Origin of the sequence: Pseudomonas sp. TMW22090 (assembly GCF_022496665.1) — a bacterium.
In the GTDB taxonomy this organism is placed as follows: domain Bacteria; phylum Pseudomonadota; class Gammaproteobacteria; order Pseudomonadales; family Pseudomonadaceae; genus Aquipseudomonas; species Aquipseudomonas gregormendelii.
In genome coordinates this window covers 113032-154235 of the sequence record NZ_SCFH01000012.1, presented here as the reverse complement: position 1 = coordinate 154235, position 41204 = coordinate 113032, and the positions used below count along the sequence as shown (strand labels likewise).

Here is a 41204-nt window from a genome sequence, read left to right as displayed (position 1 = left end):
CAGCAAGAAGTGGACGATGCCGATCCGGGACTGGAAAGCGGCCTTGAATCGCTTCAGTATCCAGTTCGAAGATCGGCTGTTAACGGTTTAATAAAAATCCCGTTTACACAAAATCTAGGACACCCTCATCAAATACAGCGAGTCTCCGACATCAAGCTCGAGCTCCTGCAGCGCCTCATTAGGAATTCGAATCGCACCGTCACCATCCCATTCTTCGATGATGATTTTCATCGGTGGCTTTTTCACATTTGAACTCCGTTGCTATAAGCCGGCAAGCCGTTCCCGCCTGTAGATTCTCAGTGGCACGTTTACAGATCCGGATAATCATCAAGCTTGAGGCTAGGAGCGCCTCCGTCCTCCGGTTCGCTCTTAGGCGTATGCATCACTCCAGCTTCGGCGTCTGCACGCATCTGCTCGAGCTCTTTGTGAAAAGCCTTGTCCTGAACCGTGGGCTTGCTCGTGTACGGCTTTCGTTCTGGTTCAGGTTTGGCTGCATAGGTCGTTACCGCGTCTGGGTCGTGCTGCAGCTTTTCTTGAACTTGCGATGCCAGCATTGTACGGAGCGCGTCTTTGTCGGGACGGTTCAACAAGTTGTTACTCCTATTCGGAAGCCAGGCACTAGCTATTCGATTTGTACATTGAGCAGTTGGTGAGGGCAGGGCTGTTTATATTAGTGGTTGCATCGCAGATTGGCAGGTTACCTGGAGTGCAGGTTAAAAATCCTGGTAAGCCTACCAAGCCTTGGCGGCAACCGTTTGTGATGAAAATGATGTCATAGCTACAGTCTTGAATGCAGCTTTCGAGATGACTGAAGTGGCCAAACATTCGCCTGCCGTTTTGCATGCATGCTCAGAGCCCAGCGAGCAGCCGCTCAAGCTGTTCTCGCTCCCAGGTGCTCAATAGCTCGACAGGATCAGCTCCGTCGCGTTGCCAGAGGTCAAGTGTACCGACTCGGCCATCAGGCGATCTGCAGTACTCGCAGTAGTCCAGGGTGTCACAGTCATTGAAAAGCGTGAGCTGCCAGCCACCAGTCTCCACGGGCATGAGGCCGTGGTAGATCTCATTCCATGATTGGATGGAGCTTCGCGTTATGAAGCGTTTGCCGAGCGCGACGTCCGTCAGTACTTGGCAGACCTCGAGGGCGGTGAGAGGGGCGGTTGTGTACAAATCAGTTGCATCCCAATGATTGCTTGCCTATCGCCTTAGCTTTGCCGAAAAAAAGGTAATTCTGACAAGGCAGCACCGTAGGATGTCGACGTTTGGCTTTCCACAGTAAGATGTTCTCTTCGAACGATGCCAGAGAAGGGACGCGATGGAACTCCAAGACCTGCTTGCGAAAGGCTACTTTCCCGTCCAGCTTCCTACCGGGTTCAGCACTAAACAGCTTGCGGCCAATTTGAGTCATATCCAAGCGCCCTGGGACGCCGAGTTGGCCAAAAAAAATTCTGTGCTGTCACTAGGCGAGCGCTTCTCGGTTGCTAGATCGTCGTACAGCAGACGTATCACATCCATCATCAATCCGGTCAATTTTTATGGACTGGCTAGGGATATTTGTGAGTACTGGCCCCGCATACAAGAACATTACGAAACGAGCGAAATATCCCGCAGCATCCCAGGGTCAGGGGGTAGCTTGCGGGCGATTGATCTGACCAAGTTCACAGACCTCTACGAGGAGCGCGTTCGGCAATCCGCAGGTGCTCGCTACGCTCTTGTCACGGACATCTCAAGCTATTTTCCTACGGTGTACACCCACACCATTCCTTGGGCTCTTCACACCAAAGCCGTCGCGAAGACGAATAAGAAGAAGACCGCACAACACTTCGGCAACATCCTCGACGGTCGATGCATGGGGACTCAGGACGGGCAAACTGTCGGGCTTCCTATCGGCCCCGATACCTCTCACATCATTGCCGAAATCATCGGCGTTTCCATCGATAAGGCGATCCACGAGGAACTCGGAGCTTGGCCGAAGGGCTTTCGGTACGTCGACGATTTCACGTTTTTCTTCAACCGGCGGGAAGAAGCGGAGAGGGCGCTTGCGGTAATCATAAAATGCGTCAGTTCGTTTGAGCTGCAGATCAATGCGTCCAAGACACGAATTGTGGAGGTGCGCGAGCTGGTGCAGGAGTCATGGAAATACAGTCTGAAAAAGCTCCAGATTTCCGCGATGATCAGGCAGCAAAAGGATGACATCCATTATTACTTTGAGATGCTGTTCTCCTTGGAGTCGAGATTTAAAGATGAAAGCTTGGTGAAGTACGGCCTCAAACAGCTGTCATCCACCATCATCAAGATCCCGAACTGGCCCATTGCCGAAGCCTATTTACTGAAGTGCGGCTACGGCTTTCCGAATACCTTGCAGGTGATTACCCAGATCCTCGCGACCTACCATCATCACGGATATCCGCTGAACCTCATCGCAATCACCGATTTCTGCAGCAACCTTTTGGAATCCGCCTCAGCGGCGAATCACCACAGTGAAACCGCGTGGCTTCTGTGGTTGAGTAAGGAAATCGGAATCACGCTCAAAGCATCGCTAATTGAGCAAGTCTTGCGGGTTGAGAGTTCAGTATGTTCTCTCATCGCTCTTGACCTGTATCACAGTGGCTATGTAGATAACCTAATTGATGTATCAAGCCTGCAAGCCCTCGTGTCCCCCGAAGCCCTTTATGGAACCCATTGGCTGATGGCGTACGAGGGCGGACGAAGGCGATGGCTTGGCAATACCGATTTGTCGTTTATCCAGGGGCACCCATGCTTCGGTGTGCTGCTGGCCGCAGGTGTCGGATTTTACAGTCAAGAAGCCAAGATTCCGCCCATCTTCGTTCTCAAAGCAACCGCGCACGGTGAAGCCCGGTTTAACACGGACGAGGAAATCGATGACAACTTCGAATTCGATAACATGGACGAGGAATATTTCGATTCAACAAGTCGGGACGAGGAGGATGGGGTCGAACATGAGATAGAAGAGGCTGGCGAGGACGACGATCCACTAGAAGATCCCGATGATCTCTATTGAAATCATCGAGCGAGTCGTTGCGTCTGATTTCGAAGATTGACGCTACGCTTAAGTTAAGCCGTCGATGGGGGGGCGCCCCTTCGGGCCAACGAGGCCCGGCTAGTCTAACAAGCTCGAAACCTACTCACTCCGGCGACATCAGCACCGCAAACGTCATGTTTATTAACTCTTCATTCTTGCTCATTGTGGCCAAAGCACCGCGTACATTGCCGGCGACATCTGCTGATCCGCGCTGCTCGACCCAGAGCGTGAGTTCCATGATCGCGGCTTCGAGGGCGAGTTGGTTTTGATTGATCTTGAAGAGCAGGAAGGGAGCAGGTCTGTGCTGGACATTGTGAATCCTCCGTGGAAGAGGGCAGCGTAGCAAAAGGTTTGAAACAGTCGCGCGGTTTCGACACCGGCTGAGTGATTTCGGTTTGAGTACAAAGGGTCAATACGCCTGAGCAAAGGGTCTGTCAGCACGCAATCTAGCTCCGACTGACAATCGGACAGTGTGTACCGTCAAAAGAAGACGATTTCAAGAATGAAACGTACTTCAGCTGAGACAATTTATGACAGCGTTCAAAGCCGTTTTGCCAGATTTTTATCGTGAGGTAGGACGCGTCAAAGGGAGAAGCACTACCCAAGATCCGACGGATACGGAAAGATCTCGTCATGGTTTTTCTCGGTAGTCGCTTGACGGCATGTAGGAACTCAGATCCTAGCCCAGTGACACGTTATGGCCTCGCCTGACTTTCTTGGATGGCACTCTGGTATCATTTTTCCCGGTTGGCAAATTTGCATCACTTGCTGTATTAGGAGGCTTTGTGCAGGTTATGGATAACACAGAATCAAATACGGTTCATGACGCGTCGCCAGCCGCCTTGGGATTTTACTATCAGAGCCAGTTTGCATTGCTGACGCTGTTGTCTCAGACCGCTGATGACGCCGCCGTGGCCGTGGAGAGACTGGACGATGTAGAGCTCAAGGCCAACGGGCAGAAGCTGCTCTTTCAGCTCAAGCATTCCGTCCAGGAAAACCCTCCTCCTGTCAGTCTGGCATCCGTAGCGTTGTGGAAGACAATCAGAGTGTGGATCGATGCCTTGCCGTTGGTGTCACTCGCCGATACGACCTTCCATCTTGTTTCGGTGGGGAAGGTGCCGGACAACTCACCACTGCAGGCCCTGTGCGACACGCACGCTGATCGCGATGTGCTACTCAAGGCACTAGTTGAAGAGGCTGCCAGAGTGGTCGAGGAGCGTGCTAGCGCAAAGTCTGCTGGTGACAAAGTTCCTCATGGGCCACGTGCCGCTGGCTGTGAAGCGTTTCTTGCTCTCGATGCTTCGGTCAGACTGAGTCTGCTCCGACGAATTCACATTCAGCAGGACAGCGTCACCATCGGGCAAATCCCTGGCGTGGTTTCTAAAAGATTGCACATCCTTCCCAAGGAGCAACGACTTAAGGCAGCCGAACGTTTGCTGGCATGGTGGGATCAGCAAGTCATCTATACCCTTTGCGGTAAGCGTGAGCGGGTCATCCAGCGCAATGAGATGGAACATTGTATTTCCTCAATCATTGCGCAGTTGGAGGAGGAGAAACTTGTAGCCGAGTTCGATCTGGTCAGCCACCCCGAGGACTATGAAGCTGACGGAATGCTGTACCGCCAGATTGCCTTGGTCGATGGAAAGGGATCCGACGTGTCCAGGGCTGTTCGCGAGCAATGGCGAGCGAAGGAGCAGCGATCAAAATGGATCGTCGATAATCCGCAGATGCGCTCGAAGATCGCAGGCTACGACGCCAAGCTCGCCGAGCACTGGTCAGATCGGCATGTTCAGATGGCCGAGGACTGCGAGGATCTCAGCGCCTCCCAAGTGCGAGCCAAGGGTTTGGAGCTTCTGCGCTGGACTCACGAATTTGCCCCAAATCAAGTTGAGCCCATCGCCCCCAGTTGGCAGGGACACTACTACGTTCGAGGCACCTTTCAGGTACTGGCCATCGACCTTCAGGTTGGATGGCACGCGGACTATCGCAAGCTTCTCAAGGACTAGAGCATGGTCATCGCCCATGACATTTTTGCCGAAACCAATCCGGCTTATTGCGCCGCGCTACTGGCCACGTTTGTGGGCGCCTATCGTTCCCAATGCGACACCGATCCGGACATCGTTTTGTGTTACGCAGCCCTGCCTCTGGCGTTGTCTGGTGATCTCGCAGCCACGTTCGACCGTACCAACAGCCGTACTGGCCTGCTGGAGTGGCTTCATCGTAGCCCGGTCATTCAGATCCGGCTCGCTGGTCGGGTGAATGGCTCACTGGATATTGTGACGGAAGCAATCCGATTTGCCTGCTTCAGCAACCTCCTCGTGGTCAACGCCGAAGGCCGATTAGTCCCTGGTGCCTCTAGCGTGCCGAAAGGCCTTACGAAACAGCTTGGCGAAAACACCCAGCAAACTTTCAAACACATTGAACGCCTGGGCTGCTGGCTGGCCTTGGCAGGCTCGACAAGGACGGTATTCGACATGATGGGGCTGGAGTTATGAGCCGTTGGAACATTTCAGACATCTTTTTTATTGGCGAAGGCGGGCGTGTTCGCATCCTCGACCTGAAGCCTGGAGAGGTCAATATTTTCACCGGGGCATCCGGCACAGGTAAGTCGACGTTGATCAAGGCGATCGACTATTGCCTTGGTTCCAGCAAATGTGAGCTCGCAGCTCATGTGAAGCGTCACAGCCTTGCGGTGGGTGTGAAGTGGGTACTGGGTGAGGCTCAGATGATCACCGGTCGGCTCATTCCGCCCGTGGGAAAAGGAACCAGTACGCGGATGTTCGTCAGTAACGGGCGTAATCTCCCCATTCCGAACGCTGTAGACCGGTTAGAAGGCGCCACAACGCTCGACGCAGGTAAGTCTTATATCGAGCGCGCGTTCGGCATTGGCGGTGTACCTGATGTCTCCGATGACAAGACCTCCCGAAAATGGCGTCCAACGGTGCGCCATGCGACGGCCTACATGTTCGTCCCGAAAGATGTGATCTATAACGAAACGGCACTCCTTCACGGGCTTGATCAGGCCGATGAGGCACCGGCCATCATCGAAACGATGCCTTATTTCTTGGGCGTTGTGACGGAAGACAATGTGCTCCAGGAGCGGCGACTGCGTGACCTGCGCAGGAAGCTTGAGCGCGAGGAGCGGCAATTGCGTACTCGCCTGGCTGCGGGCAGCGATTACAAGAAGCACGCGGTGCGATTGCTTCTGGACGCGCACCGCAGTGGTCTTTGCGACCTCCCTCCAGATGAGGCCTCCGAAAGTGAGTTGCAGGGCGCTCTGGTTCGAGTCAAGCGGCTCAAGCCGAGCGCTGCTACGAATCCTAATGAGAGTGAGCTTGCCAATCTCTATGCGCAGCGGCGTAGCCTGCTCAGCGACATCGAAAAAGCTCGACGTAAGTCCCGCGCAACTCGAACTGCCCTGCAGGAAATGATTGGTTTTGAAGGTGCAGTCCGGCGCCAGTACGACAAGCTTAAAATCGCTGAGCACCTTCAGGTAGTGGGCCAGGCATGCCCTATATGCGAGACCCCAAGTGAGCGCGGCGTCGCGATATCTGAGGCTATCCGACACTCCATGGATATCGTTAGATCGGAGAGCGTAGCGGTCGAAAATGTCCGACCTCGCCTGGTGGAGCATGAGGATTCTTTGCAGCTGGAGCTCGCTAGGCTCAATCTCACACTTAAAGACGTCGATGAGCGCCTCAAAACTTGGATTCGGCAGAGTGACGAAGTAAAGCGGCTGGATAGCCTCGCCCAATACCAAGCCCATTTGCTTGGCAAGGTGTCTCAATTTTTGGAAATGAATCCGACAACGCCACCGCCTGGCCCTGACCTAAATGTATTGCGAGAACAAATCCAAGGATTGGAGGGTCTTGTTGATAGCGGTGCCAAACAGGTACTGCTCTCCCGTGCTGAGCGCAAAGTATCCCGGTTCCTGTCAGAGGCATTCGCCCAGTTACCAACGGGCGGTGTTTGCGTTGGCGCAGAGTTAGAGTTCTCGTCCAAGCCCCCGGATGTCGCGATTATCGAAGCACACTCCCAAGCTGTATTGCGGTTGCCAGATGCGGGGTCAGATGAGAACTACTTGGCCATCCATATCGCACTGTCCTTTGCGCTCCAGAAGTACCTCGGAGAGATCGATGCGCCGGTTCCTGCGTTCCTGGCATTTGACCAAATCAGTCGTCCCTACTATCCCCAGCGCGGCGAAGATGAGTCGACCATTGGTGAGAACGAGGAAGTCCTAGCCATGCGCCGGCACCTGGACTTCCTGTTCAATGAGACCGCTGCACAGAAGAGCTTACAGGTGCTGCTGATCGAGCACGCATTCTTCGGGGATGATCAGCGGTATGTCGCCGCCACGCGTAAGCGTTGGCACAAGCTTTCAGAGGATGCACTCATCCCGTTTGATTGGCCAAGGAGAAGTGACTCGCAGTAGATCGGGGAGTGTTGGGGCTTCTTTCAGGGTCGTGGAAGCGGCAAGCCCTTTTTGTCGAAGGGGCATGGCCTTGCAATGACAGTGATTTGTTGAGTTATCTTCCGCTGCAGCTACCCTTGATTGCATTAGGCCATTTCTTTCGGGTGATTGATGCGCGTTGAACAGTTGAAGGTCAAGAATTTCAGGGGCATTAAACATCTCGAATGGAACCTCATGGCGCAGTCGATCTGTTGCCTGATCGGCGTTGGAGATAGCGCTAAGACCACCGTTTTGGATGCCGTAGAGGCAGCATTGTCCCCACGTTGGATGACCTTCAACGAAGCCGACTTCCACCATGCCAACACAGCGGAGGACATCGAGGTTGAGGTCACGATCGGAGAGTTGTCGCGTGCACTGCTTTCCGACGGGCGCTTCGGCCTTTACCTTCGTGGCCTTTCTTCCGAAGGACAGCTCAACGATGAGCCTGAGGACACAGACGACCCTGTTCTCACGGTAAGGTTGTCGGTCGATGCGACCATGGAACCAGTGTGGTCATTGGTCTGCGATCGCTATCCCGTTCCTAGGATTCTATCGAACAGAGACAAAGCAATGTTCTGTCTCGTTCGCCTTGCTGGTGACGAAGCACGGCATTTGACCTGGGCGCAAGGATCAGTGCTGTCGAAGATGACAGAAGCGAACGATGAGACTGCTCAAATGCTGGCTAATGCCTATCGCTCAGCTCGTCAAAGCGCAGATCTTGGCTCTATCCCAGAGCTGGCTCGGGCAGCGATATCCGCCGAGACTGCGGCTCGATCACTCGGGGCCTATATCAATGAGAGTTACAACCCTGATCTTGAACTGGGTCGCGGCGGGTTCAGCTCGGGCTCGATTGCACTACACGACGGCTCCGTGCCGCTGCGGTTAGCGGGGCTCGGCACCAGGCGCTTAGCCACTCTGGCAGTGCAGCGTTCAGCAATCAGCGAAGGGGCAATTGTGCTGGTTGATGAGATAGAGCAAGGGCTTGAGCCTCATCGTGTTCTTGGGGCGATGGCCCAGTTGAAAAAATGGCAGAAGGAAGCAGAAAGCGCACATCTCGCTAAAGGTCAGATCCTAATGACGACTCACTCGGATGTCGTCTTGGCAGAGTTACCCGCCCCCTCACTTTTTATCGTTTCCCGCTCTTCAGGCTCGGTTTCCGAAATCAAGCATGCTTTATCCAGTGGCGATATCTCCCGAGTTTTGAAAGGCGCGCCACGGGCATTGTTTGCTAGGCGAATCTTACTCTGTGAGGGTGCAACGGAGTTGGGGTTAATGCTCGGAGTTAGAGAGCACTACCCAGATCGGCATGGTGGCGTCCCTATAGAGCAGATGGGCTCTGCCATCATCGATGGCGGTGGATCAGCGGGCCCACCATTGGCACTCGCTCTGCGGGCTCTCGGATACCACGTCGGTCTGTTCAGAGATTCGGATCGAAAGCTAGATGCTCATTTTGCTACCAAACTCCAAGCGCAAGGCGTGCGGGTCATCGAATACGGTGGGGAGCTCAATACCGAGCGAGCGGTCTTCCAATCAGCCAATAACACTCAAATCGAGAGCCTCCTTGAACTGGTGACTGGCTTCATAAGCGAGCCTACGCTGATGGATCATCTTGAAAAAGGATTTCCAGCCATAGATGTGACAGAGAGCTTCGACGAGTGGGATCTGGTAGGCGACGACGCTAACCTTCGGTTTCGCATGAGCGATTTAGCTGCCGAGAAAAGCTGGTTCAAGACTGCTGAGCGCGGTCGGGCCATATCTCCTATTGTGTTGGAGATCATGAATGGCTCGCCTGCATCGGCGATAGGCGCATGTTTCAACACCGTCGAGAACTGGCTATATGGTAACGCCTGAGTCCATCCTCTCCCTTAGCCGCAGGGCCATAGTGGCCCCGGCTGGCCATGGGAAAACAGAGCTGATCGCCAAGGTCGCAGCGCTAGGCCGAAGAACTCTAGTACTTACTCACACCCACGCAGGTGTTCATGCCATCAGGGCGCGACTAAAGCGAATGCACGTGCCCGCAGATACCGTGGTGGTCGATACGATCGCATCCTGGGCCCGACGATATGCTCAAGCATTCCCAAGTCGCTCGGGAAGGCCGGCGCTGAGCCTTAACAAACCCAACTGGGACGATGTGTACCTTGGCGCGGTATCCATCCTGATGAGCCCGGTCGTCCAAGAGGTTATCAAGGCCTCCTATGACCGAGTGCTGATAGACGAGTATCAGGATTGTGAACAGCATCAGCACTCCATTGCGGCTTGGCTATCAAGCATTGTCCCGACTGTGATTTTTGGCGATCCGATGCAAGGCATTTTTGAGTTCGTCGAAACTAAGATCGGCTGGAGCTCATCTGTCGCAAGCTATTTCACTCAGGCCTACGAGCTTGAAACCCCCCACCGTTGGGCAACGGCGAATGTGGAGTTGGGCAAATGGATTGCAGCTACCCGGCAGAAGCTTATGACCGGGCAACCGATAGATCTCAGGGATGGGCCGGTCACCTATATCCAAAGCAATGATGCGTTTGACATGTCGTTGTTCTTTGATGGATTTGATTCAAGGACGGGCTCAACTGCGGCGATCAACTGCTGGAGGAACACCTGCAATCAGCTCGCGAAAAGTACCAAAGGCGCTTTCCAGTCAATCGAGGAGATCGGAGCAAAGCGTCTGATGGACTTTGCCGAAGTGTGGGACATGCCGGAATCTACTCCCCAGGCTCGATCCGACGCCTTGAGGTCTCTAATGGATGATGCTGTGACTCGCGTTTCGGCTGATTCAGGGGTCGCCACTGATGTCGTCCTTGACCTGGAAATCTACGCCGCATGGGCAAAACTCTCGATTGGCGGATCCCCCGATAACGCTTTGGATGTGCTGAAGCTGGAAAGGAGCCATCCTCATACAAGGACGTACCGAGGTGAGCTCATTGGCGACACCAGGCGCGCTTTGACGGAGCTTGCGGATGGCCGATATCAGAGTCTGGTCGCTGCGTCGGAAGCTGTTAGGCAGCGACTAAGTATGACCGGTCGGGCCACTGTAGCGAGGACGATTTCGACTCCGTTGCTCCTCAAAGGCTTGGAGTTCGATCATGTCTTGATCCCGGACGCAATGCATTACGTGAAGCAGAAGACTGCTGCTGCGAAATCTTTCTACGTGGCTATTTCCAGGGCTAGACACACTCTGACAATCTCATGCAAAACGCCGATTTTGGAGTTTCCCCTGCCCAACCTCTAGACAGCTTTCGATGTCACTAAATGTCCCGAGCGGGTGTCGCTGAAGACTAAGAGTCAAGCCACGGTATTTTCAAACCTGCATCGCCGTTATAGCCCGACAGCAGGAGATCAATCGGCAGAAAACCAAGAGACAAAGATCGTGATATTCAAGATATCGATCGCATCCACAGCCAAAAAACCATCGGATCTTCGGGCTTTTAGCCCGGCTTGACTTCGCTTTCCGCTAAAGAGAAATCCGGGAAAATATCCTGCGCAAACCAGGTCGGTAGGCCTACCTGCAGCGTATGGCGATTAGATGCCGAGCTCACCACAAGGCCAACATTAATCACCTTGCTGAGCTGATCGCATGCCTCGTTAGGCTGAAGTCCGGTAAAGGTTTCGAACTCGGTACGCGGTAGTGCGCCTTGGATCAGCAACGCAAGGAATGCTGGCCCTGTTTGCGGTCTGATCTCTGCCCCTGTTAAGCGCAAATGCGTTCTGAAGACATGCATAACTGCCTCCCGAAGCCGGCCGCGATTCAGCGCAGCAGTCATGTAATCCACTTCTCGATGGCAAACCTCAAGCATGAATTCGATGAAGCTGAGAATGGATTTACCTGACGGTTGGGCACCATCAATAGGGTCGCCCATTCGCGTGCGATGAGTCGGAGCCAAATCGTGATATTCCTCGTGCCTACGGGCCAAGCCGCGAGCAAGCGACCACAGGTGGGGATGCAATCCGAGCTGAGCCAGATGCTGGTGAATGAGCTTCCTTGCGACAGCCCCTTTAGCATCGGAAAACACTTGGCTTTGGAGTACGTGATAGTGATGAGCTAGCGCTGCTACAATCCGTCGACGAAGCTCAGGTACCTTCTCAAGCGTAGACTGCTGGTTCGCTGAGTTAAGTGCATTCTTCAGAACTTCTGGCTCTGCGTGGTACCCGTCGATGATCCTTGAGTAATGGGCGTCAGAGTCCATCAACAGTCTGCTCAAGCACGCTGCAGTTTCAGGCGTGACCATGCCGGCCAGGTAAGCTGTCTTCGTTACAAGCAAGTCTGCGCTCACCAGAATTGACTGAGGAATCGAGTCGGGGAGGGCCGGGTTTGAGGCATTCATGGCGTTGACACTATCCGTGCTTGAAGCGCTTGTCATGCAACACGTGTAGATTTCGAAACGAGCGAAGCGGTGCATAGCATTTCGTGGAAGTCACGAAAGCTCACAGGCTAGGATGAACTACCCACCTCTCGATACCATGTCTTCCTGGGTCTGACAGATCCTACGTGGCGGGCAATGGGGATATCGCTAATTCGGGCCACCTGGCACGGCTTGGTGGTAGGTTTTCAGATGGAGGTGAAAGTGCTGTCATCGATCAAGGAATACCAACCAGGGCCCCAGATTCCACAAGGCATTTGGATAACCCTCGGGCTGCCGTCACGCGGTACCAGGCTTCATGACCTAGTTCGCGAAGGGCTGCCATTCGAACTCCTTGACCGGATAGCGAGCCTACTGCAGGCGCAGAGAGGGGTGATATCCAAGGCTATTTGCATAGCTCCCTCGACGTTAGCGCGTAGAGCGATAGCAGGGCGGTTCAACACCTTAGAAAGCGACCGCCTCGTTGCATTGGTAGCCGTCTTTGAGGACGCACTTTCCCTCTTCGAAAACGATAAGGCCGCAGCAACGAAATGGATGAGTTCTCCGGTTCGAGGGCTTGGATCGAAGCGTCCAATCGACATGCTGGGGACGAGAGTGGAAACGAAAGCTGTCCTGGATCTTATCGGTCGATTGGAGAGAGGAATTCTTGTGTGAGACTCGTTAGGCCAGGGCTTAGCGCATCTCTCTATGTGCTACGAGGTGCTGCATCTCGGCTGTCCATAGTCGTAAAAACCGACGCCAATCTCTCGCATAGCAACCCTGCCGTAAACGGGTAGACCCAGTACTCGCTTCTTCGAAACGAGTCTTCCACGGCTCTGGTATGTGCTCGTCAAGCACCACTACAAAGTGGGATCCGCTGACTCCCACGATTTCGGTTTCTGGAACACAATCTCGTAGCTCTTCAACCGACATGGCGACTGCATCGCCAATGGGGTCATCTCGATCTTGGCGCTCAATTTCATCAAGAATCGCCAGGTACTGAATCGCTCGATCAGATCCAGGCTGTAGCTTTTCTAAATCCCACAATGCGCAGCGCCGTTTGCGTTCGCGCTGCCAGAGACGATTCGCGTCAATCATCGTTGTTTCCCCCGATTCCTAGTCCCAGTGAGCTCGTCTATTCAATCCACGATGTAGCGTGCAACTGTTCGAGCTGTTCACGCCCCCAAGTACATAATAGGTCGACAGGATCTGCTACGTCGCGCTGCGTGGACTCATGAGGCTGCCTACAGGGTGGGAGACCTGGAGCTACCTAAAGACGTCGTGATTTCGGGCCCTTGGGCCCGGCTTGCGGACATTTGCTACCACATCATATTGTCCGTGTTCATTTCCTTAGGTGTTAGGCACTCGTCGATAGCAAAGTCGGTAATTGTTTACTTATCAGCCTGCATAATGAGTAACCATTGGCTACGGGCGCGAGTCTCTTCAGAGCGCCAAATTAAGTCTCGGCTTCATGCCATAAGCATTTCACCCAACCCCACTTTTCTCGAAAATGCTTTTGGCGGCTGATTAATCGCAGCCCTGATAGCCGCATCATCGCCTACTAAGATCACTTGCACCTGCGCTCTTGTGACTGCCGTATATACAAGCGTTCGATCCAGGATGCGTGAGCGGCGAACCGGAACGATAACGCGCTGAAATTGTGAGCCTTGGGCTTTGTGGACGGTTATAGCGTACGCATAGTTGATGAGGTCAACATCTGTATCAAGTATGTATTGAGAAGCGCCCTCAAAGACCGCCACACCAATAGCCTGACGCATAATGGGTGCACCGTCGGTACCCACATTAACTTTGCGTGGCTCATCAAATACCTCGATAAGCTGCCCTAGAGATCCGTTTTGCAGATTCCGCTGCCAATCATTTGCGCTGTAGAGAAGCAGATCTCCCTCGCAAAAGCCCGTAGCCTCAAACTCGCCGGTTTTGGCATTTGTGATCAGGAGAGGCTTGGCATGTGATGCATATTTCGCGTGGCAAGCTCTGTTGATCGTGTTAACACCAGCAAATGGACATGATCGAGTTGCACCTAGAATTTGTGTTTGTCCGCCATCATCGTAAAGACGCATCACTGTAGGAATAATTTCTTCATCGGCACAGGGTAAAAAAACCAGTTCAGCTTTCACATCCGGGGTGAATGTCGGCCATTGGCCCGTACGTATAGCCTTGGCTGCAGCGGGAATAACAGATTCCTTCGCCTGGCGTTTTGCCTCCGTAAGTTGCGTCGATGGCATGCCTGGCAGGTCACACAGCACATGCAGGATTAGTCCTGCACCTATGGGAGGGAGCTGATACGGGTCACCCACTAGAACTAGATGCGTACCCTTTGGTAGTTTGCAAACAAGACGATGGAAGGTAAGTAAATCGAGCATGGAGGCTTCGTCGATGACGATGACCGGCGTTGGCCCCATTTCTACTGCGCTGACGGAATGCAGAAAGCCGGCAATAGTAGTGGCAGGCTGCTCCGTCGCCTCAATCATTCGAGCCGTAGCGCGGCCAGACAAAGCCATCTGAAAACGAGGTCGACCAAGCGTATCCAGCACTCTGTAAAGTGCTTTCAGAACGGTGGTTTTACCCACGCCGGCCCCTCCCGTAATGATCGAAAATCGATTGCTGCAGGAAGTTTTAACGGCCATCCGTTGTGCTTCGTTCAACGCAAATGCCGGACTGTTTTGATGCCGGCGCTCCTCAAATTCGAAGTCGTTAATCAAGGCATCGATATTGGTCGAGAGTTGCTTTTTAATAACGGGACTTCGCAATAGTATTTTAATGAACTCCGCGCACTGGCGCTCCATCAGGTAGGTTCCGGGGGCGTGCATCATCAGCTCAAAATTATTCGCTTCCCGGCTGACAAACTGGCCCGTTTCCTTGCCAAGGAGCAGCGCCTTTTCCAGAGTCGCTTTAACTACCACCGAGGGTTTAATGAGCCTTCCGACGGTGGCCTGTATGTCATTCAGCGTCGCGCAGGTACTACCTTTCTCGGCCACTCCGTACAGCGCCTCTTCTAAGGCAGCAGCCAACCTGCGCGGATCGTCTAACGCAATGCCAAAATTATCCTGAGATATTTGATCAACCCGCGTCCAAGATCCCTCAAAAGATAACAGTCGGTAGGGATCATCAATCAGCGCTTGTATCGTATTCTCCTTGTGAAATTTGATGGCTTTTCTTGCAAGATCGAGCGGAATGTTCTTTTCCTGAACGAAACGTAGAGTTCTTGCATCTCCATTTTCGAACCATTTGTTAAAGAGAGCGGTGCGCATGTCTTGGTTAGGAATTATCGCCTTGAGCGCATCATCATCACTGTTGTCGAGCACCTCATACAGGCGATCCCCTAAGCTGTCCCAAAGTCTCGTGGCCTTGACGTTACTGATACCGCGCGCATTGTCAGACAGCCACTGAATAATCTGGCTCCCAGACGGCCGTACAAGTCGGATGCTCTGCGCTTCCACCTGCGTCTCGAAGACAACGAATTGATCGTGAGAGCGCTCAAATGTGGACGCGGTGCCGTAGACTTCGTAGATGCATCCCACTGCGATGATTGATGGTTCTGCAATTGACGCAGACAAGCTAACGACAAGTGAATGGCATCGATCATTGTCGCCCGTCTCTGGATCGAGGCGGTGTCCGAAGGCAATACACCCTTTGCGGTTCATCGAACGAATGCTGGTTATTCGAATTGTGGCATTGACTAGGGGAGGTACTCGAGGGCTCATCGAGGCATCCTCCCTGTTTCAGCCATGAATTCGGACATCAGCTTGAAGCGCTCAAGCATCCGCTTCGCTTCGCTCAGCTCCGCCCGCAGCGCAGCATTTTCTTGCTCTAACCTGCTCAGACGCTTGCTGTCATGTTGACGGTTACTGGGCTCCCTATCGTGGATGGTAGGAGTTTGAGTACGAGCTTTGAGAACGGGTTCTGATGTGGGCAATACCCCAACCGTTCGTAAGCGTTGCTCAAGCGTTTCCAGGGCATTTTTAATTGCAGGATTCTGTATGAGGACGCTTCGCGCAAAACGGCATTCAGATGCTATTTCGGATCTCTTCAACTTGCACTTATGAACATATTTGCGAAAGTCGTCGTCTGTTTTCGATACCGACCACGCGATGAAGGCAGCGAAATTCTGTTTTGCAATATGTTGTCCGTTCGCCATCAGTGAGCTCCTGCTTGATCTCGCTATTTCACCTGCAGAGAAAGAATTTTCTCAACGGCGTCACGAAATCCAGGCTTGTAAATTTTCCTACCCTTAGCATCGATAACTTCACCACGACTTCCGAAGGAAAAACCTAGTTGCGAAAGAACTTGTGGATCAATCGCTGCCTTAAGAGCGGCCAGTTCAGCATCGTTTAGTTTTAACTGTAGGGGGATGCTCTGGCCTTCGCCTTCAAGTGCGCCCAGATAGATCGGCGCTCCGCTGGCTTTTTCCTGCCTGGCGATCTTGGCTTTGATGGTGCGTAACTCTTTGGCCAGCAACGTTACGCTCAGACGCAGCACCGGATCATCAATCATCTCGATCCAGTCACTGGCGGTTGACACTTTACTTTCCTTGCTGGGAACCGAGATCAGTTTCCACGACTGAATTAACTCTCGGTAATGGGCACCCGTAGCATTGACGATGGATTTCTCACCGGGTACTGGCAGGCCGCGATCTTGGCCGAGGGTAATTATGCTCTTATACGTGAAGTCCGAAGAGCTGCGCTCATGCAGCAGCTGGCAAACCTTATTCAATGCCTCCAGGCTGCGCTTGCGGCGCGCATCGCTAGCCTCATTTATCAATCGCTCATAGGTTTCGTGAGGAGAGGCCAGTTGATCACTCATACAGTGGAACCTCATGACGTAGCGGTCGAGCGCTATTGGGATTAGATAGGAGTTTCCGTATTTCGGAAGAAATGTGAGTTAGCTCTGGCTCATAAGTGTCAATTTCGAGCAGCATTAAATCGCCAGAAAACAGATCGTCGATCTTCTCCCAAGACCCCAATCGTTGGAGCAAAAGCCTGTTCAACTCATTAGCTACGATTATCTTCTGTTCGTCGCTTAACCTAAACATGGCTGGTGGCAAACCGTTGTTTTCTGCCATCCGGTCGATAGCTTGGGCAATGAGAGGGATGGCACGCGAGGGGTTGGCTGATTGGTAAATTGTCGCGTTCTGGCAGATTTCGGCGAGCAGGTGGTAGTTCGAATCTGATTCTTGAAAAGCGATGCCTATGTCATGCATGTCTCCTGGAACGATCAGCCTGACGTCACCCGTCGAATCTGACTCCTTCTCGTTGATCAGTTTCAGACAGCTTTGGATATGGCCATTGAGTGCTGCGTAATCACCTAATAATACGTCGAGCTTACCTGCGCTTTGCTGTTGGTTGGACACCGCTCGTTTACGCTCCATCTCGTGAAGGAAGGGCTTGCCTTCACGACAGACGTCGTAGTGTTCCTGTTCTAGAGCATCCAACTCTGCTGTGTACCCTTGGTACCGGGCGCTTTCTGTATTAATTTCCAACGCTATTTCGTTCGCAAGGGCGACTAGCCCGCCAAGAAACGGGATGCCAGTGATAAAAAAGCGGCACCGGGGGCAATTTTTCTGGCCTAAATAACCAGCCTCAACGGGGCTGTAATATTTCTCAGCTTTTCGTTCGACAACAACGTCTCCTCCAATGTGGCAGCCAGCTCCTGACATTGGGCAAATGCCACAATCGAACACCACGCAAGCTGTGCTAGGTACGTCAGATTCGATCAGCGAACGATTCCGATCAGTAGCAATCAGCTTACCGCTCAGCGCATCAAGCCCGCCGAGTCTAATGGCCTCGGCGCAGCGTTCAACTGATTTTTGTGCTGCACGTTTCTCAATCTCTCCCATGGGCACGCGCATCTGCTCATTGTTCAGCACGGTGTAGTAGATGGTCATCACCAGGGAACTGTGGCCGACCAGCTTAGAGATCACATGGATCGGTGCGTCCCCATCAGCAATAAACGCAGTAATCAAACTGACGCGCAAGCTGTGAGGGGTGTAAGGACTTACAAAACGAAAAGTTTTATTATCGCTTTTTGTGGCTAAATCCTCCCCGTCCCGTTGAATTTTGTAAAGTAACGCCGGTAATAGGTGGATAAATACGGATTTAGTAAGTAGCGGCTGGCCCGAAGCGTCTGCACGAAAAAGAAAACATTGTGTTCCACGTGCTTTTAGGATTGTTTCATTTGTCTCCGCAGGAAGAGTAATCTCTGTCCATGGCGTTGGGTCGGTAAGAGGATTGTATTTGGCCTGCCAATCGCGCAGAAGCAAGAACCAATACATTAGATCGTCCGGAATCCAATCGACATGATAGCCGCCTGCTTTGCGGCCTGTTTTGTTGGTAGTTACATAAAGTCTAGGGGCATCTTTGATACCGCGCTGGACGGCTGCTTGAGGGGGGCGTCGTGTCTTTCTTACCCTACGCATTATAGGGCCTGTGTTCTTCTCCCAGCGAATCGAACCATCGGCGTTAAGAGCTGCAATTTCGCTATCCGCCTCCCCGCTGTCGAGCCAAAGAATCTGCTGTCCTCTTAGCGGAAAGCGCAACAAAGTGTAGAGGGCGACAAAACGTGCAGGCGACCAAATTTGGTACTGCTCAATCGGTTGACGCTTACCGTCGGGAGTTAGTTCGCTTGTTTGCACTGTACGCCAGATGCAATTCGTATCGCTGCGATCAATTTTCGACTCATCAACATTCTTCCAATCAATGCTGGAATCGAAGAAGTCCCGGAGGTGGGGCAAATCACTCAATGTTGGCCTTGTCAGCAAGGCGGCTTCACTGTTGGGCACTAAAAAATTTCGTGCGCGGAGGATGTATTCGTAACCAAGCGGAGGCTTGGTTGACTGAGAGGGCCGATCTCTTTGTAGGCTGTCTGAGTACCCAGCCAGGATAGTCGATAAGGGATTGCGATATTCCTGGAGTACTATGCGCTCGTCATTGTCCTCATCAGTGCAATCTGCATCCAGCAACCATTGAAAGAATCCCTCGAGTGAGCTGTGAGTGGTCTGTTTACTGGAAGGGGCCTGGCTTTCGATCAGTTGGGTGTAGACTGTGGTGCTAAATGGATTGGTTCGCAGTAAAAAAAATTTAGAGTTGTCGGGTAACTTCAGAGGGTTAACATAGCCATTCAAGAAGATTTTGATGGCCGTTCTTTTGTTTGGGATTGCCGTTTGTGACTTCAGCCACCGCTCAACATCGGCTAAGATATTCGGGTAGTCTGATGAGCAGTCTACAGGCTTATCAATGCCCAAGAATGTATACCAGTCCGTCCAGCCAAGATCGGCATATAACTTTTCAGGGTTTGAATGTAGTCTTGGGTCTTCGCGATAGCCAGCGCTATATTCCTTGGCAGTCTTGAACCCCAGATCCTGGCATACGAGCTGCGCCTCATCATAAGTGTGCCAAGGTGACTTTTCCTTACCAAGGAACTCGTACCACCCTGTCCAGCCTGATTTAGCGTAGGAATGGTGAGGGCCTCCAGGTAATTTCGGATCTTCTCGATAGCGAGCGGTGTAATCAACACTGCTCTTTATACCCAGCGCCTGACACACCTCCTGCGCCTCGGTGTACGTGTAGGTGTGATTTTCTTTATCAAGGAACTGGCACCAGCCAGTCCAACCTGAATGGGCATAGATTTTTTTGGGGTCGGAGGGCAGCTTCGGATCTTCTCGATAACGAGCAAAATAGTCGTTGCCGGATTTAATGCCAAGCCGTTGGGCTGCCGCCTGAGCCTCGTCGAAGGTATAAAAAGATTTGTTTCCTAGGAAGTCATACCAACCCTTCCAGCCTTTATTTGCATAGAACTGATAGGGTACAGCAGGCAACTTCGGGTCTTGCCGACGGCGAGTTTTGTAGTCTCTACCGTCTTTGATGCAAAGTGCCAGGACAGCTGCCTTTGCTTCGTCGTAGGTCGGGTAGGTACTCCCCCCTAAAAACTCGAACCAGCTCGTCCAGCCGATACCGGCGTAGCATAGTAAAGGGGCGGAAGGCAGTCTCGGGTCTTGTCGATGGCGATTTATGTAGTCAATTTGATGTTTGATACCCAACTGCTTAGCCGCCGCCTGCGCTTCAACATAGGTTGAATATGGATCGGGCTTTGTCTTCCCTAGAAACTCGAACCAGTCCGTCCAACCGACGCCTGCGTAGTATTTGAAGGGAGCGCCAGGCAATCTCGGGTCTTGTCGGCGGCGAATTTTGTAGTCAGGGGAGTCACTGATGCCAAGTGCCAGGACAGCTGCCTGAGCTTCTGCGTAGGTCGGGTAGAGGTTGGGTGTATTACTCCCCAAGAAATCTAACCAGCTCGTCCAGCCGACATCGGCGTAGCATTGAAAGGGAGCGAAAGGCAGTCTCGGGTCTTCCCGATAGCGAGAGGTGTACTCAGTTTGATGTTTAATGCCCAATTCCTGCGCCGCCGTTCGCGCATCACCATCGGTTGCATATGGATCAGGCTTGTTCTTTCCCAGAAAATCGAACCAGTTCGTCCAGCCGACATCGGCGTAGCATTGAAAGGGAGCGAAAGGCAGTCTCGGGTCTTCCCGATAGCGAGAGGTGTACTCAGACTGGGTTTTAATGCCCAATTCCTGAGCCGCCGCCCGCGCGTCGATATATGTTGCATATGGATCAGGCTTTTTCTTTCCCAGAAAATCGAACCAGTTCGTCCATCCGACCTCGGCGTAGCGCTCTAAGGGCGCGGAAGGTAATCTCGGGTCTTCCCGATAGCGAGAGTAATACTCAGACTGGGTTTTAATGCCCAATTCCTGAGCCGCCGCCCGCGCATCGACATAGGTTGAATATAGATCGGGCTTTTTCTTCCCCAGAAAATCGAACCAGTCAGTCCAACCGGCACCAGCATAGAACGTAGAGGGCATTGCAGGCAGCCTAGGGTCTTCCCCATGGCGAATTTTGTAATCAGGGGAGTCCTTGATTCCAAGTGCGAGGACAGCTGTCTGAGCTTCGACGTATGTTGAATATAGATCAGGCTTTTTCTTTCCGAGAAATTCGAACCAGTTCGCCCAGCCGATGCCTGCGTAGTACTTAAAGGGAGCGTAAGGTAGTCTCGGGTCTTGCCGACGACGAACTCTGTAGTCTCTACTGTCTTCGATGCCAAGTGCCAGGACAGCTACCTTGGCCTCAGGGTAGGTGTAAAGCGTTGTGTTCTTCCTAACCATTACTCTCACTCACTGCCGAGATTCAAGAATCTGGACGACCCTGTGCTTTTCATCAAGCCGCGTTTCTAGTTCGGTCATGCGATTGCGGATGTCAGTGGATGTCGGTTGCGTGTATACGTCGCTCGACGAAAGGGACTTGTGGTGCATGCCATTTTTGATTTGGATTTTTGAAGCTCCGGCCGCTTCCATGCGCTGCCCATATGCATGTCGGTGACCGTGCGGAGTAGTACCAAGAATTTTTCCATACGCCAGACCAATCCGGTTGACCGCAAGCTCATGTGCTTTGCGAAACATTCGATGCGAGTAGGGCTGGCCATATTGGTTAGTGAACGCGTATGGATGCTCGGTGCCTGGTTTCGGTTTAACTCGCTGTTTCAAGTGATAGTCGCGCCAGAGTTGAGCAAACATCAACCCAGCTTCACTCGGAAAGAAATAGACCTCGAAGCAGTTACGAACTTTGTCGGTGATGAGCGGGTTTTTCCATCCGAGAAAAAGTGGGTCAGTTGCTTTGACCAGACGGTTGCGAGGTAGCAATCCAAAGCGATTTTGCAGGTAAACCGCTCGATTGGACTTTTCGTCAGGGGCTAGACCGTTTTCCGGGTGATAGACACGGACGATGACTTCACCGTTCTCAAGTGTAACGTCGTCACTCCACAGCGAAAGTGCTTCAGAGAGACGCAAACTTCCGTAATCCATTAGCCATGTTATGAGGACATTGCGAAGATTTATCGGCCCGCGCCCATCCCTGGACTTTCTGCGAAAACCGTCATTGAGTAACAAGCTCAATTTTTCTTCAGGAAAGGTTTTAGGCGGAGTCTGATCTTCCGTTGGTAAGCCTAGAACCCGAACCTCTCTGGACTGATCGGTTTGAGGATCTTCACGGAACAGGTGAGAGAGAAAGGCGTTGTCTCTGCGATGCGAATAAGCAGCCCAATTTAGCCGCTGCTCATGCCGCGTCGCCTCTCGCCAAGGGTTGAGCTGAAGATCAGATTTTTCATTAGCCTTTGCGAGCCAGTCCGTAAATTTGGTGATGTGGCGGATTATTTTCTGGGCATCGACTGGTTGTCTTGCCTGCCAGTAAAGTCCTGATGGATCACGACGACCTTCGACCGTCCCAGTAAAAAGAGCATTCGAAAACTCTGTGAACAGCTCTTGCGGCTTTTCGAAGAAGCCTTGGTTCGCCACCATAAAATCGAGCAGCAATTGAATCGAAAGCACGGCAGCATCTTGCCATGAACGGCTCTTGCGCCGGTTGAGATAAATGTAGCGGACGAACTGATCGAGTAAACCATGATCTGTGATCACCACAGGCAACACAGCTAACAGCCCTGTCGCATTACCGACGATCGTTCTGTATTCGCGATGAGATGACTCAAAGAAGATTCTCATGAGACCCCGACACGCACTCTTAGAGTTTTTGTACTTGGCAGGGGTAACTCTAGACGGCAGTTGGGATTTTGCTGAATTTTTTTGAGCGAATTTTGGGAGGGATCTTTCTTCTTAAAAAGAAGGGAGGGCTTTTACATGGATTTTTAGGAGTTGAGATGGGGATAACTAATCGTGGCGCAGGCCATCGAAAAGCTTGGCGAAGTACAGGTCGAAATCGCCCAGGAAGGCATCGGTGGTAATGCAGTCAGTCAGTGCGATGCCGAGCAGGCCCCGATACTCGCGGACCCAGCAATCCAACGCGGCAATCTGGCTGTCGATCAGGCGCGGTCCGAGTTGCTGGTGCGCCATGATCCATTCGTGGGCCATGGTGCCCAAGGGCTTCATGTCCAGCTCCCGGGACAGGTGGACGTTACTGGTGCCGACAAAACGCCCGGGAAAGTCGTGCTTGAGCACGTTCACCACTTCTTCCTGCACCCGGTAGGAAAACCTGCGCCGGGTGCCGAAATCGGCGACCTGCAGCTCGGATAACTCATCGGCGCCAGCATTGGCCGTCAGCCAGTCGAATTTGCGATAAAGCTGCTCGCGCGCCTGTTCCAGGACGACTTCCCGGTACCGATAGCGGTTGCGCACTTCGCTGACGATGGACAGCAGCGGTACTTCGAACAAAATCACATGCAGCCACGGCCCGCGCAGACGGATGAACAGCTCGCCGTTCTCGATCCCGGTGTGCACGTAGCGCAGGTTGAAACGAAACAATCCGAGGAAGCGCAGGAAATCCGGTTTCATGAAGCTGATGCGCTCCATGAAACCCAGTTGATCGGCGGTCAGGCTCAGCTCGGCGAGGCGCTCGATCTGGAAGCGAATCTCGGCCAGATACGGGCGCAGATCCTCGCTGTTACGGCAACGAAACTCCCATTCCACTTCCACATTCGGGTAATTGTGCAGCACCGCCTGCATCATCGTCAGTTTGTAGAAGTCGGTGTCGAGCAGGTTCTGCACGATGCGATCGGCAAATACGCTGTCGCTCATAACGGGGTTCTCCAGGCTGGCCGCGGCCTGTGGCGGCGACATTGCAGCTGATTCAATGAATGGGGCTAGTGGCGCATATCAACGGCAGTTATTGCCAGCGATTTTTTAGACGCTGGAGATCTCGTGGGAGCGAGCCTGCTCGCGATAGCGGTGTGTCAGTCACCTGAATGTCGGATGTGTCGACGCTATCGCGAGCAGGCTCGCTCCCACAGGAGGCGCTGTGATGCCTCAGTTTTGCGGCATATCCGGGCTATCAATCTGCTCCAGCATCCACTTCACGAAATCGCGCACCTTCGGCACGTCCGCCGAATGTTCCGGGTATGCCAGGTAGTAAGAATCAGTGCTGGGCATCGCATGCTGCCAGGGTATGACCAGTTTGCCGTCGGCCAATTCCTCTTCCACCAGAAACCTGGGCAACAACGCCACGCCACAGCCTACCTGGGCGGCGCGGATGCACATGTAGAAGGTTTCGAAGCGCGGCCCGTGGTAGCTGTGTTCGGTGTGATAGCCCTGACTGTCGAACCAGTCGTGCCAGGCTTGTGGCCGGGAGGCGTTTTGCAGCAGGACCAGGTCGGCGAGCTGGGTTGGGTCGGTGAAAGGCGTGGCCGGCAGGCTGCCCGGGGCACACACCGGAACCAGCTCCTCGCTGAACAGCTTCAGGCATTCGGTGCCTGGGCGTGACCCTTGGCCAAAGTAGAACGCCAGGTCGCTGCGGCCTTGCAGCAAATCATCGGCTTCCTGTTCGCTGCACAGGTCCAGATGGATCGAGGGATGGCGCAGGCGCCAGCCTTTCAGGCGCGGCACCAGCCAGCGCGCGCCAAAGGTCGGCGGCGTCGAGACCCGCAGGACTTCGGTCTCTCCACCGTAGGAACGCAGGTAATGGGTCGACATCTCGACCTGGGTGAGGATTTTTCGTACCTCCACCAGGTACAAATCGCCTGCCGGAGTCATCTGCAGGCGGCGACGCACCCGGCGAAACAGCAGGTGTTGCAGTAACTCTTCGAGTTGCGCCACCTGTTTGCTGACGGCGCTTTGGGTCAGGTTCAGCTCTTCGGCGGCCCGGGTGAAGCTCAAATGCCGGGTGACAGCCTCGAAACACTGCAGCGCGGTGATCGATGGCAGGTAGCGTTTGTTCAGCATGGGCGATCCTTTCTTCTTGTCTCTTTATTGCCAGCAATGCACAGCATGAATAAACGGAATGATATCTCTCTTAAAGGTCGTTTGTTGAGTAACCTCCGGAAAGCTAAAACTACAGGCCTGATCAGCCGTGATCGTGCGGCTGCACACGTTCTGTCTTTTGTTTGAGGAGTGACCCATGGTTGCCGCATTGCTTGATCGTCTTGGTGTAAACCCGGCCCTGTACCAGAACGGCAAAGTGCCGGTGCATTCACCGATCGATGGCAGCCAGATTGCTGCCGTCAACTGGGAAGGGGCTGCTGAAGTCGAGCAGCACATCAGTCGTGCAGATCATGCGTTCGAATTGTGGCGCAAGGTGCCGGCACCGCGCCGGGGCGAACTGGTGCGCCAACTGGGCGACATCCTTCGCGAATACAAGGCCGACCTCGGCGAGCTGGTGTCGTGGGAAGCGGGCAAGATCACCCAGGAAGGCCTGGGTGAAGTTCAGGAAATGATCGATATTTGCGACTTCGCCGTCGGTTTGTCCCGCCAGCTGTACGGTTTGACCATCGCCTCCGAGCGCCCGGGCCACCACATGCGTGAGACCTGGCATCCGCTGGGCGTGGTCGGGGTGATCAGCGCGTTCAACTTCCCGGTTGCCGTCTGGGCCTGGAACACCACCCTGGCACTGGTGTGCGGTAACCCGGTGATCTGGAAGCCGTCCGAGAAAACTCCGCTGACTGCCCTGGCATGCCAGGCGCTGTTTGATCGGGTGCTGAAAAACTTCAGCGACGCACCGCCGCATTTGAGCCAGGTCATCATTGGCGGTCGCGATGCCGGTGAAGCCTTGGTGGATGACCCGCGCGTGGCGTTGGTCAGCGCCACCGGCAGCACCCGCATGGGCCGCGAAGTGGCCCCGAAAATCGCTGCGCGTTTTGCCCGCAGCATCCTTGAGCTGGGCGGCAACAATGCGATGATCCTCGGCCCAAGTGCCGACCTGGACATGGCCGTACGCGCGATCCTGTTCAGTGCTGTCGGCACCGCCGGCCAGCGCTGCACCACCTTGCGCCGCCTTATTGCCCATGAATCGGTCAAAGAAGAGATCGTGACCCGCCTCAAAGCCGCTTACTCAAAAGTGCGCATCGGCAACCCGCTGGAAGGCAATCTGATTGGCCCGCTGATCGACAAGCACAGCTTCGAGAATATGCAGGACGCGCTGGAGCAGGCTTTGAGCGAAGGTGGCCGGGTATTCGGTGGCAAGCGCCAGCTGGAAGACCAATACCCGAACGCCTACTACGTTCAGCCTGCGATCGTCGAGATGCCGGAGCAGAGCGATGTGGTGTGCAGTGAAACCTTCGCACCGATTCTCTACGTGGTCGGTTACAAGGATTTCGAGGAAGCCTTGCGCCTGAACAATGCAGTGCCTCAAGGCCTGTCTTCATGCATCTTCACCACCGATGTGCGCGAAGCCGAGCAATTCATGTCGGCGGTCGGCAGCGACTGTGGCATTGCCAACGTCAACATCGGCCCGAGCGGCGCGGAAATCGGTGGCGCATTTGGTGGCGAGAAAGAGACCGGCGGCGGACGCGAGTCGGGCTCGGATGCATGGCGCGGTTATATGCGTCGACAGACCAATACCGTGAACTATTCGCTGGAGTTGCCGTTGGCTCAGGGGATCACGTTTGACTAAGTGATGGTGGTGAGCTTGAAAAGATCGCAGCCTTCGGCAGCTCCTACAGGATCGTGCCTGGCTGCGGTTTTGTAGGAGCTGCCGAAGGCTGCGATCTTTTGATGTGTTGGTTAGGTTTCTGTTGGAGTCTGGCAATGCCGCTACGCGAAGAATGTCTGTGGGAAAAACTGACGCCGCAAAGGCCCGACAATGCTTCGCTCAAAGGCGAGGTCAAGGCCGATGTCTGCGTCATTGGCGCGGGCTTCACCGGGCTGTCGGCGGCGGTGCATCTGCTGGAGCAGGGCAAGACGGTCTGTGTGCTGGAAGCGCATCGGGCCGGGCATGGCGGTTCCGGGCGTAACGTCGGCCTGGTCAACGCCGGGATGTGGATCCCTCCTGACGAAATCGAAGCCGGGTTCGGCCAGGCGGTGGGCAGTCAGCTCAATCGCATGCTCGGTGCCGCGCCGTCCCTGGTGTTCAGCCTGGTCGACAAGTACAACATCGATTGCCAATTGCGCCGCGAAGGCACGCTGCACATGGCGCATAACGCCCGTGGCGAAGCGGATCTGCGCAGTCGTGAAGAACAATGGAAGCGTCGCGGCGCGCCGGTGGAATTGTTGACAGGCCAGGCCTGCGAGCAAGCCACCGGTACCCGCAAAATTGCCGCTGCACTGCTGGATCGGCGTGCCGGTACAATTAACCCGATGGCCTACACCAGTGGCCTGGCCAAGGCAGCCATTGGCCTGGGCGGGCAGCTGTTCGACCACTCAGCGGTGACTCGGCTGGAACGTCAGGGCCAGAAATGGTCGGTGCAGACTGCGCAGGGTTCGGTGTTGGCCGAACAGGTGGTCATCGCTTCCAACGCCTACACCGAGGGCGACTGGACCGAACTGCGACGTAATTTCTTCCCCGGTTATTACTACCAGGTGGCGTCAGTGCCGCTGACTGAAGATGCTGCGCAACAGATCCTGCCCGGTGGCCAGGGGTCCTGGGATACCCGGCAGGTGCTCAGCAGTATTCGTCGCGACAAGGACGGGCGTCTGCTGCTCGGTAGCCTTGGCAACGGCAATCAAAAGCCGGTGTGGTTTCTCAAGGCGTGGGCGGATCGGGTACAGCAGCATTACTTCCCCTATCTCAAGCCGGTGGAGTGGGAGTGCACCTGGACCGGCTGCATCGCTTTCACCCCGGACCACCTGATGCGCCTGTTCGAGCCAGCGCCCGGAATAGTGGCAGTCACCGGTTACAACGGGCGCGGGGTCACCACAGGGACAGTGGTCGGCAAGGCGTTTGCCGATTATCTCTGTAATGGAAATCCTCAGGCTTTGCCGATTCCGTTTGCACCCATGCAACCCCTGACAGGTGTGGGCATACGCAGTTGCCTCTACGAAGCGGGCTTCTCCCTGTATCACGCAGGCCAGTGCCTGCGCATCGTTATTTGATTGTTGAAAGATGTTACTGAAAAGCGGCGCTTTTTCGAGCAGCGACTAGCCTGTAATGGTGCGGGTTGTAGCAGTCCCGCACCAGCGGTGTGCACTTCGGTGACGCACGATGTTACAGGCTGGTTGCACGTCGTTTGGAGTCGCGGTTGCAATGATGGCGCAGGCGGGTTGCGCCTTCGGGAATTAATGGTTTTACCTTCTGCGGTTTAGACGGTTGCACGCCCAATGAAGACGGGTTCAAAACAGTCGGAATAACAATAACTCAGCGACTTTTTCAAGAATAAAAAACCGATGGCACGGCCCTTGCTCTGAGCATTCAGTGAAGTCGCAGTGCCAACTAAAAAAAACCTTGGAGCACCACCTCATGTCCCAGACGTTTTACAAGAAAGGCTTTCTGGCCCTCGCAGTGGCAGCTGCGTTGGGTGTTTCTGCGTTTGCACAAGCTGATGTGAAAATCGGTGTGGCGGGTCCCATGACTGGCGCCAACGCGGCATTTGGCGAGCAGTACATGAAGGGTGCACAGGCTGCGGCCGATGCGGTCAACGCAGCAGGCGGCGTCAACGGGGAAAAAATCGTACTGGTGAAGGGCGATGACGCCTGCGAACCGAAACAGGCTGTGACGGTCGCCAAGGACCTGACCAACCAGAAAGTGGCAGGCGTGGTCGGCCATTTCTGCTCCTCGTCGACAATCCCGGCCTCCGAGATCTACGACGAAGCGGGCATCATTGCCATCACCCCGGGTTCCACCAACCCACAGGTGACCGAGCGCGGCTTGAGCGCCATGTTCCGTATGTGCGGGCGTGACGACCAGCAGGGCATCGTCGCTGGCGATTATATTGTCGACGTGCTCAAGGGCAAAAAAGTGGTCGTGCTGCACGACAAGGACACCTACGGCCAGGGCCTGGCTGATGCTACCAAGGCTCAACTGGTCAAGCGCGGCGTTACGCCAGTGCTGTATGAAGGCCTGACCCGCGGCGAAAAAGACTTCAGCACCATTGTTACCAAAATCCGCGGCGCTGGCGCCGATGTCGTCTACTTCGGTGGCCTGCACCCTGAAGCCGGTCCTCTGGTTCGCCAGCTGCGTGAGCAAGGCCTGAAAGACGTCAAGTTCATGTCCGATGACGGCATTGTGACCGACGAACTGGTGACCACCGCTGGCGGCCCGCAATTCGTTGATGGCGTGCTGATGACTTTCGGCGCTGACCCGCGCCTGCTGCCAGACAGCAAGGCTGTCGTGGATGCGTTCCGCAAAGCCGGCACCGAGCCTGAAGGCTACACCCTGTACGCCTACGCTTCGGTTCAGACCCTGGCGGCAGCGTTCAACGGCGCCAAGTCCAACAGTGGCGAAAAAGCGGCTGAGTGGCTGAAGAAGAACCCGGTCAAGACGGTCATGGGTGAAAAGACCTGGGACAGCAAGGGCGACCTGAAAGTCTCCGACTACGTGGTTTACCAGTGGGACAAGGATGGCAAATACCACCAGCTGGAAAAACAGAAGTAAGGGCTGACTCGATCGGCTGAATCCACATCTCCCTTGTGGGAGCGGGCTTGCCCGCGATGACGGACTGACAGGAGACAATTTGTCGAATGTCCTACCGCTATCGCTGGCAAGCCAGCTCCCACAGGGGACGGTGTGGAACGGGTTGATCCTGACTGACATTGCTCCGACGTATATCTGTATTTTCCTTAGAAGAACCGCGCACCGACGGTGTGCAGGTTCTCACTGCGTGAGATTGCGTTATGGATGGTATTTTCCTGCAGCAACTGGTCAACGGCCTGACCCTCGGGTCGGTCTATGGCCTGATCGCCATCGGCTACACAATGGTCTATGGCATCATTGGCATGATCAACTTCGCCCATGGCGAGGTTTACATGATTTCCGCTTACCTCGCGGCGATCAGTCTGGCTCTGCTGGCATACTTCGGTATTGAATCCTTCCCGCTGCTGATGCTCGGCACGCTGATCTTCACCATCATCGTCACGGCGGTGTATGGCTGGGTCATCGAGCGCGTCGCCTATAAACCCCTGCGTAACTCCACCCGCCTGGCACCGCTGATCAGCGCGATCGGCATCTCCCTGATCCTGCAAAACTATGCACAGATCGCCCAGGGCGCCAAGCAACAAGGCGTACCCACCCTGCTGACTGGAGCCTGGCGTGTCGAGGTCGGCACCGGTTTTGTGCAACTGACCTACACCAAGGTGTTCATTCTGGTCGCAGCATTTGCCGGCATGGCGTTGCTGACCTACATCATCAAGTACACCAAGCTCGGCCGCATGTGCCGCGCGACCCAGCAAGACCGCAAGATGGCCTCGATCCTGGGGATCAACACCGACCGGGTGATTTCCTACGTGTTCATCATCGGTGCAGCCATGGCGGCCCTGGCCGGCGTGCTGATCACCATGAACTACGGCACTTTCGACTTCTATGCCGGCTTCATCATCGGGATCAAGGCGTTTACCGCTGCGGTACTTGGCGGGATTGGCTCGCTACCGGGAGCGATGCTCGGCGGGATCATTCTCGGGATCTCCGAGTCGCTGTTCTCCGGCCTGGTCAACTCGGACTACAAAGACGTCTTCAGCTTCTCGCTGCTCGTTCTCGTTCTGGTCTTTCGGCCCCAAGGCCTGCTCGGCCGTCCTCTTGTGTCGAAGGTGTAAGCGATGTCTTCAACCACTAAAAAAACCATTGATCTCAAAAGAAGCCTGGTTGACGCGATTCTTGCCGGTCTGGTTGCCCTGATTGTGTTTGGCCCGATTGTCGGCGTGGTCCTTGACGGGTACGGCTTCAATCTGGAAACGACGCGGGTGGCCTGGATCGTCGCTATCGTCATGGCGGGGCGCTTTGCCCTGAGCCTGTTCCTGCAGACGCCCAAAGGCCTGAAAATCCTCGAAGGTTTTGAAAGCACCGGCTCCGGCGTGCACGTGCTGCCACCGGATTACAAGTCACGGTTGCGCTGGATAATCCCGCTGTTGATTGTCATCGCCGTAGTCTTCCCGTTTTTCTCCAACTCCTACCTGCTGGGCGTGGTCATCCTCGGACTGATCTACGTGCTGCTCGGCCTCGGCTTGAACATCGTGGTCGGTCTGGCCGGCCTGCTCGACCTGGGCTACGTGGCGTTCTACGCCATTGGCGCCTACGGCCTGGCACTCGGCTACCAATACCTGGGCCTGGGCTTCTGGACGGTACTGCCGCTGGCGGCGATCATGGCGGGCCTGGCCGGTTGCATCCTCGGTTTCCCGGTATTGCGCCTGCACGGTGACTACCTGGCGATCGTGACCCTGGGTTTTGGTGAAATCATCCGGCTGGTCCTCAACAACTGGCTGTCGTTGACCGGTGGCCCGAATGGCATGGCTGCACCTCTGCCGACGTTCTTCGGCCTGGAGTTCGGCAAGCGCGCAAAAGATGGCGGGGTGCCTTTCCACGAGTTCTTCGGCATCGCCTACAACCCGGACGTGAAGTACTACTTCATTTATGCGGTGCTGTTCCTGGTGGTTCTGGCCGTGCTGTACATTAAGCATCGGCTGGTCAAGATGCCTGTCGGCCGTGCCTGGGAAGCCTTGCGCGAAGATGAAATCGCCTGCCGGTCCATGGGCCTGAACCACGTACTGGTCAAGCTCTCGGCGTTCACCATCGGTGCGTCGACTGCAGGGCTTGCCGGGGTGTTCTTCGCCACTTATCAAGGCTTCGTCAACCCGACCTCGTTCACCTTCTTCGAATCGGCGCTGATCCTGGCCATCGTGGTCCTGGGTGGGATGGGCTCGACCATCGGCGTGGTGATTGCAGCCTTCGTGCTGACCGTTGCGCCGGAGCTGCTGCGTGGGTTCGCAGAGTACCGGGTGCTGCTGTTCGGCATCCTGATGGTGTTGATGATGATCTGGCGACCGCGCGGCCTGATACGGATCAGCCGTACCGGTGTGACCCCGCGTAAAGGAGTAGCGCCATGAGCGAAGTCGTCCTCTCGGTCGAAAAACTGATGATGCACTTTGGCGGCATCAAGGCGTTGAGCGATGTCAGCCTCAAAGTGCACCGCAACTCGATCTTCGCCCTGATCGGCCCCAACGGCGCAGGCAAGACGACGGTGTTCAACTGCCTTACCGGCTTCTACAAGGCGTCTGGCGGCAAAATCGAGCTCAATGTGCGGGGTGAGCGCACCAACGTCATCCAGCTGCTTGGGGAGTCCTTCAAACCGACCGATTTCGTGTCGCCAAAATCTTTCCTCAGCCGCATGTACTACAAGATGTTCGGCGGCACCCACCTGGTAAACCGTGCCGGCCTGGCGCGCACTTTCCAGAACATTCGCCTGTTCAAGGAAATGTCGGTGCTGGAAAACCTCCTGGTGGCCCAGCACATGTGGGTCAACCGCAATATGCTGGCCGGCATCCTGAACACCAAGGGTTACCGCAAGGCGGAAAGTGATGCCCTGGACCATGCGTTCTACTGGTTGGAGGTCGTGGACCTGGTGGATTGCGCCAACCGCCTGGCCGGCGAGTTGTCCTACGGCCAGCAACGCCGTCTGGAAATTGCCCGGGCCATGTGCACGCGGCCGCAGATCATCTGCCTCGACGAACCGGCCGCCGGCCTCAACCCTCAGGAAACCGAAGCGCTGAGCGCGATGATCCGGCTGCTGCGCGACGAGCATGATCTGACCGTGGTGCTGATCGAACACGACATGGGCATGGTAATGAGCATTTCCGACCACATTGTGGTGCTGGACCACGGCATCGTCATTGCCGAAGGCGGACCGGAAGCGATTCGCAACGATCCGAAAGTGATTGCGGCCTACCTGGGCGCCGATGAAGAGGAGTTGGTATGACTCAACCGATCCTCGAGCTAAAGGAGCTGGACGTGTTCTACGGGCCGATCCAGGCCCTGAAAAAAGTCTCGCTGCACATCAACGAAGGTGAAACCGTCAGCCTCATCGGCTCCAACGGTGCCGGCAAGTCGACCCTGCTGATGTCAATCTTCGGCCAGCCCCGTGCGGCTGACGGGCAAATCATCTACCAGGGCGTCGACATCACCCATAAGTCGTCCCACTACATTGCGTCCCACGGCATTGCGCAGTCGCCGGAAGGCCGGCGGGTGTTCCCCGACATGACCGTCGAGGAAAACCTGCTGATGGGCACCATCCCGATTGGCGACAAGTACGCCAAAGAAGACATGCAGCGCATGTTCGAGCTGTTTCCGCGGCTCGAAGAGCGGCGTACCCAGCGGGCCATGACCATGTCCGGCGGCGAGCAGCAAATGCTCGCCATCGCCCGGGCGTTGATGAGCCGGCCGAAGTTGCTGCTGCTGGATGAGCCGAGCCTGGGCCTGGCGCCGATTGTGGTGAAGCAGATCTTCTCGACCTTGCGAGAGTTGGCGAGTACCGGCATGACCATTTTCCTGGTCGAGCAGAACGCCAACCACGCGCTCAAGCTGTCGGACCGGGCCTATGTGATGGTCAACGGCGAGATCCGCCTCACGGGCACAGGCAAGGAATTGCTGGTGAATGAGGAGGTGCGTAACGCTTATCTGGGCGGGCATTGATTCGTTGCCGAGATATCAACAGCCCCGACGAGCGATCGTCGGGGCTTTTTTTATCTGCACTGCCGCCGGACCCTGTGGGAGCGAGCCTGCTCGCGATAGGGAAATGTCAGTCGAAAAATGTCCCGCAGGATGACCGCTATCGCGAGCAGGCTCGCTCGCGCAGGTGCAGGGTGCGCGGTATTTCGAAATTGTGGAAAACAATATTCACGAGCTCTTAAACCGCGACATAAAGCCGCTGCAAATAGTTGTTTTGTCACGCTTTTGACTTGTCCCCGTTTGCTGTGGAACTGGCTGTGAATAACGTGGGAGTAGCTGGCTGAGAGCCACGGTAATCAAGGCCTGTAGCAATGTGGTTGTTTTTTGATCAGGCTTTTTTGGCGGTGGGTTGGCCGGCTTTGTCAACTATTTTGTTGGACGTTTAATGGCTCTGAATCCAAGCCGGTCATCCTGTGGATAAGTCTGTGGTTAAACTCTGGAAAGACTCGGCTGAGGGCCGTAGTTACTGGCTTGGAGCCATCGTCTGATACGCAGCTGGATCGTGCAAAATGCCATGGGCTACAACGCCCGTGGTCGAGGGTCAAGCTAAAAAACTTGTGATCTGCCCGCAAAGCCTTGTACACAGCGGCTTGCGGCTTTTTGACTTGCCCCCGTTAACTGTGGACCTGCCTGTGGATAACGTGCGCGTACATGGCTGCAAGCCAGGCGGGCCATGGCTTGGCGCTGGGTGGTCGTTTTTTGTACAGTTGCTCGATGTTGCCGGTGCCTGCAAGGCAGGGCATGCTGCCGGCTGATTATCTATTCCAATGGCTGTTAGTGAGCCGAAGCTAGGAGAACACGATGTCCGACACCCTGTTTATCACCGGTGCTACTTCCGGTTTTGGTGAAGCCTGTGCCCGTCGTTTTGCCGAGGCGGGCTGGAAACTGGTGCTGACCGGCCGTCGTGAGGAACGCCTCAACGCCCTATGTGCCGAATTGTCCAAGCAGACCGAGGTACACGGGTTGGTGCTGGATGTCCGGGATCGCCAGGCCATGGAGGATGCGATTGCCAACCTGCCTCCGTCTTTCGCCACATTGCGCGGCCTGATCAACAATGCAGGCCTGGCTTTAGGGGTCGATCCGGCGCCCAAGTGTGATCTCGATGACTGGGACACCATGGTCGACACCAACGTCAAAGGCCTGATGTACAGCACCCGTCTGCTGCTACCGCGCCTGATCGCCCACGGTCGTGGTGCTGGCATCATCAACGTGGGTTCCGTTGCCGGTAACTACCCGTATCCGGGCAGCCACGTGTATGGCGCGACCAAGGCCTTCGTCAAACAGTTCTCGCTGAGCCTGCGCTGCGACCTCCAGGGCACTGGCGTGCGCGTGAGCAACATTGAGCCGGGCATGTGCGAAAGCGAGTTTTCGCTGGTGCGTTTCGCGGGTGACCAGGAGCGCTACAACGCGACTTACGCCGGCGCCGAGGCGATTCAACCGCAGGACATCGCCGATACTATTTTCTGGGTGCTGAATGCGCCGGCGCACATCAACATCAATAGTCTTGAGCTGATGCCGGTGAGCCAGACCTGGGCTGGGTTCGCCATTCATCGTGATGGCGGCAAGGCTTGATGCTGGAGTGATGGCCATCGCGAGCAAGCTTTGCTCCGACAGGAGAAAGCCTGCTCGCAGTGAAGGCTGTCAATTGCAGGAGCAAAACTTGCTCGCGATGACGGCTGCCGGATTAGCCCAGATACTCCGCCAGCCCGCGATAACAGGTCGCCAGGTGATAGGGCGTGGTTGAAGGCATATCCTTGCGGCTCACCTGGCCCTGTTCATCACGACACTCATGCCAGCCTCCGGCATGCAGGAATTTCTGCTGCAAGGCCAGGAGTTGACGCAGCACTGCGGCTTCGGCGTCTGGCCGCAAGGTCAGCGCGCGCAGGTATTCCGCCTGGGCCCAGATGCGCTGGGTGGCGTCCCTGGCCTGGCCGTTCAGCTCGAGCATGGCCTTGACGGCGCCTGAGTGTGGATCCACCCCCGATTGTTCGGTGAAGGCGAACGCCCGCTCCAGTGAGGCGTGCAGCTGCGAGCCGCGCAGCAGCGGTGACGATTCGAGCAGGAAGTACCATTCAAACTGGTGCCCCGGTTCATACCAGTTATCCACAGCGCCCAGCGGCTTTTCCATCAGTACGCCTTGCTGCGGATCGATGAAGCGTTGCTGCATGGCTGTGCATAACGTCACCAGCATGCTTTGCACAGCGTCGTCCTGGCGTGCCGCCAGCGTCGCCAGTAAGGCTTCTGCCAGGTGCATCAGGGGGTTCTGCAAGGGCCCGGTTTGCAGCGATGACCAGTCGCGCTCCAGACACGCCTCGTACAGGCCGTCGCCTGTTGCGAAGCGCTGCGCAATCACCTCCAGCGCGGTATCGAGCACGTGCCCGACTGAAGGCTCGCGCACCTTGTCCCAGTAGTGTGCACAGGCGAACAGGATGAACGCGTGGGTGTAGAGGTCCTTGCGCGGGTCCAGTGGCGCGCCCAGCGCGTCGATGCTGTAGAACCAGCCACCGTGTTCGGCGTCTTGGAAGTGTCGTTGCAGAGAACTGAACAGCTGCGCGCTGCGTTCTTCGGCGGCGGGCACCTGGCCGATCAGGCTGGAAAACACATACAGCTGCCGCGCGCACGCCATGGCTCGATAACGCTGGGGCGGCAGTGGCGAGTGTTCGGCATCCAGTGCCTCGTAGGGCAGGGCCAGTTCAGCGTTCCAGCCGGGGCCTTGCCACAGTGGCACGATCACGTTCTGGAAATGCTGCTGCACCGAGGCGAACAGGGCGGTCAATTCTGGCTGGGAGGCGGAGCGGGAAACAGGCTGCATTGGCTGGCGTCGTCACGGCAGGGGCGATTGCGCGACATGTTAGCAGGCCTGAGAGACACGGTGTCTGTCAGGCCGCCATCGCGGGCCATACAGAACTCAGCCCGCCAGCAACCAGGCCCCGGTCACCGCCGAGGCCGCACCTGCCAGCCTGACCAGTGGCGCCGCTGCCTGCGGCAACACTCGAACCACCGCATAACCTGCGGCATGCAATGCCGCCGTCGCCAGAACAAATCCGGCCGCGTAGGCCCATGGGCTGGACATGTCAGGCAGTTCCAGGCCATGGGCCACGCCATGAAACAGTGCAAACAAAGCCGTTGCCCCGACCGCCATGGCCAAAGGTGGGCGTACCGCCAAAGCCACTGCCAGACCCAAGGCCAGCACCGACGCCGCGATCCCGCTTTCCAGCGCAGGCATACTCAGGCCTTCAAAGCCCAATATCCCGCCAAGCAACATGGTGCCGACGAAGGTGCAAGGCAGTGCCCAGCGTGCGGCGCCTTGCTGCTGCGCCGCCCACAACCCCACGGCAACCATCGCCAGCAAGTGATCAAGGCCACCGATCGGGTGGCTGATACCCGCGATCCATCCATTGTCGCCATGGCCCGGGTGGGCAAAGGCGACAGCCGGTGCCAGCAGCAGCGCGATCGCGCCGAGAATGCGTTTGAGTGTCATGTAAAGCTTCCTTGTTGAAAATGGGAAAGGGTCAGGCGGCGGTCAGCAGGCCCTGACGCTCGATGAATGCGATGATTTCGTCCAGGCCCTGGCCGGTTTTCTGGTTGCTGAAGACGAACGGCTTGCCGTTACGCATGCGTGTGGTATCGCTGTCCATCAACGTCAAGGACGCGCCTACCAATGGCGCGAGATCGATCTTGTTGATCACCAGCAAGTCGGATTTACAGATCCCCGGCCCGCCCTTGCGTGGCAGCTTGTCGCCGGCCGATACGTCGATCACGTAGATGGTCAGGTCGGACAGCTCCGGGCTGAAGGTCGCCGAAAGGTTGTCGCCGCCGGACTCCACCAGGATCAGATCCAGCCCCGGGAAACGCCGGTTCAACTGATCCACCGCCTCAAGATTGATCGAAGCGTCCTCGCGGATTGCGGTGTGCGGGCAGCCGCCGGTTTCCACGCCAATGATGCGTTCCGGGGCCAAGGCTTCGTTGCGCACCAGGAAATCGGCATCTTCGCGGGTATAGATATCGTTGGTTACCACTGCGAGGTTGTAGCGATCACGCAGGGCCAGGCACAGGGCCAGGGTCAGGGCCGTTTTGCCGGAGCCGACCGGGCCGCCAATGCCTACGCGCAAGGGTTGTGTATTCATGTGATTCTCCTAGGAACGGAATAGACGGCTGTACTGGCGCTCGTGGGCCATACACGCCAGGGACAGGCCGAAAGCGGCACTGCCAAAGTGTTCGGGGGTGATTCGGGTTGCGTGTTGCTGCGCTTCTTGCAGCAACGGCAGCAGCTGGCTGGTCAGGCGTTGCGCGGCTTGCTGGCCGAGCGGCAGGGTTTTCATCAACACCGCCAACTGGTTTTCCAGCCAGCTCCAGAGCCAGGCGGCCAAAGCGTCCTGCGGGCTGATTTGCCAGGCGCGAGCGGCCAGGGCCCAGCCGAGGGCCAGGTGGGGTTCCGGGCGCTGTGCAAGAAAGGCCCGTGCCGGTGGATCAAGCTCGGGCAAGCCAGTGAGCAACTGCTGCAGGGAATAACCCATTTGCCGACTTTCCTGATGCAGCTCGCGGGTTTCGCGGCTGGCGCGATGTTCTTCGCAGCGTTGCAGCAACTCGCTCCAGTTGTCGGCGGCGGCCGCCTCGCAATGAGCCAGTAGCAGCGGCGCTTCAAAACGAGCCAGGTTGAGCAGCAACTGGTCGCTGATCCATTGGCGGGCGGTGTCCGGGTCATTGACCCGGCCATTGTCCACCGCCATTTCCAGGCCTTGGGAATAGCTGTAGCCGCCAATCGGCAATTGCGGACTGGCCAGGCGCAGCAGCGCCCAGGCCGGATTCATAAACGCACGCCGAACTGGTGCAGTTTCGGCGGGTAGTTGAAATCTTCATCGCCGTGGCGCGAGTGGTGATGGCCGCCGCCGTAAGCGCCGTGTTCCGGCTGGAACGGCGCTTCGATGTTTTCGACATTGGCATCCAGCTGTTCGAGCATGGCCTTGAGCACGTAGTCGTCGAGCAGGCGCAGCCAACCGTCGCCGACTTGCAGGGCAACGTGGCGATTGCCGAGGTGGTAGGCGGCACGGGTCAGTTCGAAGGCGTTGGCGCAGGTGACGTGCAGCAGTTGTTCAGGACGGGCGCAGACGCGCACAACGCGGCCGTCTTCAGCCTGCAGGCATTCACCGTCATACAGCGGCGGCTGACCGCGCTCCAGGAACAGGCCGACGTCTTCGCCTTCGGCACTGAAACAGCGCAGGCGGCTTTTACTCCGGGCTTCGAAGGTCAGGTGCAACTCGGCGGCCCAGACGGGTTGTGGTTCGATCCTGCGATGTATCACCAGCATCGGAAAGCTTCCAGCAAAGGACAATGCTCAGGCTAGAGCAAGGGGCTTGCCAATTGACACAAATGTAGGAAATGCCTGACGGAATCATGTTGTCGACTTTTCCAGCTTCAGCATCTTGCCTCTTTGTGGGGCCAGAGCAGCAGGGCGCGCACCAATTTGTGTCGCGCGGTGGCTCCCGCTCGTTGATTACCTGAAATGGGAATTATTGATCTGTACGAATAGCCAGCGTGGTGGGCGCTGTTATGAGCGTGTCTGAGCTATTTTTGAAAGTAATTATGTTGGGTGGTATTGATAGTACATTCTGATTAAATTAAGGAAGATTTGGAGCGTTTATGCCACTGACAAAATTTTCTAGTCAATTCCCAAGTGCTTCCGCTGCTTTCAAGAGGACCTCGGAAAAGGTAACGAACACCGGTAGAGTTACATCCAATCATCTAATTCAGCTTCTTGATAGAGTGAGACTCTCTCCGAATCATCTGACCTTGGGAGGGTTTGAGGGGGTGAGGAATTGTTGTATTTCGATTGACAAGATCCTAATCAGGCAAAAATCGAGTATGGATAATTCAAAGTTTAATTCTTTGTGTACCAGCGTGGGTTTGGCACTTAAGAAAATGCCTCCGTCGGATCTCGAGGCACTGAGAAAAGAAATGTGCGAGGAAGGTAATCGTAAAACAGAGCACTATAAAAGCAGGCTGGAAAAGGCATTGGCTCCTAAAAAGGAGGCTATACAGAAACTGAGGGCCCTTAGACGTACGCAGAAGGAGAAGCTTGAGTTAAATTTAAATTTATTATCAAAAGAAAAAAAAGCGCTTGCGCGTCAATTTATTGATGAACAGCAACTTTGGGTTTTCCAAAAGAATTCCGCCCAAATGGAGAAGTATTTTCCAGGTAAGTACAGAAAGGAAAAAGTTGAGAATAAGTGGGGGGAGACTATTGTGGAAATAACGCGTATTCGGAGCCCCGAAGAACTAGCATGGTTGGAGATAGGGATCGCGTGGCACGATTGGATGAGCCTTGGTCGGCGTATGGATGATAAGGAAACCGAGGTCGAGGAACTTACCGTGGTGGAAACTGATAGTTTGAATTTTCCGATTGAAACTTGGGGGCAGAAGGAACTGTTGTCCGAATCTGATCGTTCGCGGAGAGACACAGCACTGGACAACGCCTTCAAAGATCTGATAGTCAAGCGACTAAACGCTGTTTCAAAAAAATAGCTGACATCAAAGAGTTGTTAGCCATTAGGTTCGCCAACACAAAGATGTGCCGGTTCATTCGGTGCTCCCCAGCCCCTGCCAGTGCTTGAGCCCGATAAAGATAAAGCGCAGTTGCTGGGTAATCTTCGCCTGAGGCGTCAGGTGTTCCGGCAACGCGTCAACGGGCGGGTCGATGATATCCGGCAGGGTGGCGAACACGCTTTTAACGATCAGGTCAGCCATGACGCTCAGCCCGGCAATGTCCAGGTGCTGCAGCTTCGGCATCCGCGACAGGTCCGAGGCCAGGTCTGAGCTGATGTCTTCACGCAAGCGGCCAATGGCCTGGCGCACCGGTAGCGAACCGCCATACTGCTCGCGCGCCAGAAACAGGAATTGCGAGCGATTGGCTGACACTACGTCGAGAAATATGCGCACCGACGCATCGATAATGCCGCCCATGACAAACTCATTGTGGCGCACCAGGCGGATGGTTTCGCGGAAGGTCTGGCCGACTTCGCTGACCAGTACCAGACCCAGTTCGTCCATGTCGGCAAAATGCCGGTAGAAACCGGTAGGCACGATCCCGGCGGTCTTTGCCACTTCGCGCAGGCTCAGGCTGCCGAATCCGCGGCCGCATTCCATCAGGTGGCGGGCAGCGTCCATCAAGGCATTACGGGTTTGTTGTTTCTGTTCGGCGCGGGGCAGCATCGGCAGGGTTATTTCTGGACAGGGACAGCGACGCACTCTAGCAAATCGGCTTTGCCTGCGTCGAACGACTATCGAGGGGTAAGGCGGGGATTTGCTGCTTTCAGACAGTCAAAAGCCCAATCGACAGACTGGGCTTTTTTTCAGGGCCGCCATGGGCTCAGCTCAAGGCGCTGTTGCGTTCGATGACACGGTCACCACCACCTTCGGCAAGCGTCTGGCCTTGTGGGGTACGATCGGAACCGTCGGCAGCCAGGGTCTGACCTTGTGGAGTGCGATCGGAACCGTCAGCAGCCAGGGTTTGACCTTGTGGAGTGCGATCGGAACCGTCGGCAGCCAGGGTCTGGCCTTGTGGGGTGCGATCGGAACCGTCAGCAGCCAGGGTTTGGCCTTGTGGAGTACGGTCCGAGCCGTCCTGGGTGATCAGGCCTTTTTCTTTCAAACGATCGTTACCGCCTTCAGCCAGGGTCTGGCCTTGTGGAGTGCGATCCGAACCGTCGGCAGCGATGGTTTGGCTGAATACCGAGCGGCTGTCTTTGACTTGTGGGGTAGCCTGGTCAGCAGCTGGCAGAGCGAAAGCGGTGCTGGCCAGCATGGAAAGGGTAAGGCTAAGCAGTAATTGGCGTTTCATGATGGGTTGCTCCTTGGGGGGGCGATAAAGTGGGTACGAGGTCAATGCTACTCTCGATAAGTCGATATAAAAGTTCATAAACGCAATGGTAATAATCAACGGAATTGATTGTTCTGCGAAATGGCTCTAGACCGGGCGTTTCCGGCGAGTGTTTTCGCACCGAGGT

General features: G+C 55.4%; 33 protein-coding genes and 3 pseudogenes. 16 read left to right on the top strand and 20 right to left on the bottom strand.

Annotated elements, in window-relative coordinates; all coding sequences use genetic code 11:
* Nucleotides 1-126 precede the first annotated feature (126 nt).
* The 3 genes and pseudogenes from EQV97_RS27115 to EQV97_RS27105 form a co-directional block, all read right to left on the bottom strand.
* Nucleotides 127-246 (bottom strand): annotated as a pseudogene (locus EQV97_RS27115) (AbrB/MazE/SpoVT family DNA-binding domain-containing protein); the annotation flags it as partial.
* A 62-nt stretch (nucleotides 247-308) separates the two neighbouring features.
* Nucleotides 309-590, bottom strand: coding sequence for a hypothetical protein (locus EQV97_RS27110; RefSeq protein ID WP_240890427.1), 282 nt, complete (start codon nucleotides 588-590; stop codon nucleotides 309-311).
* 259 nt (nucleotides 591-849) lie between these two features.
* A complete protein-coding gene (locus tag EQV97_RS27105; protein ID WP_240890426.1) occupies nucleotides 850-1167 on the bottom strand; it encodes a hypothetical protein in 318 nt (105 codons plus the stop codon).
* Nucleotides 1168-1312: 145 nt separating this feature from the next.
* On the opposite strand from EQV97_RS27105, the gene EQV97_RS27100 reads away from it, so the two are divergent.
* The gene (locus EQV97_RS27100; RefSeq protein ID WP_150641945.1) at nucleotides 1313-3019 is read left to right on the top strand and encodes an RNA-directed DNA polymerase; all 1707 of its coding nucleotides are present in this window, start codon (nucleotides 1313-1315) and stop codon (nucleotides 3017-3019) included.
* 124 nt (nucleotides 3020-3143) lie between these two features.
* Here EQV97_RS27100 and EQV97_RS27095 read toward each other — a convergent pair.
* Nucleotides 3144-3352, bottom strand: a pseudogene (locus EQV97_RS27095) (hypothetical protein).
* A 482-nt stretch (nucleotides 3353-3834) separates the two neighbouring features.
* Here EQV97_RS27095 and EQV97_RS27090 point away from each other — a divergent pair.
* The 5 genes from EQV97_RS27090 to EQV97_RS27070 all read left to right on the top strand — a co-directional run bounded on the left by EQV97_RS27090 (nucleotide 3835) and on the right by EQV97_RS27070 (nucleotide 10716).
* A complete protein-coding gene (locus EQV97_RS27090; protein WP_240890425.1) occupies nucleotides 3835-5046 on the top strand; it encodes an ABC-three component system protein in 1212 nt (403 codons plus the stop codon).
* 3 nt (nucleotides 5047-5049) lie between these two features.
* Nucleotides 5050-5535: a three component ABC system middle component gene (locus EQV97_RS27085; RefSeq protein WP_150641943.1), complete on the top strand. Its 486-nt coding sequence runs from the start codon at nucleotides 5050-5052 to the stop codon at nucleotides 5533-5535.
* Nucleotides 5532-7472 carry a DUF3732 domain-containing protein gene (locus EQV97_RS27080; protein ID WP_240890424.1) on the top strand — a complete coding sequence of 647 codons (1941 nt, stop codon included), beginning with the start codon at nucleotides 5532-5534 and terminating at the stop codon, nucleotides 7470-7472. Before EQV97_RS27085 ends, EQV97_RS27080 begins: the two co-directional genes overlap by 4 nt.
* Nucleotides 7473-7622: 150 nt before the next feature.
* Complete coding sequence (locus EQV97_RS27075) at nucleotides 7623-9341, top strand: AAA family ATPase (protein ID WP_240890423.1); 1719 nt, start codon at nucleotides 7623-7625, stop codon at nucleotides 9339-9341.
* 154 nt (nucleotides 9342-9495) lie between these two features.
* Complete coding sequence (locus EQV97_RS27070; RefSeq protein ID WP_346769753.1) at nucleotides 9496-10716, top strand: UvrD-helicase domain-containing protein; 1221 nt, start codon at nucleotides 9496-9498, stop codon at nucleotides 10714-10716.
* Nucleotides 10717-10912: 196 nt separating this feature from the next.
* Here the strand turns inward: EQV97_RS27070 and EQV97_RS27065 are convergent, their stop codons facing one another.
* Nucleotides 10913-11809, bottom strand: coding sequence for a hypothetical protein (locus EQV97_RS27065; protein ID WP_240890421.1), 897 nt, complete (start codon nucleotides 11807-11809; stop codon nucleotides 10913-10915).
* A gap of 174 nt (nucleotides 11810-11983) precedes the next feature.
* On the opposite strand from EQV97_RS27065, the gene EQV97_RS27060 reads away from it, so the two are divergent.
* The gene (locus EQV97_RS27060; protein WP_346769752.1) at nucleotides 11984-12499 is read left to right on the top strand and encodes an antitoxin Xre/MbcA/ParS toxin-binding domain-containing protein; all 516 of its coding nucleotides are present in this window, start codon (nucleotides 11984-11986) and stop codon (nucleotides 12497-12499) included.
* An 18-nt stretch (nucleotides 12500-12517) separates the two neighbouring features.
* Here EQV97_RS27060 and EQV97_RS27055 read toward each other — a convergent pair whose 3' ends face one another.
* From EQV97_RS27055 to EQV97_RS27020, 8 genes and pseudogenes are all read right to left on the bottom strand, one after another.
* Nucleotides 12518-12922: a hypothetical protein gene (locus EQV97_RS27055; RefSeq protein WP_240890419.1), complete on the bottom strand. Its 405-nt coding sequence runs from the start codon at nucleotides 12920-12922 to the stop codon at nucleotides 12518-12520.
* Between the two features lie 371 nt (nucleotides 12923-13293).
* Nucleotides 13294-15489 (bottom strand): AAA family ATPase, encoded by a 2196-nt coding sequence (locus EQV97_RS27050; RefSeq protein WP_240890418.1) that lies wholly within the window; start codon nucleotides 15487-15489, stop codon nucleotides 13294-13296.
* A gap of 56 nt (nucleotides 15490-15545) precedes the next feature.
* Nucleotides 15546-15983: a VPA1267 family protein gene (locus EQV97_RS27045; protein ID WP_240890417.1), complete on the bottom strand. Its 438-nt coding sequence runs from the start codon at nucleotides 15981-15983 to the stop codon at nucleotides 15546-15548.
* A gap of 23 nt (nucleotides 15984-16006) precedes the next feature.
* On the bottom strand, nucleotides 16007-16648 hold the full coding sequence (gene gmtX / locus EQV97_RS27040; RefSeq protein WP_240890416.1) for a gamma-mobile-trio protein GmtX: 642 nt from the start codon (nucleotides 16646-16648) through the stop codon (nucleotides 16007-16009).
* Nucleotides 16641-21002 carry a VPA1269 family protein gene (locus tag EQV97_RS27035; protein ID WP_240890415.1) on the bottom strand — a complete coding sequence of 1454 codons (4362 nt, stop codon included), beginning with the start codon at nucleotides 21000-21002 and terminating at the stop codon, nucleotides 16641-16643. The genes gmtX and EQV97_RS27035 overlap by 8 nt, the downstream gene beginning before the upstream one ends.
* 9 nt (nucleotides 21003-21011) lie before the next feature.
* A complete protein-coding gene (gene gmtY / locus EQV97_RS27030; RefSeq protein ID WP_240890414.1) occupies nucleotides 21012-22391 on the bottom strand; it encodes a gamma-mobile-trio recombinase GmtY in 1380 nt (459 codons plus the stop codon).
* 168 nt (nucleotides 22392-22559) lie between these two features.
* Nucleotides 22560-23420: pseudogene (gene pncB / locus EQV97_RS27025) on the bottom strand (nicotinate phosphoribosyltransferase); the annotation flags it as partial.
* Between the two features lie 228 nt (nucleotides 23421-23648).
* Nucleotides 23649-24560 (bottom strand): LysR substrate-binding domain-containing protein, encoded by a 912-nt coding sequence (locus EQV97_RS27020; protein WP_225569358.1) that lies wholly within the window; start codon nucleotides 24558-24560, stop codon nucleotides 23649-23651.
* Nucleotides 24561-24735: 175 nt separating this feature from the next.
* Here EQV97_RS27020 and EQV97_RS27015 point away from each other — a divergent pair, with 175 nt between their 5' ends.
* From EQV97_RS27015 to EQV97_RS26980, 8 genes are all read left to right on the top strand, one after another.
* Nucleotides 24736-26226: an aldehyde dehydrogenase family protein gene (locus tag EQV97_RS27015; RefSeq protein ID WP_045058934.1), complete on the top strand. Its 1491-nt coding sequence runs from the start codon at nucleotides 24736-24738 to the stop codon at nucleotides 26224-26226.
* Nucleotides 26227-26360: 134 nt separating this feature from the next.
* Nucleotides 26361-27644, top strand: coding sequence for an FAD-binding oxidoreductase (locus tag EQV97_RS27010; protein ID WP_122841574.1), 1284 nt, complete (start codon nucleotides 26361-26363; stop codon nucleotides 27642-27644).
* A 364-nt stretch (nucleotides 27645-28008) separates the two neighbouring features.
* A complete protein-coding gene (locus EQV97_RS27005) occupies nucleotides 28009-29142 on the top strand; it encodes a branched-chain amino acid ABC transporter substrate-binding protein (RefSeq protein ID WP_122841575.1) in 1134 nt (377 codons plus the stop codon).
* A gap of 239 nt (nucleotides 29143-29381) precedes the next feature.
* Nucleotides 29382-30296 (top strand): branched-chain amino acid ABC transporter permease, encoded by a 915-nt coding sequence (locus tag EQV97_RS27000; protein ID WP_045058937.1) that lies wholly within the window; start codon nucleotides 29382-29384, stop codon nucleotides 30294-30296.
* A gap of 3 nt (nucleotides 30297-30299) precedes the next feature.
* Nucleotides 30300-31583 carry a high-affinity branched-chain amino acid ABC transporter permease LivM gene (gene livM / locus EQV97_RS26995; protein WP_045058938.1) on the top strand — a complete coding sequence of 428 codons (1284 nt, stop codon included), beginning with the start codon at nucleotides 30300-30302 and terminating at the stop codon, nucleotides 31581-31583.
* On the top strand, nucleotides 31580-32452 hold the full coding sequence (locus EQV97_RS26990) for an ATP-binding cassette domain-containing protein (protein WP_045058939.1): 873 nt from the start codon (nucleotides 31580-31582) through the stop codon (nucleotides 32450-32452). The genes livM and EQV97_RS26990 overlap by 4 nt, the downstream gene beginning before the upstream one ends.
* Complete coding sequence (locus tag EQV97_RS26985; RefSeq protein WP_122841576.1) at nucleotides 32449-33165, top strand: ABC transporter ATP-binding protein; 717 nt, start codon at nucleotides 32449-32451, stop codon at nucleotides 33163-33165. Before EQV97_RS26990 ends, EQV97_RS26985 begins: the two co-directional genes overlap by 4 nt.
* An 837-nt stretch (nucleotides 33166-34002) precedes the next feature.
* The gene (locus tag EQV97_RS26980; protein ID WP_045058941.1) at nucleotides 34003-34773 is read left to right on the top strand and encodes an SDR family oxidoreductase; all 771 of its coding nucleotides are present in this window, start codon (nucleotides 34003-34005) and stop codon (nucleotides 34771-34773) included.
* A 112-nt stretch (nucleotides 34774-34885) separates the two neighbouring features.
* Here EQV97_RS26980 and EQV97_RS26975 read toward each other — a convergent pair whose 3' ends face one another.
* The 5 genes from EQV97_RS26975 to ureE form a co-directional block, all read right to left on the bottom strand.
* Nucleotides 34886-36013, bottom strand: a complete 1128-nt coding sequence (locus EQV97_RS26975; protein WP_240890413.1) for an AGE family epimerase/isomerase — start codon at nucleotides 36011-36013, stop codon at nucleotides 34886-34888.
* Between the two features lie 96 nt (nucleotides 36014-36109).
* Entirely contained in the window at nucleotides 36110-36682 is a 573-nt protein-coding gene (locus EQV97_RS26970; protein WP_122841579.1) for a HupE/UreJ family protein, read from the bottom strand.
* Nucleotides 36683-36713: 31 nt separating this feature from the next.
* On the bottom strand, nucleotides 36714-37328 hold the full coding sequence (gene ureG, locus EQV97_RS26965; protein ID WP_122841580.1) for an urease accessory protein UreG: 615 nt from the start codon (nucleotides 37326-37328) through the stop codon (nucleotides 36714-36716).
* Between the two features lie 9 nt (nucleotides 37329-37337).
* Nucleotides 37338-38012: an urease accessory protein UreF gene (locus EQV97_RS26960; RefSeq protein WP_122841581.1), complete on the bottom strand. Its 675-nt coding sequence runs from the start codon at nucleotides 38010-38012 to the stop codon at nucleotides 37338-37340.
* On the bottom strand, nucleotides 38009-38509 hold the full coding sequence (gene ureE, locus EQV97_RS26955; protein ID WP_122841582.1) for an urease accessory protein UreE: 501 nt from the start codon (nucleotides 38507-38509) through the stop codon (nucleotides 38009-38011). The genes EQV97_RS26960 and ureE overlap by 4 nt, the downstream gene beginning before the upstream one ends.
* A 554-nt stretch (nucleotides 38510-39063) precedes the next feature.
* Between ureE and EQV97_RS26950 the strand changes: the two genes are divergently transcribed.
* Nucleotides 39064-39723, top strand: coding sequence for a hypothetical protein (locus tag EQV97_RS26950; protein ID WP_240890412.1), 660 nt, complete (start codon nucleotides 39064-39066; stop codon nucleotides 39721-39723).
* 54 nt (nucleotides 39724-39777) lie between these two features.
* Here EQV97_RS26950 and EQV97_RS26945 read toward each other — a convergent pair whose 3' ends face one another.
* Together EQV97_RS26945 and EQV97_RS26940 are read right to left on the bottom strand one after the other, a co-directional pair.
* Nucleotides 39778-40410: a TetR family transcriptional regulator gene (locus EQV97_RS26945; RefSeq protein WP_240890411.1), complete on the bottom strand. Its 633-nt coding sequence runs from the start codon at nucleotides 40408-40410 to the stop codon at nucleotides 39778-39780.
* A 157-nt stretch (nucleotides 40411-40567) separates the two neighbouring features.
* The gene (locus EQV97_RS26940; protein ID WP_122841588.1) at nucleotides 40568-41038 is read right to left on the bottom strand and encodes a hypothetical protein; all 471 of its coding nucleotides are present in this window, start codon (nucleotides 41036-41038) and stop codon (nucleotides 40568-40570) included.
* Between the last annotated feature and the right edge of the window lie 166 nt (nucleotides 41039-41204).

What these genes read in the sequence shown, in the direction of transcription:
- EQV97_RS27015 (WP_045058934.1), top strand. Translation starts at nt 24,736, where the DNA reads ATGGTTGCCGCATTGCTTGATCGTCTTGGTGTAAACCCGGCCCTGTAC.
- EQV97_RS27065 (WP_240890421.1), bottom strand. Translation starts at nt 11,809, where the DNA reads ATGAATGCCTCAAACCCGGCCCTCCCCGACTCGATTCCTCAGTCAATT.
- EQV97_RS26960 (WP_122841581.1), bottom strand. Translation starts at nt 38,012, where the DNA reads ATGAATCCGGCCTGGGCGCTGCTGCGCCTGGCCAGTCCGCAATTGCCG.
- EQV97_RS27000 (WP_045058937.1), top strand. Translation starts at nt 29,382, where the DNA reads ATGGATGGTATTTTCCTGCAGCAACTGGTCAACGGCCTGACCCTCGGG.
- ureE (WP_122841582.1), bottom strand. Translation starts at nt 38,509, where the DNA reads ATGCTGGTGATACATCGCAGGATCGAACCACAACCCGTCTGGGCCGCC.
- EQV97_RS27045 (WP_240890417.1), bottom strand. Translation starts at nt 15,983, where the DNA reads ATGGCGAACGGACAACATATTGCAAAACAGAATTTCGCTGCCTTCATC.
- EQV97_RS26945 (WP_240890411.1), bottom strand. Translation starts at nt 40,410, where the DNA reads ATGCTGCCCCGCGCCGAACAGAAACAACAAACCCGTAATGCCTTGATG.
- EQV97_RS27080 (WP_240890424.1), top strand. Translation starts at nt 5,532, where the DNA reads ATGAGCCGTTGGAACATTTCAGACATCTTTTTTATTGGCGAAGGCGGG.
- livM (WP_045058938.1), top strand. Translation starts at nt 30,300, where the DNA reads ATGTCTTCAACCACTAAAAAAACCATTGATCTCAAAAGAAGCCTGGTT.
- EQV97_RS27100 (WP_150641945.1), top strand. Translation starts at nt 1,313, where the DNA reads ATGGAACTCCAAGACCTGCTTGCGAAAGGCTACTTTCCCGTCCAGCTT.
- EQV97_RS26985 (WP_122841576.1), top strand. Translation starts at nt 32,449, where the DNA reads ATGACTCAACCGATCCTCGAGCTAAAGGAGCTGGACGTGTTCTACGGG.
- gmtX (WP_240890416.1), bottom strand. Translation starts at nt 16,648, where the DNA reads ATGAGTGATCAACTGGCCTCTCCTCACGAAACCTATGAGCGATTGATA.
- EQV97_RS26970 (WP_122841579.1), bottom strand. Translation starts at nt 36,682, where the DNA reads ATGACACTCAAACGCATTCTCGGCGCGATCGCGCTGCTGCTGGCACCG.
- EQV97_RS27075 (WP_240890423.1), top strand. Translation starts at nt 7,623, where the DNA reads ATGCGCGTTGAACAGTTGAAGGTCAAGAATTTCAGGGGCATTAAACAT.
- EQV97_RS26980 (WP_045058941.1), top strand. Translation starts at nt 34,003, where the DNA reads ATGTCCGACACCCTGTTTATCACCGGTGCTACTTCCGGTTTTGGTGAA.
- EQV97_RS26950 (WP_240890412.1), top strand. Translation starts at nt 39,064, where the DNA reads ATGGATAATTCAAAGTTTAATTCTTTGTGTACCAGCGTGGGTTTGGCA.
- gmtY (WP_240890414.1), bottom strand. Translation starts at nt 22,391, where the DNA reads ATGAGAATCTTCTTTGAGTCATCTCATCGCGAATACAGAACGATCGTC.
- EQV97_RS27085 (WP_150641943.1), top strand. Translation starts at nt 5,050, where the DNA reads ATGGTCATCGCCCATGACATTTTTGCCGAAACCAATCCGGCTTATTGC.
- EQV97_RS27060 (WP_346769752.1), top strand. Translation starts at nt 11,984, where the DNA reads ATGGGGATATCGCTAATTCGGGCCACCTGGCACGGCTTGGTGGTAGGT.
- EQV97_RS27005 (WP_122841575.1), top strand. Translation starts at nt 28,009, where the DNA reads ATGTCCCAGACGTTTTACAAGAAAGGCTTTCTGGCCCTCGCAGTGGCA.
- EQV97_RS27010 (WP_122841574.1), top strand. Translation starts at nt 26,361, where the DNA reads ATGCCGCTACGCGAAGAATGTCTGTGGGAAAAACTGACGCCGCAAAGG.
- EQV97_RS27090 (WP_240890425.1), top strand. Translation starts at nt 3,835, where the DNA reads ATGGATAACACAGAATCAAATACGGTTCATGACGCGTCGCCAGCCGCC.
- EQV97_RS26940 (WP_122841588.1), bottom strand. Translation starts at nt 41,038, where the DNA reads ATGAAACGCCAATTACTGCTTAGCCTTACCCTTTCCATGCTGGCCAGC.
- EQV97_RS27035 (WP_240890415.1), bottom strand. Translation starts at nt 21,002, where the DNA reads ATGGTTAGGAAGAACACAACGCTTTACACCTACCCTGAGGCCAAGGTA.
- EQV97_RS27050 (WP_240890418.1), bottom strand. Translation starts at nt 15,489, where the DNA reads ATGAACCGCAAAGGGTGTATTGCCTTCGGACACCGCCTCGATCCAGAG.
- ureG (WP_122841580.1), bottom strand. Translation starts at nt 37,328, where the DNA reads ATGAATACACAACCCTTGCGCGTAGGCATTGGCGGCCCGGTCGGCTCC.
- EQV97_RS27070 (WP_346769753.1), top strand. Translation starts at nt 9,496, where the DNA reads ATGCACGTGCCCGCAGATACCGTGGTGGTCGATACGATCGCATCCTGG.
- EQV97_RS27020 (WP_225569358.1), bottom strand. Translation starts at nt 24,560, where the DNA reads ATGCTGAACAAACGCTACCTGCCATCGATCACCGCGCTGCAGTGTTTC.
- EQV97_RS27055 (WP_240890419.1), bottom strand. Translation starts at nt 12,922, where the DNA reads ATGATTGACGCGAATCGTCTCTGGCAGCGCGAACGCAAACGGCGCTGC.
- EQV97_RS26990 (WP_045058939.1), top strand. Translation starts at nt 31,580, where the DNA reads ATGAGCGAAGTCGTCCTCTCGGTCGAAAAACTGATGATGCACTTTGGC.
- EQV97_RS26975 (WP_240890413.1), bottom strand. Translation starts at nt 36,013, where the DNA reads ATGCAGCCTGTTTCCCGCTCCGCCTCCCAGCCAGAATTGACCGCCCTG.